General features: G+C 57.0%; 50 protein-coding genes (1 of these 50 running past the window's edge). 15 read left to right on the top strand and 35 right to left on the bottom strand.

The window, feature by feature from the left end; translation table 11 throughout:
• The 12 genes from dhaK to FHS21_RS25515 form a co-directional block, all read right to left on the bottom strand.
• Positions 1 to 211 carry the 5' portion of a dihydroxyacetone kinase subunit DhaK gene (dhaK, locus tag FHS21_RS25570; RefSeq protein ID WP_112525724.1) on the bottom strand. 794 nt of this gene lie to the left of the window's left edge, so the window shows 211 of its 1005 coding nt (coding positions 1-211); it begins with the start codon at positions 209 to 211; its stop codon lies beyond the left edge, outside the window.
• A 131-nt stretch (positions 212 to 342) separates the two neighbouring features.
• Positions 343 to 753, bottom strand: coding sequence for a hypothetical protein (locus tag FHS21_RS25565; protein WP_112525726.1), 411 nt, complete (start codon positions 751 to 753; stop codon positions 343 to 345).
• Positions 754 to 818: 65 nt separating this feature from the next.
• Positions 819 to 1163: an HPr family phosphocarrier protein gene (locus FHS21_RS25560; RefSeq protein ID WP_112525728.1), complete on the bottom strand. Its 345-nt coding sequence runs from the start codon at positions 1161 to 1163 to the stop codon at positions 819 to 821.
• A complete protein-coding gene (gene dhaM, locus FHS21_RS25555; RefSeq protein WP_112525730.1) occupies positions 1160 to 1561 on the bottom strand; it encodes a dihydroxyacetone kinase phosphoryl donor subunit DhaM in 402 nt (133 codons plus the stop codon). Before dhaM ends, FHS21_RS25560 begins: the two co-directional genes overlap by 4 nt.
• On the bottom strand, positions 1558 to 2178 hold the full coding sequence (gene dhaL / locus FHS21_RS25550; protein WP_112525779.1) for a dihydroxyacetone kinase subunit DhaL: 621 nt from the start codon (positions 2176 to 2178) through the stop codon (positions 1558 to 1560). Before dhaL ends, dhaM begins: the two co-directional genes overlap by 4 nt.
• A complete protein-coding gene (locus tag FHS21_RS25545; protein ID WP_112525732.1) occupies positions 2162 to 3841 on the bottom strand; it encodes a dihydroxyacetone kinase subunit DhaK in 1680 nt (559 codons plus the stop codon). The genes dhaL and FHS21_RS25545 overlap by 17 nt, the downstream gene beginning before the upstream one ends.
• A 61-nt stretch (positions 3842 to 3902) precedes the next feature.
• The gene (locus tag FHS21_RS25540) at positions 3903 to 4910 is read right to left on the bottom strand and encodes an ABC transporter ATP-binding protein (RefSeq protein ID WP_112525734.1); all 1008 of its coding nucleotides are present in this window, start codon (positions 4908 to 4910) and stop codon (positions 3903 to 3905) included.
• Positions 4903 to 6000 (bottom strand): ABC transporter ATP-binding protein, encoded by a 1098-nt coding sequence (locus tag FHS21_RS25535; protein ID WP_112525735.1) that lies wholly within the window; start codon positions 5998 to 6000, stop codon positions 4903 to 4905. Before FHS21_RS25535 ends, FHS21_RS25540 begins: the two co-directional genes overlap by 8 nt.
• Positions 6001 to 6003: 3 nt before the next feature.
• Positions 6004 to 6210 carry a hypothetical protein gene (locus tag FHS21_RS25530; protein ID WP_112525737.1) on the bottom strand — a complete coding sequence of 69 codons (207 nt, stop codon included), beginning with the start codon at positions 6208 to 6210 and terminating at the stop codon, positions 6004 to 6006.
• Positions 6207 to 7160, bottom strand: a complete 954-nt coding sequence (locus tag FHS21_RS25525; RefSeq protein ID WP_112525739.1) for a carbohydrate ABC transporter permease — start codon at positions 7158 to 7160, stop codon at positions 6207 to 6209. The genes FHS21_RS25530 and FHS21_RS25525 overlap by 4 nt, the downstream gene beginning before the upstream one ends.
• Positions 7157 to 8116, bottom strand: coding sequence for a carbohydrate ABC transporter permease (locus FHS21_RS25520; RefSeq protein WP_181872634.1), 960 nt, complete (start codon positions 8114 to 8116; stop codon positions 7157 to 7159). Before FHS21_RS25520 ends, FHS21_RS25525 begins: the two co-directional genes overlap by 4 nt.
• Positions 8117 to 8219: 103 nt before the next feature.
• Positions 8220 to 9545 carry an ABC transporter substrate-binding protein gene (locus tag FHS21_RS25515; protein ID WP_112525743.1) on the bottom strand — a complete coding sequence of 442 codons (1326 nt, stop codon included), beginning with the start codon at positions 9543 to 9545 and terminating at the stop codon, positions 8220 to 8222.
• Between the two features lie 442 nt (positions 9546 to 9987).
• On the opposite strand from FHS21_RS25515, the gene bcsN reads away from it, so the two are divergent.
• The 5 genes from bcsN (at position 9988) to FHS21_RS25490 (ending at position 18961) form a co-directional block, all read left to right on the top strand.
• Entirely contained in the window at positions 9988 to 10965 is a 978-nt protein-coding gene (gene bcsN / locus FHS21_RS25510) for a cellulose biosynthesis protein BcsN (RefSeq protein WP_112525745.1), read from the top strand.
• A gap of 124 nt (positions 10966 to 11089) precedes the next feature.
• Positions 11090 to 13267 carry a UDP-forming cellulose synthase catalytic subunit gene (bcsA, locus tag FHS21_RS25505; RefSeq protein ID WP_183664780.1) on the top strand — a complete coding sequence of 726 codons (2178 nt, stop codon included), beginning with the start codon at positions 11090 to 11092 and terminating at the stop codon, positions 13265 to 13267.
• Positions 13267 to 15603: a cellulose biosynthesis cyclic di-GMP-binding regulatory protein BcsB gene (locus FHS21_RS25500; protein ID WP_183664778.1), complete on the top strand. Its 2337-nt coding sequence runs from the start codon at positions 13267 to 13269 to the stop codon at positions 15601 to 15603. The genes bcsA and FHS21_RS25500 overlap by 1 nt, the downstream gene beginning before the upstream one ends.
• Entirely contained in the window at positions 15600 to 16652 is a 1053-nt protein-coding gene (locus FHS21_RS25495; protein WP_112531942.1) for a family 8 glycosyl hydrolase, read from the top strand. The genes FHS21_RS25500 and FHS21_RS25495 overlap by 4 nt, the downstream gene beginning before the upstream one ends.
• Entirely contained in the window at positions 16649 to 18961 is a 2313-nt protein-coding gene (locus FHS21_RS25490) for a cellulose synthase (RefSeq protein WP_183664776.1), read from the top strand. The genes FHS21_RS25495 and FHS21_RS25490 overlap by 4 nt, the downstream gene beginning before the upstream one ends.
• A gap of 18 nt (positions 18962 to 18979) precedes the next feature.
• Here FHS21_RS25490 and FHS21_RS25485 read toward each other — a convergent pair whose 3' ends face one another.
• The 3 genes from FHS21_RS25485 to FHS21_RS25475 form a co-directional block, all read right to left on the bottom strand.
• A complete protein-coding gene (locus tag FHS21_RS25485; RefSeq protein ID WP_183664774.1) occupies positions 18980 to 19255 on the bottom strand; it encodes a hypothetical protein in 276 nt (91 codons plus the stop codon).
• A 225-nt stretch (positions 19256 to 19480) separates the two neighbouring features.
• Positions 19481 to 20728: an NAD(P)/FAD-dependent oxidoreductase gene (locus FHS21_RS25480; RefSeq protein WP_112527257.1), complete on the bottom strand. Its 1248-nt coding sequence runs from the start codon at positions 20726 to 20728 to the stop codon at positions 19481 to 19483.
• Positions 20729 to 20737: 9 nt separating this feature from the next.
• Positions 20738 to 22198 (bottom strand): aminotransferase-like domain-containing protein, encoded by a 1461-nt coding sequence (locus tag FHS21_RS25475; protein ID WP_246411201.1) that lies wholly within the window; start codon positions 22196 to 22198, stop codon positions 20738 to 20740.
• Positions 22199 to 22413: 215 nt separating this feature from the next.
• On the opposite strand from FHS21_RS25475, the gene FHS21_RS25470 reads away from it, so the two are divergent.
• The 4 genes from FHS21_RS25470 to FHS21_RS25455 are packed head-to-tail and all read left to right on the top strand — an operon-like array spanning position 22414 to position 26713.
• Positions 22414 to 23520, top strand: coding sequence for an ABC transporter ATP-binding protein (locus FHS21_RS25470; RefSeq protein WP_112527279.1), 1107 nt, complete (start codon positions 22414 to 22416; stop codon positions 23518 to 23520).
• Between the two features lie 36 nt (positions 23521 to 23556).
• Entirely contained in the window at positions 23557 to 24606 is a 1050-nt protein-coding gene (locus FHS21_RS25465) for an ABC transporter substrate-binding protein (RefSeq protein WP_112527259.1), read from the top strand.
• A gap of 2 nt (positions 24607 to 24608) precedes the next feature.
• Positions 24609 to 25883 carry an ABC transporter permease gene (locus tag FHS21_RS25460; RefSeq protein ID WP_112527261.1) on the top strand — a complete coding sequence of 425 codons (1275 nt, stop codon included), beginning with the start codon at positions 24609 to 24611 and terminating at the stop codon, positions 25881 to 25883.
• Between the two features lie 2 nt (positions 25884 to 25885).
• Positions 25886 to 26713, top strand: a complete 828-nt coding sequence (locus tag FHS21_RS25455) for an ABC transporter permease (RefSeq protein ID WP_112527263.1) — start codon at positions 25886 to 25888, stop codon at positions 26711 to 26713.
• A 56-nt stretch (positions 26714 to 26769) separates the two neighbouring features.
• Here the strand turns inward: FHS21_RS25455 and FHS21_RS25450 are convergent, their stop codons facing one another.
• The 3 genes from FHS21_RS25450 to FHS21_RS25440 are packed head-to-tail and all read right to left on the bottom strand — an operon-like array spanning position 26770 to position 29871.
• A complete protein-coding gene (locus FHS21_RS25450) occupies positions 26770 to 28332 on the bottom strand; it encodes a DHA2 family efflux MFS transporter permease subunit (protein ID WP_183664772.1) in 1563 nt (520 codons plus the stop codon).
• Positions 28316 to 28822 carry an isoprenylcysteine carboxyl methyltransferase family protein gene (locus FHS21_RS25445; RefSeq protein ID WP_112527267.1) on the bottom strand — a complete coding sequence of 169 codons (507 nt, stop codon included), beginning with the start codon at positions 28820 to 28822 and terminating at the stop codon, positions 28316 to 28318. The genes FHS21_RS25450 and FHS21_RS25445 overlap by 17 nt, the downstream gene beginning before the upstream one ends.
• Positions 28819 to 29871: a type III polyketide synthase gene (locus FHS21_RS25440; protein ID WP_112527269.1), complete on the bottom strand. Its 1053-nt coding sequence runs from the start codon at positions 29869 to 29871 to the stop codon at positions 28819 to 28821. Before FHS21_RS25440 ends, FHS21_RS25445 begins: the two co-directional genes overlap by 4 nt.
• A 490-nt stretch (positions 29872 to 30361) precedes the next feature.
• Here FHS21_RS25440 and FHS21_RS25435 point away from each other — a divergent pair, with 490 nt between their 5' ends.
• Entirely contained in the window at positions 30362 to 31909 is a 1548-nt protein-coding gene (locus FHS21_RS25435; RefSeq protein WP_162701853.1) for a calcium-binding protein, read from the top strand.
• A gap of 43 nt (positions 31910 to 31952) precedes the next feature.
• Here the strand turns inward: FHS21_RS25435 and FHS21_RS25430 are convergent, their stop codons facing one another.
• Entirely contained in the window at positions 31953 to 32384 is a 432-nt protein-coding gene (locus tag FHS21_RS25430) for a DUF1810 domain-containing protein (protein WP_112527281.1), read from the bottom strand.
• A gap of 44 nt (positions 32385 to 32428) precedes the next feature.
• Positions 32429 to 34486: an ATP-dependent helicase gene (locus FHS21_RS25425; protein WP_183664770.1), complete on the bottom strand. Its 2058-nt coding sequence runs from the start codon at positions 34484 to 34486 to the stop codon at positions 32429 to 32431.
• A 173-nt stretch (positions 34487 to 34659) separates the two neighbouring features.
• Here FHS21_RS25425 and FHS21_RS31265 point away from each other — a divergent pair, with 173 nt between their 5' ends.
• Positions 34660 to 34782, top strand: coding sequence for a hypothetical protein (locus tag FHS21_RS31265; protein WP_281386158.1), 123 nt, complete (start codon positions 34660 to 34662; stop codon positions 34780 to 34782).
• A gap of 416 nt (positions 34783 to 35198) precedes the next feature.
• On the opposite strand, the gene FHS21_RS25420 is transcribed toward FHS21_RS31265, so the two are convergent.
• Complete coding sequence (locus FHS21_RS25420) at positions 35199 to 36098, bottom strand: hypothetical protein (protein ID WP_183664768.1); 900 nt, start codon at positions 36096 to 36098, stop codon at positions 35199 to 35201.
• A gap of 754 nt (positions 36099 to 36852) precedes the next feature.
• On the opposite strand from FHS21_RS25420, the gene FHS21_RS25415 reads away from it, so the two are divergent.
• Together FHS21_RS25415 and FHS21_RS25410 are read left to right on the top strand one after the other, a co-directional pair.
• Positions 36853 to 37455, top strand: coding sequence for a transglutaminase-like cysteine peptidase (locus FHS21_RS25415; RefSeq protein ID WP_112531916.1), 603 nt, complete (start codon positions 36853 to 36855; stop codon positions 37453 to 37455).
• Positions 37456 to 37740: 285 nt separating this feature from the next.
• On the top strand, positions 37741 to 38952 hold the full coding sequence (locus tag FHS21_RS25410; RefSeq protein WP_112531918.1) for an MFS transporter: 1212 nt from the start codon (positions 37741 to 37743) through the stop codon (positions 38950 to 38952).
• Here FHS21_RS25410 and FHS21_RS25405 read toward each other — a convergent pair.
• Positions 38925 to 39890 (bottom strand): LysR family transcriptional regulator, encoded by a 966-nt coding sequence (locus tag FHS21_RS25405; protein WP_112531915.1) that lies wholly within the window; start codon positions 39888 to 39890, stop codon positions 38925 to 38927. The two genes, FHS21_RS25410 and FHS21_RS25405, sit on opposite strands and share 28 nt — an antisense overlap.
• A gap of 324 nt (positions 39891 to 40214) precedes the next feature.
• Complete coding sequence (locus FHS21_RS25400; RefSeq protein ID WP_112531914.1) at positions 40215 to 41204, bottom strand: substrate-binding domain-containing protein; 990 nt, start codon at positions 41202 to 41204, stop codon at positions 40215 to 40217.
• 289 nt (positions 41205 to 41493) lie between these two features.
• Between FHS21_RS25400 and FHS21_RS25395 the strand changes: the two genes are divergently transcribed.
• Positions 41494 to 41748 carry a DUF982 domain-containing protein gene (locus FHS21_RS25395; RefSeq protein WP_112531917.1) on the top strand — a complete coding sequence of 85 codons (255 nt, stop codon included), beginning with the start codon at positions 41494 to 41496 and terminating at the stop codon, positions 41746 to 41748.
• 142 nt (positions 41749 to 41890) lie between these two features.
• Here the strand turns inward: FHS21_RS25395 and FHS21_RS25390 are convergent, their stop codons facing one another.
• The 12 genes from FHS21_RS25390 to FHS21_RS25335 all read right to left on the bottom strand — a co-directional run bounded on the left by FHS21_RS25390 (position 41891) and on the right by FHS21_RS25335 (position 56184).
• A complete protein-coding gene (locus FHS21_RS25390; protein ID WP_112531913.1) occupies positions 41891 to 43546 on the bottom strand; it encodes a GMC family oxidoreductase in 1656 nt (551 codons plus the stop codon).
• A 69-nt stretch (positions 43547 to 43615) separates the two neighbouring features.
• Entirely contained in the window at positions 43616 to 44380 is a 765-nt protein-coding gene (locus FHS21_RS25385; RefSeq protein ID WP_183664764.1) for a 3-ketoacyl-ACP reductase, read from the bottom strand.
• Positions 44380 to 45909 carry a GMC oxidoreductase gene (locus FHS21_RS25380; protein ID WP_112531911.1) on the bottom strand — a complete coding sequence of 510 codons (1530 nt, stop codon included), beginning with the start codon at positions 45907 to 45909 and terminating at the stop codon, positions 44380 to 44382. The genes FHS21_RS25385 and FHS21_RS25380 overlap by 1 nt, the downstream gene beginning before the upstream one ends.
• 16 nt (positions 45910 to 45925) lie before the next feature.
• A complete protein-coding gene (locus FHS21_RS25375; protein ID WP_183664762.1) occupies positions 45926 to 47044 on the bottom strand; it encodes an ABC transporter ATP-binding protein in 1119 nt (372 codons plus the stop codon).
• A 4-nt stretch (positions 47045 to 47048) separates the two neighbouring features.
• Positions 47049 to 47930, bottom strand: a complete 882-nt coding sequence (locus FHS21_RS25370; RefSeq protein WP_112531909.1) for a carbohydrate ABC transporter permease — start codon at positions 47928 to 47930, stop codon at positions 47049 to 47051.
• Positions 47927 to 48805, bottom strand: a complete 879-nt coding sequence (locus FHS21_RS25365; RefSeq protein ID WP_112531908.1) for a carbohydrate ABC transporter permease — start codon at positions 48803 to 48805, stop codon at positions 47927 to 47929. The genes FHS21_RS25370 and FHS21_RS25365 overlap by 4 nt, the downstream gene beginning before the upstream one ends.
• Positions 48806 to 48896: 91 nt before the next feature.
• On the bottom strand, positions 48897 to 50144 hold the full coding sequence (locus FHS21_RS25360; protein WP_112531907.1) for an ABC transporter substrate-binding protein: 1248 nt from the start codon (positions 50142 to 50144) through the stop codon (positions 48897 to 48899).
• A gap of 107 nt (positions 50145 to 50251) precedes the next feature.
• Positions 50252 to 51760, bottom strand: coding sequence for an aldehyde dehydrogenase family protein (locus tag FHS21_RS25355; protein WP_183664761.1), 1509 nt, complete (start codon positions 51758 to 51760; stop codon positions 50252 to 50254).
• A complete protein-coding gene (locus FHS21_RS25350) occupies positions 51760 to 52539 on the bottom strand; it encodes an enoyl-CoA hydratase/isomerase family protein (protein WP_183664759.1) in 780 nt (259 codons plus the stop codon). The genes FHS21_RS25355 and FHS21_RS25350 overlap by 1 nt, the downstream gene beginning before the upstream one ends.
• Positions 52532 to 54133, bottom strand: a complete 1602-nt coding sequence (locus tag FHS21_RS25345) for an acyl CoA:acetate/3-ketoacid CoA transferase (protein ID WP_112531904.1) — start codon at positions 54131 to 54133, stop codon at positions 52532 to 52534. Before FHS21_RS25345 ends, FHS21_RS25350 begins: the two co-directional genes overlap by 8 nt.
• A gap of 15 nt (positions 54134 to 54148) precedes the next feature.
• A complete protein-coding gene (locus FHS21_RS25340) occupies positions 54149 to 55150 on the bottom strand; it encodes a Gfo/Idh/MocA family protein (protein WP_183664756.1) in 1002 nt (333 codons plus the stop codon).
• On the bottom strand, positions 55147 to 56184 hold the full coding sequence (locus FHS21_RS25335) for a LacI family DNA-binding transcriptional regulator (RefSeq protein ID WP_112531902.1): 1038 nt from the start codon (positions 56182 to 56184) through the stop codon (positions 55147 to 55149). The genes FHS21_RS25340 and FHS21_RS25335 overlap by 4 nt, the downstream gene beginning before the upstream one ends.
• A gap of 172 nt (positions 56185 to 56356) precedes the next feature.
• On the opposite strand from FHS21_RS25335, the gene FHS21_RS25330 reads away from it, so the two are divergent.
• On the top strand, positions 56357 to 57523 hold the full coding sequence (locus FHS21_RS25330; RefSeq protein ID WP_183664754.1) for a dihydrodipicolinate synthase family protein: 1167 nt from the start codon (positions 56357 to 56359) through the stop codon (positions 57521 to 57523).
• Positions 57524 to 57671 lie beyond the last annotated feature (148 nt).

Here is a 57671-nt window from a genome sequence, read left to right as displayed (position 1 = left end):
CATCCAGCATGCCCAGTCCCACGAAGCCGATATGCATAGGCTCATGACCGGCTCCCCCACCCGATATGATCGCAACTTTTCCTGGCGTAAGATGGCGCCGCCTCACAAATTTCCGGTCGGAACCGAACACGACCAGACGGTCGTGGGCCGAAACGAAGCCTTCGAGGCTTTCGGCAACCATAGAGGCAGCCTTGTTCATGAATTTTTTCATCGTGCCCTCCACTGGCATCGACTTATTCAAGCACGGCTCTTGACCTTACCATCAAGCCATCCTGAGGATAACGGGTTAGGTCGTGAGGCCGTTTCTGGCGCCCACTTCCATCATATTAATAGGCCCTGACGCTAGTCTGAACTCCCCAAAAGTGTTGCGATCTTCTGGACAAAGTCTGTGATTGCTTCATCCACGAGTCGATTTTTCTTATCGTCTCCAAGATCCGGAACCATCAGTGACAGCGATCTCAATCCATCGGTACTGCCAAAGTCCGGCAATTTTCCCGGATGCGCGGCATGATAGGCCGCCACAAACTGTTCCTGCTCAGTCGGACTAAAGTGACAAACCCTGAAAATTGTCGCCAGATGCCGCGCCGGCAATGGCGTGGAATAAGCCGGACTTGTAATCTGGGTGACGAAACTCCGGTGTTTACCGAGCGCCGCGGCCAGACGCTGACGGGTTCCTGAGGGGCGATTGTCGATGATCTGGGCCAGAATGGTCTTGTAGGCCACAATGGGATCTTCCATGACTTCCCGCGTCATCTTAATTCGCCGCCGCCGCCGTGCGGTCAGCGTCGTTGAACTCGAGCCTTAAATGGCCTTGCAATCTAAACATTTCGGCCATCGACTTTTCCCTCGTCGAAATTGTGTTCGACCAGTTCCTTCAACGCCGCAATTGCTTCTGCCGCACCAATTCCGTCGGCGCGAATTTTCAGAACGGAACCCTTCCTGATTTTGGCTCCCATAACCTTTACGATGCTTTTGCCGTTCAGCCAGATGCTGTTACCGTTCACCTCTATCTCGATCGTGCAGGGAAAGGATTTGGCAAGACGGGTGAAAATCACGGAAGGGCGGGCATGCAATCCGGTCCCGTGCACGACTTCGATTTCTGTCTGCCGCTGCACCGTCACGCGATCCGTCTCCCGTATTCTCGCATCCTGCTTGTCGCTCATGAGGGCGAGAGTTCCTGGGCTGTGGCAACTACTTTTGCGAGCGACGCCCCACCGGCCGCTTCCGCAGCGGCAATGACCGCACCCTCGACCAAGGGTGAATTGCAGATGGCGACCATTCCGGAACGTGGTTCGCCCAGCATTTCGATCGCCATTTCGCTGTTGGTTTCCGCGCCGCCGAGATCAACAAACACCGCAACTCCATGATCGGACCATGCTGCCTCTATGGCCGCAAGAATACCCGCCGCATTGGTACCGAGACCACCCTCGGGATTGCCTCCGCACCATGAAAGCGGCACGCTGTCGCCGACCATCTGGCGCACCATATCGGCAGTGCCTTTCGCAACGAGTGGCGAGTGCGATACGATCACAATACCCACATTTGCAGTCTTGCCTTTCATGCCGGACGGTACTCCCTCAGATAGCGGCAAATAGCTGTTGTCAGAAGGGCACAGCTCGATGCCCCCGGATCGACATGGCCGATGGAACGATCTCCAAGGAACGAAGCACGTCCCCGCATCGCCTTCATGTCAGCGGTTAATTGAGCAGATACCTCCGCCCTTTTGGCTATATTGATCAGGGCCGATTGCCTTACCATTTCTGTTTGAACGGGGTAAAGCACGTCGAGCAACGTTTTGTCACCTGCATGAGCGCGCCCGCGCCGCGCCACTGCATCGACCGCCTCTCCAAGGATGGTGGCGAAATCCGCCTCGTTTTCCCGGGTGCCAAGCCGCCGCCCAATCTCTATTAGCAAGGTTCCGTACAGCGGCCCTGAAGCGCCGCCGACGCTCATGACAAGCGTCATTCCAATCGTCTCGATCGCCTGTGGCAGCGGCAGGCTGCACAATCGTTCCCGATCGAGATACACCGCCTCGCAACCACGCCGCATGTTGGTCCCGTGATCCCCGTCGCCGATGGCCCGGTCGAGCTCACACAGGTCATCAGCATGGATCACGATGGCCTCGTGGCAGGCTTCGATCAGTCCCAGCACAAGTTCCCGATCAGTCTGCAACGACAGAAGTCTCCCCTCGCGCGACTTTACCATCGACCTCCTTTGCAACAGTCTCGAAAGCAGCAGCGACAGCGATGGCTCCCGGATCAGCGACACCGGCGAGATGCCCTGCACCCACATACGATGCCCGGCCCGCATTTGCTTTGGTCATGGCCATGGTGGCATTGGCACCCGCAGCTGCCGCCCTGGCAGCGTCAGAGAGTCCACTTGCCGCCAAGGCTCGCAATGCCGGATCGAGCGCGTCCACCATGGTTCTGTCACCCGGTCTGGCTCCGCCGTAAAAAGTCATGCGGTCGAGGCCCTCAAGCAGCGCGGCCGGCAGATTGTTCTTCTCCGACATTGCCTTAGCTGCTGCCGTGAAAAAGATCGAGAGTAGAACGCCACTTGATCCGCCCATACTGGTTGCCAAAATCCCACCGATCGCTGCAAATGTTCCCGCGTTGTCAGCGAGCGGCAATGATTTGATCTTGCCAAGCACGCCTCGTGCCCCGGCAGCAACTGTCGATCCCGTATCGCCGTCTCCAGTGCGGGCATCTAGACGATTGAGCTCGGTTTCAAGCGAGATCAGATGCTGGCACACGGCGGTTACCAATTTTTCCGCCAACGGATCGCGGCTCGCCGCGGCGATAGCCTCTCCAACAGGGACCTTGGGCGCGGGAAGGATATCCAGGCCATGCCGTAGAACCGGCGGAGCCCACGCATGAGGGTCGACGGGAGAGGCAAGCGCTGTCTCACGTTCTGCGTCGAGTCGGATGAGCGAAAGCGAAAAGCCGTTCATGTTGAGTGCTGTCATCATTGGCGAGGGGCCGATCACCAGCTTCACCCGATCCGCCAGCGAAGACGCAAGAACATCATGGGCAATGAGGCTCATTTCCAATGGCGGCACAGCGCCAAGGTTGTTGATCAACAACGCATAATCGCCCGTCCCCCGCAGAGCTGCCGCAAGCCGCTCCGCCATAATGGCGACGATCTTCCCGGACTCCTGGAGCGCGATACGTTCGACCCCCGGCTCGCCATGAATACCAAGACCGAGTTCGCCCTCGTCAGCGCCGAGGCGTTGTTCCTGCTCCTGGCCCGGGATCGAGCATGTCGACAGCGAGACACCCAGCGACACAATCTCGCTGGCCGCCGATGCAGCCGATGCAGCTACATCTTCAAGGCTATCGCCGCGTTCGGCGAGAAAACCTGCGATCTTGTGAATGAACAGCGTACCAGCAACTCCACGCGGCTGGGCAAGGTCGGGAAGCGCGATATCGTCGGCCACGATGACCATCTCCACCCTGAACCCTTCGGAGCGCGCTCTTTCGGCGGCGAGCCCAAAATTCAGCCGGTCGCCGGTGTAATTCTTGACGATCAGCAGGCAACCTCTCGGCCCTGTAACAGCACGGATCGCCGTAAGCACGGCATCAACGCTGGGAGAGGCAAAAATCTCGCCCGATACGGCGGCCGTCAGCATGCCCCTTCCGACAAACCCGGCGTGGGAAGGCTCATGACCCGCACCGCCGCCCGATATAACGGCGACCTTGGACTTGTCCCAATCCGCACGCAGAATGACCTTGATATCCGGATAGCTGTCAAGCCGCGCAAGCATTCCCGGACGACTGGTCAGCAACAGACCATCGAGCGACTCGGTGACTATGTTTTCCCTGCGGTTGAAAAAGTGTTTCATCGGCATTTTCCAGTCTTTCGTCTTTACGCGTGTTGAACAACCATTTGGATCCGGCAATCCCTCAAACCACCCTGTTGCCATCCGCACCGAAATAAAGAGGATCTCTTAGCGCTAGGCCAATTGGATCTCCCGGTTTTACGGGCAGACGCTGGTTGGCCAGGGTGATCAGCTTGCAGTCGCCGACCCGTAGATGCAGGTGATTCTGGTCTCCGAGGTGCTCTACCCAATCGACGTGCGCATTAACATGGCCGCCTAGCGTTATGTCCAGATGTTCGGTCCGCGCCCCGATTGTTTGTGTACCTGCCGGGATCTTGCTGTCCGGAAGAAGGTTAGCCGGAAAAAGATTAATGTGCGGCTGCCCAAGCCGGGCAGCGACATGAATATTCGCCGGGTTGCTGTAGATCTCTCGAGGCGTTCCAATCTGCACCAATCGACCCTCGGTAAGAATGCCTATGCGATCGGCCATTGTCATGGCTTCGATCTGATCGTGTGTCACGTAGAGCAGCGTTGATCCGAGCTCTTTCTGAATGCGTTTGAGTTCCAGCCGAAGATCGGCGCGCAACTTCGCGTCCAGCGAGGAAAGTGGCTCGTCCATGAGATAGATCGCCGGCCGGCGTACAAGCGCCCGGCCGATGGCGACCCGCTGCATTTCGCCGCCCGAAAGCCGGGTCGAGCGGTTTTCAAGCTTGTGGTCGATGCGCACCATCCGCGCGACTTCTCGGACGCGCCGGTCGATTTCATCCTTGCCGAGACGGCGGGCCGGGGACCGCAAGGGGAAAGCCAGGTTGTCGTAGACCGACAGATGCGGATAGAGCGAATATTGCTGAAAAACGAACGCGACGTCGCGGCCCGCCGGCGCTTCTTTCGCCACATCATATCCGCCAATAATGATGCGGCCACTGTCGGGGCGCTCCAGCCCGGCAATCAGGCGCAGCGTAGTGGTCTTGCCGGCACCGGTGGGGCCAAGCAGGACAACGCATTCTCCGTCGGCAACAACCAGATCCACATCGGAGACGGCACGGGTTTCGCCGAAATTCTTGTTAATACCTTGCAGGATGACTTCAGCCATGATGATGCTCCGCATAGCGGGACGACGGAACAGCTCTGCCGGATGTGCAGTCGAAGAGAGACAGTCTGTCGTAGTTGAGTTCGAGCCCCACGGTTTCGCCGATGCGGAAATTCTGGTCGGCCGGTACTCGCGCCTTGACCAGTCCTTTACCCATCTCCACGGCGACGATCTGGTTGGTCCCGTGATACTCGCTGCCAAAGACAGCGCCGCGCAAAGGGGATACATCGCTGAAACTTATATCTTCGGGCCGCACTCCAAGCGCGAATTCGCTTTCCGCAAGGTCGAGATGGATTTCCGGCACAGAAATATCCACGCCATCGACGACAACGGATCGCGCGCCTTTTTGTAAGCCAGCCGTAAATCGCAGAAAATTCATCGGCGGCGAGCCGATAAAATCAGCGACATACATGGTCGCCGGACGATTATAGATTTCCTGAGGCGTACCGAATTGCTCGATGATACCGTGGTTCATCACAGCAATCTTGTCCGCCATCGCCATCGCCTCCAGCTGGTCGTGGGTGACGTAGACTGTGGTGGCACGGATTCTGTTATGCAGCTCCCGTAGTTCCCGTACCATCAGGTCGCGAAACTCTGCATCCAATGTGCCGAGAGGTTCATCCATAAGAAAGCACTTTGGCCGCCGGACGATTGCCCTTCCGAGCGCCACGCGCTGACGATCGCCACCCGCCAGTCCCGATACCGACCTGTCGAGGATATGATCGATCTGCAAGAGCTTTGCTGTCTCCTCGACGCGCGCGCGGATTTCTGCTTTGGCAACACCCTGCGCAAGCAGTGGAAACGCTATGTTCTTGCGTACATTCATGTGCGGATAAAGCGCAAAGAGCTGGAAGACAAAAGCAATATCCCGCTCCCGGGCTCGATTGAACGTGACATCTTCACCGCCAAGGAAGATCTTGCCGCTGGTCGGCAGCTCAAGACCCGCAATCATCCGCAGCGTCGTTGTCTTGCCGCAGCCTGACGGACCAAGCAGGGCCAGGAATTCGCCATCACGGACAACGAAGCTCGAATCTTCCACTGCACTGAAAGCACCAAATTCCTTGCGCAGATTTTCTATTCTGATCTCTGCCATCGTCTACTCCGGGAACTTTGAAACGATGATGAACATGAGAGTACCCGCCAGCAGTGTGACCAGCGACCACGTGTAAAAGATCAGAAGGAAGGGCTGGAACAGCATCAGGAATCCGAGGCCGATCAGACCAGTCGCGATATTTTCCATAGGGCCGCGCCTGAAAAAGAACGGCCGTTTTTGTTTCGAGGGGACAGGTGTTTGCGCCGTCATTTGCGTACAGCTCCAAAAGTGATACCGCGCAACAGCTGCTTGCGCAGAAGGATCGTGAAAACCAGGATCGGCACGACGAAGATCGTGGTTCCCGCAGCAACGGCTGGCCAGTCCTGCCCGCCTTCACCAATGATCGTTGGAATGAACGGCGGCGCAGTCTGGGCTGCGCCCGACGTCAAGAGCACTGCGAAGGCGTATTCATTCCAGGCAAAGATGAGGCAGAAGATGGCCGTTGCGGCGATGCCCGTGGTCGCCTGCGGTAGGACGACCTTGAAAAAGGCCTGCATGCGCGTGTAGCCGTCGATCATGGCTGCCTCTTCGTATTCGCGCGGAATTTCGTCGATGAAACCCTTCAGGAGCCAGACGGCAAGCGAGACGTTTACAGCCGTGTAAAGCAGGATCATGCCCAGTGCGGTGTCAGATAGACCAAGCTGCCGATACATCAGATAAATGGGAATGGCGACGGCAATGGGCGGCATCATTCGCGTCGAGAGAATGAAGAATAAAAGATCTTCCGCGAGAGGAACCTTGAAACGCGAAAATCCATAGGCTGCAAGAGTGCCAAGCGAGACGGCGAGGAACGTCGAGCCGAAAGCGATCACCAGCGAGTTCTGGAAACGCGGCCAGTAGTTCGAAGGCCCGGCGATGACCATGTTGCGGCTTCGGGTGATTTCATCGCAGGTACTCGTCGGTGCCCCAAGCGAAGTGATATACTCGGGGGTTTGCCGTGTGCGCGTTGTAAACAGGTTGCAATAACCCTCCAGCGTCGGCTGAAATACGATCTTCGGCGGGTAGCTGATTGAATCCGGCGGGGATTTGAAGCTGGTCAGAACGATCCATACGAGCGGGATCATCGTGATCACTGCATAGGCGATGACGATGGTCGCAGCGATGCGTTTGGAGGTACGGCTCGGCTCGACGACCGAATGGGCGGTGTTGACAGAGCTCATCGCTGTTTCACCTTGTTGAGGGCTTTCACATAGATGTTGGCGAGACCGAACACCGCGACAAACAGAATGATGGCGAAGGCGGACGCGCGACCGGTGCGCCAGCTTTCAAATGCCTCCCGCTTCAGCGTGATGGAGGCGACTTCCGTTGTCGAACCCGGGCCACCGCCGGTGAGAAGAGTCACCATGTCAAACATTTTGAAGTTTTCGATACCGCGGAAGAGTACCGCGAGCATGATGAAAGGCAGCGCCATCGGCAGCGTGATCGACCAGAACTGGCGCCAAAGCGAAGCACGATCCACCTCGGCAGCCTCGTAGATATAGTCGGGGATCGATCGCAATCCGGCCAGGCAGATCAGCATGACGTAAGGTGTCCACATCCACGTATCGACAATGATAATCGCCCAGGGCGAAAGCCGAACCGAACCCAGCATTTCGAATGAGGACGGCGGGATACCGGTTAGAAAAGACACGATGTGATTGAAAAGGCCAATCTGCGGTTGATAGAGAAACCGCCAGAAATTGCCGACGACGGCTGGAGACAACATCATTGGAACCAGGATGATTGTCGTCCAGAAAGCGTGCCCGCGAAATTTCCGGTCAATCAGATAAGCGAGGGAAAATCCAATCAGCGTCTGCAGCAGGATCGTCCAGAAGACGAAATGCGCCGTCGTCTGCATGGCCTGCCAGATATTGGGATCATTCAGCACCCGGCTATAATTGCTGAGGCCAACGCTTTCCAGCGCGGCATTAGGCCGGTTCGCCCGGAAATTCGTGAAGGAAAGATAGATCGCCCAGATGAGCGGAAAAATATTGACTGCCAAAAGCAGAGCGATGGCGGGCGTAATGAACAGCCATGCCATGGAGCGATCGGACAGGCCGCGAATTCTGGAAGCGATGGGCGCCGGCGTAGCACGGGCAACAGCCTCACCCAAAATGGTGGAACTTGTATCGGTCACGGACTTCACCTGGGTTTTAAAGCGTCGCATTCGAAAGAACTGCCCGGTACGTTCTCGGATCCGGGCAGTCATTTCAGCACGGGGTCATCTGAAGCGCCGGAGCTTAAAGCTTCCCGTCGTCCTTGAAGACCTCTGTCCAGTCCTTGACCAGCCCATCAAGCGCCTCTTTCGCCGTGCCCTTGTCTGCAACGACGTAATCGTGAAGGCGTTTCTGCATTGCCTGCAGGAGGATAGCATAGGACGGTTCCTGCCAGAAATCCTGAACCTGATTCATGGCCACGAGGAAGTCCGCAGCAAATGGCTGACTCTCCGTAAATGTCGGGTCGTTTAGCACTGTCTTGTGCACGGCGTATCCGCCAAGCGACCACCATTTTTTCTGAACATCCGGCTGGGCAAACCATTTGATATAGGCAAGAGCGCCATCCATATTGTCAGTATTGGCAACGACGGAAATTCCCTGTCCGCCGAGTGTCGATGCCGCAACCTTCTCTTTCGGATTGACGAAGAACCCGATCTTGTCGCCGCCGACCTTCTCGTCTTTGTAGAGACCCGGAAAGAAGGCGAACCAGTTCATCGCCATCGCAACTTGTCCGGATTTGAACGCATCGAGGCTTTCGCCCATATAGGCATCGGTATATCCGGGCGGCGTGCAGCATTTGTAGAGTTTCTTGTAGGCTTCAAGCCCGGCGACTGCTTCTGGCGAGTTGACCGCGCCCTCCATGTCATATTTGCCCGGCGTATTTTCATACTTGAAGCCATAGGGATAAAGCGCCGACGTTGCGCCCATGGTGATGCCTTCGGAAGCGCGTTCGGTGAAGATCGCGGCTCCGTAGACCTTCTTGCCGTCGATTTCCCGCCCATTGAAGAACTCGGCCACCTGTATCAACTCATCCCAGGTCGTTGGGGCTGCCAGATCGCGATTGTACTTCTTTTTGAATTCAGCCTGAATTTCGGGCTGGGCAAACCAGTCCTTGCGGTAGAACCAGGCATTGGCATCGCCCATCGCCGGCAACGCCCAATAGTTCGGCGTGCCCTTCGGCCATGTCGCGTAAGCGTTGACCGCTGCATCGGCGAAATCGCTCATCTTGATCCCTTCCTTGTCGAAGAAATCATTGAGCTTCACGTAGTATCCATTTTCAGCCGAGCCGCCTAGCCATTGGCTATCTCCGATGAGGAGATCGCACAGCTTGCCGCCGGAGTTGAGTTCATTGAGGATGCGGTCGGCAAAATTCGGCCAAGGCACGAATTCGAACTTCATTGTCGTTCCGCTTTGAGAAGTAAAATCTTTCGAGAGCTCAACCAATGCGTTGGCGGGGTCCCAGGCCGCCCAGCACAGGGTCAGCTCATCGGCTTTTGCAAGGTTCGGCGCTGCAACGAACAACACAAACGCCGAGGTCGCCCCGAGCAGGGCCTGCTTTATCGTTTTCATGCATTCCTCCCAGATACATAAGCGACACCGCGCCGCTCTTTGAAAAGATCCTTCGTTCCCTTTTTCTCACACGATTTCCCATCGTGTTGAGTAATTTTGTTAAGTAATACCCTCTTTACTGAACATTTCAAGCATGAATCGTTGCTGCACCGCACACCTTGGCGTTGGAGTGGACTGCACTTCCGAAGCCTGTCCCAAGAGCGACCAGGGCTTATCGACCTCTTTCGCAACGGCGGATGAGATAAGGACTTCCTTGTTGAGCCGCCTCGCCAAATGAAAGACGCTGTTGACAGCACTGCGACGGAAAGCATGCGCGAGCCCTATGGTTGCCTATGCGGCTGGCAGTCCATCATCCCAGGATCAACGTTATCCGCGGAAATAAACCGGATAATCCGACTTTTCCCAAGGTATTTGGACCACAACCTTTGAACGAATCAGTACTATGACCTACGCTTTTTTGATGTACATGAAGGCGGCAGGGCTGATCTTAATTTCTTCGCTAGCGGGCTGCGCCGCCGGTGGTGCGCCGCAGATATTGGTATCGACCCGTACCGTTGATACCAGCCAGGCTTTTGCGCTGCCGCCGCCCGGCGGGCCGTCGATCGTCAGCGTCATCGAGCGGCCGTATAACAATGCGGTCCAGCAGGAGATTCTGCTCGCCACCTCAGCGCGGACACCTGGCCAGAACGTGTTACGCGTGCAGTTCTTCGGGCCGGTCAAGGCCAATTTGTCTGGAGGCGATAAATTGCGCGACTCGCAGTTGGGCGTCACCGACATTTCGCGCGAAATGCGCGGCACCCTTCCCGGAATAGTCATGCATCGTTCGCCGAACTACGTGCAAAATCGCTACGGTCCATTTGGCTATGCGTCGGGGCGGTCACGCTCAGGCGATACATGCGTTTATGCGTGGCAGCGCATCCGCCCAGGGGAAAGCCAGAGCCGCTGGCTGACCGGCCGGGGATCCATTCAGGTTCGATTGCGGCTGTGTGATTCAAACCTGACCGAACAGCAATTGCTGGCGTTCATGTATGGGTACAGCGTCAACGCGGCATTTAATGACTACAGCTGGAATCCATACGGCGACGCCCCGGGCCCTGCCGAAAATCTCGGCAAATCCGGTGAAGACATCTATCCGTCCGGTCCGAAGGCACCACCCGCCGAAGCGCTAATGCCGCCTCCCGCCCAGCCGCTGCGGGCGCAGATCCAGCGCAGGGTCGACACCCAAGCTGCACCTGCAGTTCCTGTGAGACTGAGGCCTGCACCCATCGGGCCGCTCGTTCCGCCTCCGCCCGGCATGCAGGGCACGAGTACCAGCCAGCCGATCGGTACCGCTCCGGTAGTGCCGGGAGCGGGCACTCGGCCAGCAAATACGAATAGCAATATTTACGTTCCACCGCCTCCGGCAACCGGCCAGCAGTAAACCAGAAACTTTTGGAGCGTTACAATCATCAGGGGGAAGCATACACAAAGCGATTACAACCTCACGCAATCGGGAAATGATATGAACGCCTCAACTGCCAATCATCATATCGAAACGGTGATTCATGCGTAGACTAGGCATCATCATGACATGGATGTTCATGTCGATCTGCGTGCTCCTGCTCGTCACTTTACCGGTGAACCTGCAGACGCAGCTGATCGCGGGTGCAACGGTGCTGGCAATCATGATGGTGCTCAAGACACTGAATGCAGGCGGTATCTGGCGGTTGATCGCGCTAGCCTTCGGCACGGCTATCGTCATGCGCTATGTCTACTGGCGCACGACCAGTACCCTGCCCCCGATCAATCAGCTGGAAAACTTCATCCCGGGTTTCCTGTTGTATCTAGCGGAAATGTATAGCGTGATGATGCTGGCGCTTAGTCTGTTCGTGGTGGCTATGCCCCTGCCGCACCGGCCCGACCGGCCAACAGTCAAGGGTAAACTGCCGAGCGTCGACGTCTTTATTCCGACCTACAACGAGGACATCGAACTCCTGGCCAATACCATGGCGGCGGCAAAGGCCATGGATTATCCTGCCGGCAGGATGACCGTCTGGATTCTTGACGATGGTGGGACGGTACAAAAACGCAATGCTGAAAAGATCGTTGAAGCCCATAGCGCGGAGAAGCGTTTCACAGACCTCAAAGCTCTCTGCGAAGCGCTCGACGTCCGCTATCTCACCCGCGAGAAGAACGCACATGCGAAAGCCGGCAATCTCAACAACGGCCTGGAGCATTCGACGGGCGAACTGATCGCGGTCTTCGACGCCGACCACGCGCCTGCACGCGATTTCCTGTTAGAAACAGTTGGCTATTTCGATGAGGACGAGAAGCTGTTTCTTGTCCAGACACCGCATTTCTTTCTCAATCCCGACCCGCTCGAACGCAATCTGCGGACATTTGAACAGATGCCATCCGAAAACGAAATGTTCTATGGCATCATCCAACGCGGCCTTGATAAATGGAACGCCGCGTTCTTCTGTGGATCAGCGGCGGTCTTGCGCCGTGAGGCTTTGAACGTGACCGGCGGTTTCAGTGGCGTCAGCATCACCGAGGATTGCGAGACGGCGATCGCACTGCATTCACGCGGCTGGAACAGCGTTTATCTCGACAAGCCGCTTATTGCAGGGCTACAGCCTGCGACCTTTGCGAGTTTCATCGGCCAGAGAAGCCGCTGGGCACAAGGCATGATGCAAATTCTGCGCTTCCGTTTTCCGCTTTTCAATGGCGGTCTCTCCTTGCCGCAACGTCTGTGTTACCTGTCCTCAACGCTGTTCTGGCTGTTCCCCTTTCCCCGCGCCATATTTCTCATTGCTCCCTTGTTCTATCTTTTCTTCGGCCTCGAAATCTTCACCGCATCCGGCGGTGAGTTCCTTGCCTATACGCTCATTTACATGATCGTGAACCTGATGATGCAGAATTATCTCTATGGCGCATTCCGCTGGCCGTGGATTTCGGAACTCTACGAATACGTACAAACAATCCATCTTTTGCCCGCTGTCATCTCGGTGATGCTGAATCCGCGCAAACCCACTTTCAAGGTGACTGCGAAGGATGAACGGATCGACCGCAGCCGCCTGTCGGAACTGGCCGCACCTTTCTTCGTCATATTTTTCGTGCTGCTCATCGGTGTCGGCGTGACAATCTATCGTATTTATACGGAGCCTTATAAGGCCGATGTCACGTTGGTTGTTGGCGCCTGGAACCTGCTCAACCTGATCTTTGCTGGTTGCGCTCTCGGCGTGGTCTCCGAACGAGGAGATAAACGGCCGTCCCGCCGCGTCAAGGTTTCGAGGCGTTGCGAATTCCGGTTTGGCGACAAATGGGTTTCGGGAACGATAGACGATGTTTCCGTCAATGGCATACGCGTCCAGCTTTTGGGAAATCTCACCGATCAGCTGTCTATCGATATGGCATCGGACGTTCGCTTCAAGACATCGGCGACTGGCGAAATGGGCGATCTTCCCATTCAGGTGCGAAACATCCGAAAACAGGCCGGCGAGACTGCGGTTGGCTGCCTGTTCATGCCTGATGATCCCACGGACCATAAGCTGATAGCGGATCTGATCTTTGCAAACTCTTCGCAATGGACGAAATTTCAGCTCGACAGGCGCGGCAATCCAGGCCTGATCAAGGGAACCATCTGGTTCTTCGGCGTAGCCATGTTCCAGACCTACCGTGGCTTCTCCTATCTTGCTCGGCAGATCACCGGAAGGGACAAGGCGGGATGGGAGCGCACGTGATGAAACGGCTGTTCACCGCCTGCCTATTGACAGTGCTTGCCACGCTGCCCTTGCAGGCTCAGGTCCCGCCGTTCGACATGTCACCTGAAAAACCGGCGGAGGAACCAGCTCCACCACCGGAACAGCCGACTGTGCCTGCAACGCCCGATCTCGTTCCCGTATTGCCCGCTCCAAAGGTAGAAACCCCGGCAGTCCGCTATATCATCCCGCAAGACAGCTTGTCCTTCAGTGGAGAAACCGGCGAGAAAACCTGGGCCGTCTTCATTACCGAGGATCAGGCGGCGTCTGCGGCAACGTTGTCACTGACTTACCAGAACAGCCTTATCGTCGCGCCGGAATGGTCGACACTGACCTTGGCAATCAACAATGCCCGGATCGTCAACGAACCTGTGCAATCGTCGGAAAACAGGAAGACGCTGACTGTCGATGTCCCGGCAGGAATATTGAAGGCAGGTCTCAACGTCTTCAAGATGAGTACCAGTCTACGTCACCGGACGGACTGCACCGTCCAGTCGACTTATGAACTTTGGGCGGAAGTCGATCCGTCCAAGACCTTTCTGTCATTTGCAGGAGATGCTGCCCGCAGATTCAGAAAGATCAATGATATACGGGCCATCGGCGTCGATGCGGCGGGTCGCACAACCTTTAATCTCGTCGTGCCCGCCATCAATCGTATGGCGGCGACAGCGCCTATGCTACATCTCGCCGAAGCACTGGCGGTCCTTGCCAATATGCCCAATCTGGCTGTTACGATCTCTCCGGCAATGCCGAAAGAGCAATTGCCCGGCTCTCTCACGATCTTGGTTGGCACCGATGATGAACTGCAAGGATTGCCGGAAGCCTTGCTCGCAAACACCCCTGGAGCACCTCTCGCCGCTTTCGTAGATGATCCGGCTACGGGAGGTTCTGTGCTGCGCGTCCGCGGGCCGGATTGGCAGACCGTAACGAATGCTGTCGCCAGCATAGTCGATCCGTTGAAGCGCGAAATCGGCGTGCCCCGCTCGTTCCTTTCAACACAGACATGGCGCTCACCCGATGTTCCTTTGTTCACGTCTGCGTCCCGGGCGAAGTTCAGTGAGCTGGGTGTATCGACACGCAACTTCAATGGACGGCGTTTGCGCACGGAATTTGCAATCGGCGTGCCATCGGACTTTTATGCCAATGACTATGGCAAAGCGACAATTCTGCTGGATGCCGCTTACTCCGAGGACGTTCTCCCGGGCAGCCAGATCAATATCTACGTCAATGACAATATCGCTGCGACGCTTCCCATAACCACGAGAGGCGGCGAAATTCTTCGGCATTTTCCTATCGGTTTCACCATGCGGCATTTCCGTCCCGGCGCTAATCTGATTACGTTGGAAGCCGTACTCAGCACGCGTTCTGACACGGCGTGTGCACCAGGAACGGGCGCAACCTCCCCTACGCGTTTCGCTTTGTTCGACACGTCAGAATTCGTGATGCCTGACTTCGCCAGGATCGGCACAATGCCCAATCTGGCAGGCCTGAGTGGCACGAGCTTTCCCTATGGCCGCTCCGACAAACCGCTGCCGGTGATTATCAACAATGGGGGCGAAAAGACTTACTCCGCCGCCGCCACCCTGCTCGCACGCATGTCCGTCGCGGCAGGAAGGCCGCTTGAGGTCGACCCTCGCGCCACGGCGAATTCCACCGTCAATTCAAACGCCCTGTTTATGGGCGCAATTCCCCAGATCGAGTCGACCGTGCTGACCCAGACCGGCATTGCCGAGAACATCCGTACGGTCTGGAGCGACGTGCGGGGCGTCGAACCGGCGGTCGACACGGGTCCCACGCAGGTCGAATTCGATCAGTGGCGTGAGCGGCTCGCCGGACGCGGCTGGCGCGGACAGATCTCGTCATTCGATGATTGGCTCAACCGTACCTTCAACATCTCGCTGAATTCATTCTCTTTTTATGCTGGCCGCGACGAGCCCTATGCACCGGAACCGGCTGCTTCGCTGCTGGTCGCGCAGAGGGCCAATCCTGCCGGTGATGGTGTGTGGACCTTGGTGACTGCACCTACGGACGATAGCCTTCTGGACAGTGTTCGCGCCATGACACAGCAGGATCGCTGGTCAAAACTCGACGGCCATATCTCCATCTACAAAGGCGGCACTGACGAAATTCAGGAGGTACCTGTCGGCGAATTTACTTTCGTGCCGACACAGCCCCTGTCCTTTTCCAATATGCGCCTGATTATCGCGAACTGGCTATCCGGCAATATACTTTCGTTTTCGCTGCTGCTCATCGTCTTTTCGACTTTGCTTGGTATCGCCACGTCGCGTCTCCTTTCCAATTTGGGGAGGCGCGTATGAGGCTGTACAGTCTTGCCTTGGCAGTTCTCGCGGCTCTTGTTTGGAGCAACACTTCCATGGGGCAAACATCGGCAAAGGCTCACGTAAAGCCGGATGACTGGCAGGCCTACAAGTCGCATTTCGTCGACACGAGCGGCCGTGTTATCGACGACGCCAACGGTAAAATCAGCCACAGTGAGAGCCAGGGTTATGGATTGCTCCTTGCGTACCTTGCCAACAGCAAGGCAGATTTCGACCTCATCTGGTCGTTCACGCGCACGGAGTTTCTGTTGCGTGACGATGGCCTTGCCGTATGGAAATGGGACCCCAACAGTAAGCCGCATGTGACCGACAGCAACAACGCCTCCGACGGCGACATATTGATTGCATACGCATTGACTCTCGCCGGTTCCGGTTGGAACCGCAATGATCTGACGGCGACCGCGAAAACCATGATCCGGGCCATCGGCAAAGCAAATGTGATCGAGGCTCAAAAGCAGCTTCTGCTGCTCCCTGGCGTTACCGGTTTTTCGGCGGCTGATCGCGAGGACGGCCCGGTTATCAACCTCTCCTACTGGATTTTTGAGGTTTTCCCGAAATTTGCAGCCCTCGACCAAGCGACTGATTGGAACAGGCTTGGCAAGGATGGCTTGTCATTGATCGATGTCGCGCGCGGGGGTCCACGCTCTTTGCCTGCTGACTGGATCTCCGCAAGAACAGTTTTCAAGCCAGCCAAGGGATTCCCGCCTGAATTCGGCTACAATGCCTTGCGCATCCCGCTCTATATGATGCGCGCCGGTGTCACCGATCGCGCACAGCTCGAACCGCTGCGCCAGGGCATGTCGCCTGACGGTACAAACGTCGCGATTGTCGATATTCCGAGCGGAACTGCGACAGAGACCCTGACCGACCCCGGTTACACAATTATTCCTGCGCTGGTCGATTGCGTACTCGACAAGAAGAAGCTTCCCGAAAGCGTAAGGTCCTTCCGGCCAACACTTTATTATCCATCGACACTCCATTTGTTGTCGCTATCCTTTGTCTACGGCCAACATCCGGAATGCCTATGAAGAAGTCGACACTGCTCATTCTTCCCATTATCGCCGCCTTTGCCGGAGTAGCCGCGGTTCAGTTGGACTATGTTCCAGCTCTCGCAACCACGAACGGCTCAGTCCGTCCGGCAATGCCTGAGAGTGGGGATCCGGCGCAGGACGCGCAAGCCCAAGATGGTTATGTCGTAGTTCAGTCCGGGCGGGCACCGAAAACGCAAGCTCCCAAGCCTGCTGCACCAGCGCCCGGTGCAGCGCCTGCGCCTAAGGTGGATGAAACGGCGCTTCGCTATTTCGCCCGTCAAGGAGACAAGCGCAGGCTCGAAGCGGAGATCGCACGTTTGCGCGCACTTTACCCCGGGTGGACGCCTCCTGATGATCCAACCTCCGTGGCTCCCCAAGCCGACACGGCGCTCGATGCGATGTGGAAGCTTTATGCAGCTGGCAAACTCCCGGAACTGCGCAAAGCCATTCAGGAACGACAGACCTCCGAGCCGGGCTGGAAGCCTCCGGCGGATATGTTGCAGCTGGTGGAGCTTGCAGAATCACGTGAGCAATTAATCAACGCATCAGACCTCAAGCAGTATGATACCGTCATCCGCATCGGTTCGTCCCACAACAGTCTTTTGACTTGCAGCGATGTCGATGTGCTCTGGCGGGTTGCCGAAGCATTTGCCAAGACTGACCGTGCGGCACGGGCCAAAGACGCCTATGGGTATATTCTCGACAACTGCACCAAGCCCGAAGAGCGGCTGGCGACAGTTCAGAAAGCGTTGCCACTATTGAGCCGGACCGACCTCGACGTTTTGCTCGCAAGAGAAAAGACGAATAAGGACGGCGGCAAGGAATTCGATTCCATTCGCAATGACCTCGCACGAAAGGCAGTTGCCGACGCGGGCTCAGACCCAAAACTGGCGGTATCGCCAGCCGATATGAGCCGTGTCGAGAAACTGGCGAATGACATTGTCGAGCCTTCCGACCCGTTGATCCTTGGCTGGTACTACCTCCGTCGCAACGACCCGGTGTCCGCCGAAAAATGGTTCAGGCTTTCCCATGACCGTGAAAATGCGGCCTCGTCTTCGCAGGGCCTCGCGCTTGCAATGATCGCGCAGTCGCGGCCGGCAGAAGCCGAGGCAACCATCTATGAATGGCGCGACAGTTCAGACGGTGCGAAAGCCGTTTATATGGCTGCCGTTGCAAATCTTCTAGCACAAGACCCACCTGTCGAGATTGCTCCGGCGATACTGCAACGTATGGTTCCGGAAGTCATGATGGCCAAGGACGCCAATGCGGCACAGCAGCTCGGCTGGTATGCCTACCTCCTCAACCAGTTCGAGACGGCGTCCGGCTGGTTTTCAACAGCACTTCTATGGAAACCCGACGACGAGCCATCATCCTATGGTCTGGTTCTAACCCGCGAGCAGCTTGGCGACACGGCGGGAGTCGCCGATATCCAGCGGCGCTGGGCAGGCAAGTCCGACCGGATTGCGCGGCTGGGGGAATTGCGCAACACGCGTCAACGCGGTCTGGTTCCGTCACCGGAGCGCTTTGGTACCGATACCTTGACGGCGACCCAACCAACAACAAATCCGGGAGCAACACTTCCCCAAGACGGTTCAGGTGTCGCAGCCACTCCGCTCAGTACGACGCTTGCCCCTACTCTTGCAGACCGGGTTGCCGAAACCATCGCGCGGACCAGGGCTACCCAGCCACAGAATTCGCAATATCAAACCGAACCACTGCAACCGGCCCCAGAACCGCGACGTACACGTTCCCTGCAGCAAACGACGGTCAACACCGGCCAGCGTGCATCTCGCGGCTGCACGACAACGATCGATCCGCAAACGCTCTCGCCCGACCGCGCAGTGACGCGCGGCTGGTGCCTGATGGACATGAACCGTCCACTTGAAGCGGCGGCAGCATTCGAACGAGGTTTACTCAGCCGATCGGAAGCGGCCAAGAGCGACGCCGCCTACGGTCAGAGCCTCGCTTATCTCCGTGCTGGACTTGCCGACAAGGCGGCTGTCGCCGCGTCCAAAGCGCGGCAGCGACAATCACGGCAGATCGAACTCGACACCGCCCTGCTGGCCTCCCGCGCCACGGATTCTTTTACCGCCGGCCGCTACAACGAAGCCTTGCTCGCACTTGACCAACGGGCGCGCATAGCACCGGAGCGCAACGACCTCATGGTTCTGCGCGGTTATGCTTACCTGAATTTGAATCGCCTATCCGATGCGCAGCGGGTGTTTGAAGCCGTGGCGGCTACGGGCAGCAAGGACGGCTTGCGGGGTATGGCAACGGTCAGGGCAATACGGAACAAGGAGTACTGAGGGAGATCGGAAACCTTGTTATTTTGACCTGTTGTTATCGTTCGGTTTTATTGTACTGAACCGTTGTACGGTGTTGTAGCGCAAATTTCTGATTTCAACGATGCCACCTAATAAAACGGTGTAAATAACTTCCCCGTTTTTCGCTGTAGCGGTTTCACCAGGCTTTCCCTCCCCTCTTATGATCTTGTTGATAGTTGCGAGCTGCGCTGCACTGTCCACTTCGGCAAATGCAACCGGGGAATGCAAGCTGATCGCTAAGACCAAAGCAAGAAGAGCCGTTATTGGTCTGTTCATGATCGTTCCCTGAGGAGAGTTAGCGGAAAACAAAGCGTACCAGTCTAACTCGATTGGTGTCCTCCTTCCTAGCTCAAGCTGCAGGTTGAAAGCCCAGAGCACGAACTTTTATAGGCCGTTCTTTAAGTTTTGTCCTGACTTCCTGGAAAACCCCCTTAACAGTTCTGTTGCAACCTCTTGGTTACCGCAGCACGGAAACCACCCGTCGACGAGACTTTGTATCGGTCATGAGCCAAATCGTTCTGGAGTGAAGCGCGCCGTCACCGGGTCCGTGTTGCCGTTGATGAGACCAGCGACTAATCTGCTCGTGATGGCGGCCAAGGTGAGTCCGAGATGGCCATGGCCAAAGGCGTACACCACATTATCGCTATTGCGGCTCCGTCCAATGACCGGCCGGGAATCCGGTAGAGAAGGCCTGAAACCCAGCCACTTCGATGAAGCCTGGTCCAATTCGGGGAAATACTGCCGGACTCCGCGGTCCAGGAGTTCAAACCGCGAAGGATTGGGGCCAGCCGAGGTTCCTCCAAGTTCCACCGTGCCAGCAACCCGAAGCCTGCCGGCCATCGGCGTCATGTAAAATCCGAGATGGGTCGGACAAACAGGACGCTGGAGCAGCGGACTTTCCGTTGTATATTCGAGATGATAACCGCGCTCGGTTTCGAGCGGAATCCTGTCCCCCGCCTGCAAAGCGAGTTCCCTGGAAAAAGCACCAGCCGCGATCACTACGGTTTTAGCCGTCAGATCGAGATCAGGCCCGCTGAGATGCGTCCGATCACCATTGATTTTGAGATTAACCACTCGCGATCTATGAACGTCCACGCCTTTGGCGTTTCCTGCTGCAGAAAGCTGACGCATCAACGCGCTCGGATCCGTGACATGTATAGAGTCGGGGAAAAAGACGCCGGAGCCCTCGAACCGCGGAAGCGTCGGCTCCATCGCAGCCACTTCCTCCGCACTGAGTGTTTCCTGACGCATCCCGAGCTCGCACCGAATCGTATGAGCCCACGACCCGCGGGAGCGGTTGCTCGTGTTTTGCTGCACATAAAGACAGCCGTTCCTGCGCATGAGTTTTTCGGCTCCAGCTTCCACCGCCATCTCTTCCCAGGCCGGCAGGGCTTCGACCAGCAAGTCTGCCAGAGCAGCAGCATTTGCGCGGGCAGCCGCAGGCAGGGATTGACGTACAAACTGCACCAGCCAAGGTGAAATCTGGAAGAGTGCTGCCCAACGCAATGAAAACGGGCTGTTGGCATCGAACAATAGTCGCGGCAGATTTTTGAGAACATCCGGGTTGCCCACTGGCACGCAAGCGTAGTCTGCAAATGTTCCGGCATTTCCGAACGACGCTCCCGAACCAGGTTCGTTCGGGTCGATCATAAGGACCTCGCGCCCCTCTGACGCCAATCGCAGCGCGATAGTCAGACCTATGACGCCAGCGCCAACGATTGCGATTTCGATATTCCTTGGCCTGCTCACCAGATTCTCCTACACGAAACCCGGAATCTGCAGATGTCCTGCTTCCAGCAATTCGCGCATTATCTTCAGAGCACGCCGGAGGTCGTCCCGGGAGCGCGCCGCACCGATATTGATGCGTACGCCGTGCTGTACGGGTTCACGTCCGACTGCGAAAGCATCACCAGGCAAAACACCAACGCCCCGCTGCAGGCACGTGCGGGCAAAGCTGGCGCCGCGCCAAGGTTCGGGCAAGTGTAACCAAGCATGGGTTGAGGTCACATCGGTCTGAAGATCGAAGTCTCCAAGCATTTCGATGAGAATGTGTTGCCGTTGTGAAAGCTCCGCTTTCTGGGCGTCTATCACCTCAACCGCGGTGCCCTCTTCGAGTAGAATGGTTGCGATCAGCGCCGCCATCGGATTAACGCTCCAGCAGTTGATCCGGAGCGCTGCCGCCACCTGCCCCATCATGAATCGCGGCCCAATAGCAAAGCCAAACCTCAATCCCGGCGCCACGCACTTGGAAAATCCGCCGATATAAACGGTTAGTTCCGGTTCGAGACTAGCGAACGACGGCGGGGACTCGTTGAGCAGCGGACGGTAGACATCATCTTCGATGATAAGCACATTGTGTCGCCGCGCTATTTCAACAATTTCTCTGCGTCGCGTTTCCGAGAGGGTGATTGTTGTCGGATTATGCAGGCTGGGCACCAAGAAAACCGCTCTCGGTCGCCATTGTACGCAGGCGGCGTCGAAGGCGTCAGGCCTGAGCCCACCCTTGTCCATCGCGAGGCCCCGCAGGTCGAGACCGTGCGAGCGACAGAGGGCATTGATGCCCTGGTACGTCACTTCATCGGCTAGAATGACGTCGCTTTTCTGGGTCACGGCACTAAGGACGCAGTCGAGGGCATGCTGGGCACCGATTGTCAGTACAACCCTCCCCGGATCGCCGTCACCCGCAACCGGCTTCAGCCAATCCGCCACTGCCGTTCGTGCCCAGAGCGGCCCCTCGGCAGGATGGTAGTCCTGAATTGAATCATAGTGGCGGTTCTTGGCAAGTCGTGGCAGAAGCGCTGTGAAAACGTCGAGATAGGCATTGGTAGCGGGGCGGTTGATCGAAAGGTCGACGATACCTGCCTCTTCGCTTGGAGCAGAAACGAAGCCAGCCCCAGCGTCATTCTTCTGATCCGCGACAAGCATGCCCCTGCCTGGCCGCGCATCGATAAGCCCGCGCTCCTGAAGCGTGGAGAAAGCCCGCGTTACGGTTGTTACATTGATTCCAAGGCTTTGGGCGATCTCCCGTTGGGGCGGCAGCCGCTCGCCGGCAGTGAGCAGACCGCTCGCGATCCGGTCGGCAATTGCGTCCGCAAGGCGACGGTAAACGGGGCCTTCGCCTCCGGAAAGCTGCAAATCTTGCATCATCAATATTGAGCCATTCTGCGCGTTAACATCCGGCTTGTACCATACGACAAATGGCCAAACAATCGAATTCATGTAGGATAACTTTTCAATCAACATAATTTTTGTTGAAAATACCACACAATTAAAACTTGACATAGCGATTGTATGGTTCATTATCCCACTAATGGCCGATTGTATGATCATATAAGTTCAACGATCCCCGAGGAGGAGCAGATGTGCCCAAAACTTTGGTTGCGTGAAGCAGCGTGGATCCAATGATGGTCGCGCATACCAATAGACAATTCGAAATGTTAGCTGCGAAAAGCGTCTCTCACGCGGAACCCGATCGCTTTGTCGAATTCGTCGACGTCGAGAAGTCCTACGACGGCCGTACGTTTGCAGTGACACGGCTCAACATGCATGTGGCAAAGGGCGAGTTCCTCACATTGCTCGGGCCTTCAGGCTCCGGCAAAACGACCACGCTGAATATGCTGGCGGGCTTCGAGCGTCCAACCAACGGCAGCATCATGTTAGACGGGCAATCTGTCGACCGTCGACCACCCTATGAACGCAACATTGGCATGGTCTTCCAAAACTATGCGCTGTTTCCGCACATGACTGTCGAGGAGAATGTCGGGTTCCCGCTTTCCGTACGCAAACTTCCGAAAGCTGATGTAACCACTCGCGTCCATAAAGCGCTGGATATGATCCAGCTGCGGAAGTTCGGCGACCGTCGGCCTGGGCAGCTCTCGGGTGGGCAGCAGCAGCGCGTTGCACTGGCGCGAGCCTTGGTGTTCGAACCGAGCCTTGTTCTCATGGACGAGCCGCTTGGAGCGCTTGATAAGAAACTGCGCGAACACATGCAGCTTGAGATCAAGCAGCTTCATTCCATGTTGGGAGTGACCATCGTTTACGTCACCCACGATCAGAGCGAAGCGCTGACCATGTCGGATCGCGTCGCCGTATTCAACAATGGCGGCATCGCCCAGATCGGCACGCCGGACAGTTTGTACAAAAAACCGGAGAGTCCCTTCGTCGCGGGTTTTATCGGCGAGAACAACACGCTCGAAGGCGTTATCGAACAGGTTTCTGGCAATGTTTGCCAAGTAGCCTTGAAGGGTGGCGGATGCCTCCGCGCGACTGCCATCGACATTGGAGCTCAAGGAACCTCATGCCAAGTCGCCATCCGCCCTGAATGCATTCGGATCGCTGCGGCTGCCGATGAGGAGAACGATTTCGAGGCGACTGTCGAGGGAAGGATCTATCTCGGCGATCATTTGCGGCTCCTTGCGCGGCTCGACAATGGCCAACTGCTGAGCGTGAAGGTTGGCCCTGAAACGACAACGACAGAAGCTCAACGAATTAGGCTCGGCTGGTCGCACACGGATTGCCGCGCATTTCCGGCACAGCAATAGGTACAAAGACCACAACTAAGAACAAGAGAGGGATCCATGAAACGCAATTCTTTTCATTCCGTTGCCTTGGCGACAGTCGCCGTCTGCGCACTTTTCAGTCATTCCGCCATTGCCGAGGAGTTATCCATCATGGCCAGCGGCGGTGCGTGGCAGGACGCGCAGCGTAAAGCCTGGTTCGAACCTTTCAGCAAGGAAACTGGCATCAAGATTGTCGAACAGGAATATCTTGGCGATCTCGGCAAGGTCAAAGCCATGGTCGACACGGGTAATGTGCCGATCGACCTTGTTACCGTCGAGACTGCTACGGTTCTGCAGGGTTGTGATGCAGGCATCCTCGAGCCGCTCGATTATTCAAAGATTGCCGATCAATCCAAATTCATTGAAGGCTCCGCCCTCAAGTGCGGCGTCGGCCTTGATGCCTATGGCGACATCCTCGCCTATGATCCGAATGTCCTGAAAGAAGCGCCAACATCGGTGCTCGATATATTCGATACGACGAAATTTCCCGGCAAGCGCGCAATGCGGAAATTCCCCGCGCAGAATCTTGAGTGGGCGCTTATGGCTGACGGAGTGCCGGCAGATCAGGTCTACGAGGTCCTTGGGACCCCGGAAGGCGTTGATCGCGCATTCAAGAAGCTGGATACGATCAAGAGCGATATTGTCTGGTGGGATGCCGGTGCACAACCGGCGCAATTGCTTGCCTCAAAAGAAGTGGTCATGACGACGGCATGGAACGGCCGCATCCAGAATGCGATCGATACGGATTCAAAGCCGTTCAAGATCGTCTGGGACGGTCAGATCCTCGAATATGACATGATCAGCATTCCGAAAGGCGCGAAGAACCCGGAGCTTGCCTATAAATATCTCGCCTACATCAGCAAGCCCGAGAACAACGCCAAGCTCGCTAGTCATATCACCTATGGTCCGGTTCGTATCGACGCAACTGAGTTCGTGGCTGCCGATGCGCTGCCCAAATTGCCGAATGCTCCGGAGCATATGAAATCCTATCTCGTCGCTGATACCGAGTTTTGGGGCGATTATGGCGAGGATCTGGTCAAGCGCTTTAACGCCTGGCTCGCGCAATAGCCATGTCCACGGTCCAGCCCACTAACATGGATCAGGGGCAGTTCTTTACCGCCCCCAACGCGGCCGACACCAGGTCGGTCGCGGCGGCGATTCGGAGATCCCAGGCACGCGAACGCCTGCGTTCGTTCGCGATTGCCACGCCACTCTTGGCTCTGTTGCTGCTCAGTTTCGGCATTCCGATTGCCATTCTCCTGTCGCGAGCCGTTTACGACCCAACGATAGGCAATGCTTTGCCGCTCACCAGCGCGGCGATGCAGAGCTGGAGCGGCAACGGAATCCCTGATGACAAAACCCTTCAAGCACTCGCCGCCGATCTCAAAGCCAGTCAGCAAAATGGAAATCTTTCGGAACTTGCGAAAAGTCTGAATGCGCGATTGCCCGGCGCGCGCAGCCAGATCCTCAAGACCGCCCGCGCACTCGACAAGGAAGGAGTGTTTGACACTGTAGCCGTCATCAAATCGATGCCGTTCTGGACCAGCCCTGGCACGTGGGCGACAATAGAGAGAGGAAGACATGCCCTCACCTCGTTCTATCTCTTGAGTGCGGTCGACCTTCGCTGGAACGCCGATGGAAGCATTGAACGCGTCCCGCCAGAGCAGGCTATATTCCTGCGCGTTTTCGCACGTACCTTCCTCGTGGCGGCAACGGTTACGCTTGCTACACTCATATTGGGTTTTCCCCTCGCCTACCTGATTTCCAGCGTGCCAAAAACAGTGGGGGCAATACTCATTGTTGCCGTTCTACTGCCGTTCTGGACGTCGATCCTTGTGCGGACCGCAGCGTGGACTGTGCTTCTGCAAAAATTCGGGTTGGTCAATGATGTTCTCCTCTGGCTCGGCGTGACCGGCACCAGACTCGACCTGATGTACAGCCGGCTTGGGCTCATCATTGCCATGACCCACATCCAGTTACCGTTCACGCTACTGCCGATCTACAGCGTCATGCGCACCATCCAGCCGTCGCAGATGCGCGCAGCGTATTCCCTCGGCGGCAGGCCGGTGACATCATTCTTGCGCGTCTATCTTCCGCAGGTGGTGCCGGGAATTATGGCCGGCTGTTTGCTGACGTTCATTCTTTGCCTCGGCTACTACATTACGCCAGCTCTAATCGGCGGCGCTGGCGACCAGCTGATTAGCAATTTCATTGCCAACTACGTCAATGTCGAACTGAATTGGGAAATGGCTGCTGCGCTCAGTTTTATCCTCCTCGTTTTCACCATGGGACTTTATGCGGTGTTTGCCCGCATGCTCGGTCTCGATCGCTTGAAGCCGGTGTGATCATGCTGTTATCTCCCTATCCCACGATCGGTGAACGAATACGGGTTACGTTGTTGTGGCTCTGGGGAGCACTCGTAATCGCTTTTCTGATGGTGCCGATCCTCATCCCCGTGCCGCTTTCGTTCAACAGCGGAGCCTTCTTCGTGTTTCCGCTGGAGGGGTTTTCCACGCGCTGGTACGAGGTGGTTCTTGGCACCGACCGCTGGCAGACGGCAATTGGCAACAGTCTGATCATCGCCTTCGGCACCACCACCCTCGCCACAGCGCTCGGGACGTTGACGGCGATAGCGCTATCCAGCGAGAGATTCCCGGCGCGACGCATCATCATGCCGCTGGTGATCTCCCCCTTGATCGTGCCGGTGGTCATCACCGCTGTAGGGTCCTATCTCTTTTATGCACGGGTTGGTTTGGCCAGCACCTATTTGGGGATAATTCTCGCTCATACCGCCCTCGCCAGTCCCTTTGTGGTCGTGACCGTTGGGGCTAGCCTGACGGGATTTGATCGCAATCTCATGCTGGCCGCATCGATTGCCGGCGCCAAACCCGTTGTAGCGTTCTATCGGGTTATGCTGCCCTTGATCCTGCCCGGTGTCCTGTCGGGAGCAGCTTTTGCCTTCGTGACGTCCTTCGATGAGGTCGTCGTTGCCCAGTTTCTTGCCAGCGCCAATCAGCGAACGATGCCGCTCGAAATGTTCATCGGCCTGCGCGAAAGGCTGAGCCCGGCAATCACCGCCGCCGCAACGCTCATGATGCTGCTTTCGATCATATTGCTCGTGGTTGCCAATCTTCTGGCAAGACGCGGTGCCAGGAAGGTAAAAACATTCGCATGAGGTCCGTGTCTACGTGAACGTGACGTAGCACCAAACGTGAACCGACGGCGTGGCCATCAATGATTTCCGGGTGAGGCCTTCGGTGGAAGCTGGTAGGCAAACATGATGATCAGCAGAGGTATCAAAGTTATCAGCGCTATCATGGCCCATGCATCATTGATCGATTGCACCATCGCCGCCCTTGCAACCATTGGGCTGAAAATGCTCTGAGCAATCGCATCGAATTTACCCGGCATATGCGCAACAACTTCGTTGGCAGGCATTCCAATAAATCTTTCCGTCCGCTGATCACCCCCCAGCAAACCGTTGGCTATTGCGATGCCGTGCGTTGTTGATCGCGTATAAATGACCGTGTCAATCAGCGCCAGACCTATCGCGCCGCCAAGATTGCGCATCAGATTGAATAAGCCACTGGCATCCGGAACCCTGTCATCTTGGAGACCACCCAGGGCAAGACGCGTCGGCGGGAGCAGACAAAACATTATTGCGAGACCGCGGATGACTTGAGGCCAGAACATCGCGGAAGTATCGGTTTGCGGTACTTGAAACGCACTGCAACCGAGGCCAATTGCGAACAACAGAAAGCCTATGGTTGACAGCAGTCTCGCTTCGACCCGTTGTTCCAGCATGACGGCAAAGGGCGCAATCATCAGCTGCGCAATGCCGGTCACAAGCATTATTTCGCCGATTTGCAGTGCGTTGTGGCCCCTGACGAAAGCCAGGAAAACGGGCATGAGATATACCGATCCGAACAGACCGAACCCCAGAACAAAACTCAGAATGCAGCCAATAGTGAAATTTCGGTCCTTGAAGTTATGCAGATCGACTATCGGCGCGAGCGACGTCCATGTTCGCCGGGTAAAGGCCGCCAGCATAATCACGCTGAAAGCCGAAAGTGACAAAACGACGGGGCCTAGCCAGCCGCGTTGCGGCGCTTCTTTCAATGCGATCTCCAAGGCGGCAAGTCCCATCGCCATCATTGCCAGCGATTGAAAATCAATCGAACGGAAATACTTGAGCTCCATGGGCGCGCGCGGAAGCAGTAAAGCTGCCAATGACGCCGCGACCAAGCCAGGGACGACATTGATTAAAAAGAGCCAGTGCCATGAGTACGTCTCCGTTATCCACCCCCCGATGATTGGTCCGACAGTCGGAGCCATGACTGCGACGACACCAGCGACGGTTGTGGCGATGCTTTGGTGCCGCTGCGGAAACAACAGGAAAACCGCAGAGAAAACCAACGGGATCAAGGTCCCGCCTGAGAACCCCTGCAGGACACGCCAGCACAAAAGGGCATTGAAACTATCGCTTTGCGCACATCCGACGGAAGCAGCGGTAAACAGCAATGTGCCAAATACCAAAAGCCAACGCATACTAAGCAAGCGGGTCAAGAAGCCAGTCAGAGGGATGGCAACGATTTCGGCGATCAAATAGGCGGTCTGAATCCAGCTCATTTGATCTGGGTTGATGCCCAAAGCACTCTGGATTGTTGGTAGCGACGTGGCAACGATCTGGACGTCGAGAATGGCCATGAACATCCCGATGCACATTGCGAAAAAGCCCAGCCAAGTTGAAAGACTTGGCAACCGCGCTTCGCCTGCATCAGGGCATTGCATCATGGCGCAACTCCGAAAGCGCGGAATTCTCTTCGCGAATCCTTACCGCCAGAACGAAGGCATTCAGCGCGGAGAATGCGACAGCATACCATACCAGCCCAAAGCACAAGGGCAGCACGGCGATCTCTCCGATCACGACGACATAATTCGGATGCGAAAGGAAACGGTAAGGGCCTGTTCTCACGAGAGGGCTTCCCGGGAAAACGATGATACGCGTGGTCCAGCGCTTGCCCAACGTCCCAAGCACCCAGAACCGCAGGCCTTGAAGCAATATGAAAACGGCAAGCCATCCTGGTTCAATCGGCTTATCCCAGGCAAAAATCCACAAGCCGACAAGCCAGGCAGCGTGCAACGCCACGATGAAAATATAATGACCCGGCGCAGCTTCATATGCTCCCTTCGCCAGCAGGGCTTTGGTGTTACGTCTGGCGAGCAGGAGTTCACCAAGACGCTCGATGGTGACGAAGGCGAGGAGCATCGAAGCCGCGATCATGCGGCTCTCTTGAGCGAAACACAGCTAACGCTGAAGCCCGGGCCCATCGCCGTCAGCAATGTGCGGGATGGCAAACCCGGCTCGACGACTCGCTCGAGAACGAATAGTGCTGTAGGGGCCGACATATTTCCATACTTGGATAGCACGTCACGTTCATGGTCCAAGCTCCCTTGACCAAGGGAAAGCGCAGTCTCCAGTGCAGTCACGACTTTGGCTCCGCCGGGATGACAGGCAAATCTATCGATATCCGCAAGTTCAAGATTCGCGCGTCCGAGGATTCCGGAAATAGCCGGGGCGATGCGCTCTTCGGCAAAAGGCGGAATATCGCGATCGAAAATGACGCCGAAACCCTGTCTGTCAACGCTCCAACCCATTATGTCCAGCGTGTTTGGCCAAGTGTGCTGGCCGGACATCTCGATGTCGGCTATTCCTTCGTCTGCAACCTTCAGGACGCATGCCGCCGCACCGTCCCCGAAAAGCGCGCTGGCAACGATATTGGCTTTTGTCAGTTGATCCAACCGGAACGCCAGTGTGCACAGTTCAACAGCGACTAACAGGACGACCGTTCCAGGTCTTGACTTCGCAAGTCGGGAGGCAATGGAGAACCCGGATACACCGCCCGCACAGCCCAGACCAAAAACGGGCACTCGTTCGATGTCATCGCGAAATCCCATTTGCTGAGCCACGCGGGCTTCCAGACTCGGAGTGGCGATACCCGTCGACGAAATTGTCACAACCGTATCGACATCTTTTCCCCTGATGCCTGCCTTCTCCAAGGCGGTATTGGCAGCCGAGACGAACAAACTGCACGCTCCCTCAATATAAGCGGCATTTCTTTCCGGCCACCCCAAAGGTTCCAGATACCATTCTAGTGGTTGGACAGCGTAGCGCGTGCGAATGCCCGAACTCTCGAAGACTTTCGCCAAACGGTCAAAGTCTCGGAATCGGGCCGAAAAAGCCTTATGTGCCGCAGCAGCGGCATCACGTTGCTGAATAATGTGAGCGGGCACTGCTGTGCCGATTGATATCAGTTTCACGGATTGAGACATCGACACTCCTTGGTGACATTGCCTCTGCTGTCGACGTGGCACAAGTGCTACCACGAGGATCCTGCAAGACACATCTCTTCGACAACACCTGAACTGGTATCAATATTCGGGGAATAATTATACCGCCTGGTCTCGATAATTACCGGCAGTAGTAAGCGTCGCCGCCGCCGAAGAAGGCGGGACCTGCAAACCGATTGGATGCCGGCCCCGTTTGGTGAAGACGACGGGCGTGCCATGGGCATGTCCTATGATACACTCAACAAACGTCCGAAAATCATCCTACAACGAGATTTCTTATCGTCAGCAGGAATAGAAACGTCGCTCATGAGGCGAATTTAATTCTCTTCAAAAATACTTCAAAAATACAGTAAAATTTCAGTCGCATGGCAATATAATCTCCTAAGAAAATTTAATTTGTAGAAACGTCTTCGTTAGTTCAAGTTGACATTGGTTAACTTATACTTCCGTCTTTTCAAACATGGAGGCCCAAATGCCAATTGACAGGTTTTTGTTCGATCTGCTTGGGGTCGGAGAGATTAATGGTGTCTATGACGTTGCCATCGGTACCGATCGGGCAGAGGAAATTCGCATAGACAGTCCCTTTCGCTGGTATGTCGAAGGCCATGGGGGCGGCGATACGCTCGTCGGCGATATATATGACACGGTGGGCTACGCCTCCTCACCCGAGGCGGTGCGGATCGATTTGACCTCCGTGGGCACTGACGGGTACCTCGACATTGCCGCCGGTGGAGATGCCTGGGGAGACCGGGTCGCCGCCGGATTCTCCAGCGTGGTGGGATCGGAGTTCGATGATCTTTTGACCGGTGACGGGCGCGACAACGTGCTCGCAGGCCTTGCCGGCGATGATGGCCTGGTCGGCGGCGGCGGCAATGACATCCTTGCCGGTGGCCTGGGCGCGGACTCACTTGATGGCGGAACCGGCGATGACAGGCTTCTTGGCGGGATCGGGGACGACATTCTGCGGGCTGGCAGCGGCAATGACTGGCTTGAAGGCGGGCTGGACAATGACCGGATGAGCGGAGGCGAAGGCAATGATCATCTCCTCGGCGGTGATGGCGATGACTGGATCGACGGCGGCACGGGCGACGATCTGATCAGCGGCGCGGCCGGCAACGACAATCTCGTTGGCGGCGATGGCATTGACAGCCTCGATGCCGGTGCGGGAGACGACACGATCAGCGGAGGCGCCGGCGGAGATCGCATCAATGGCGGCGACGGCATCGACAGGATCAATGGTGGTGCGGGGATAGATCACATCAGCGGCGGTGCCGGCGGTGATTTCATCGCCGGGGGCGACGACGGGGATTTCATCGCCGGCGGCGATGGCAACGATCTGATCGATGGTGGTGCCGGGCAGGACTTTATCTGGGGCGGCGCAGGCAACGACGTGCTCATCGGAGGGATGGAACGGGACACACTGATGGGCGGTGCCGGGGACGATATCATCGTCAGCAATGGCGGCAACAACATCATATCGGGCGGCGAAGGCTTCGACACGCTGGACATGTCCCAAGCACATGATCCATCCGACATTGGCCCAGACTACTATATAGACATCGAGCACTTCATCGGCAGCCGTTTCGACGATTCAATCGGCGGCAATGCCTCGGACAATATCATCGAAGGTGGGCTCGGCTCCGATACCCTGACCGGCAGCGGCGGAGCCGATACGTTCACTTTCGACAAGGCCGACGATAGTTTCGCGTTCCGGGCAGCGCAAATCGGCAGCGACACGATCACCGACTTCAGTTCCAGCGAAGGAGACAGGATTGATCTCAGCGGCATCGACGCTGATGCCGCTACATCCGATGACCAGGCCTTTCATCTCATCGGCGATAGTGAATTCTCGAATTCTGCGGGCGAGCTACGGATATTCCAGGTTCAACAGGATGCGCCCACCGATCTCGATCATTGGATGGTCCAGGCCGATAGCAATGGCGACGGTATCGCCGACTTGATCATTCAGGTCGACGGGCATCTCGATTCCGGATTGTTAGCGCATGATTTCACGCTGTAAGGCCAATTCTGCGCTAGCCTAGTCAAGCTTGGACCCCGTTCCGCTAAAACCCTAGAATCGCCAGCGACCGTTTGTCCATGCGACCGTCGCAGAATTGATCCAGAGCACGTTTGAAAACAACAGCATCACTCGATGCCAGTGAAAAGAGGGTCATCGACGAACAGAACTTCAGATCATCGGGAGATCCCAGTATTCGATTGAGAGGCATATCGGTGTGGGTCAACAATGTTTCAGTGCAGATCACCAACCGGTTGCCTAGTAGCCGATGACCCAGATAAGCTCGCGCTTCTTCAAGCGATGCTATGCCGTAAAACTGTGCCATGGAGGAGTGGCCAAGATTCTTCAGCTGTGGAAAGACGAACCACATCCAATGACTGCGTTTTTGCCCTGACCTCAACTCCTCGAGCACCCGCTCAAAGAGAGGTTCCTGCGCTTGGACAAACCTTTCCAGGTCAAATTCGGTTGCTTCTGTCATTACACCATGTGTCGCGACCTCCTGGTCGAGCTTTTCGACGCCCGCTATTGCCACATTCCTCGCATACGCGCTCCGATGTCCACGCGCATCTTTGGCTGCTCCGATTGTCCGGCAGCACTGGACCGTGCCAGAGGCCATGCGATGCATTCGAAATATTGCAATAGCGTAGCCGGGATGAATCGCGTCCGAGAAGCATAAACATGCCGGTCGCCCTGGGCATTCTGGCCGTGGGTAAAGAATCGCTGCGGCACAACAAGGTGGAGATTGTCCTTGGCCCGTGTCATGGCGACGTAAAGCAATCGCCGTTCCTCTTCGAGTTCTGCCGTGGAACCGACGCCGAGGTCGGAGGGCATGCAGCCATCGACAACATTGAGCATATAGACGGATTTCCACTCCTGGCCCTTGGCCGAGTGGATAGTCGAGAGAATCAGATAATCCTCGTCAAGCAGCGGCACGCCGGACTGGTCGCTGGTCGCGTCCGGCGGATCAAGCGTCAATTCAGTGAGGAATCGCTCCCGCGATGGATAACCCGCTGCAATCTGTTGCAATTGCAACAGATCAGCTTGCCGCATCGACGCATCTTCGTGGATGTGTTCCAAATGTGGTTCGTACCAGAGCCGCGCCTGCTCGATCTCGGCCGGCCACGCTGCCCTCCCTGCGCAGATCTGCTGCAGCGTTTGTACAAAGCCCATCCAGTCCTCGCCGGCGCGCGGCGGTACAGGGATCTCGGCGAGCGCTGCAATGGGATCGGTTTTTTCCGCCATCTGGTCCAGCACACGTTGCGCGGACGACGGTCCGACACCGGGCAAAAGCTGCATCAGCCGGAAACCCGCCACGCGGTCGCGCGGATTCTGCGCAAAACGCAGCACTGCAAGCATATCCTTGATATGAGCGCTATCGAGGAATTTGAGCCCGCCGAATTTGACGAAGGGTATGTTGCTGCGTGTCAGCTCTACCTCCAGCGGCCCGCTGTGATGCGACGTTCGAAAAAGCACTGCCTGCTGTTTTAAAAGGGTTCCGGTTTCGCGGTTCTCCAGCACGCGTTCCACGATATAACGCGCCTGATCGGTCTCGTCGCGAACACTGACAAGTTGCGGCCGTTCAGCCGATTGCCGTTCCGTCCAGAGGTTCTTGGTGAATCGTTCCGAGGCAAGGTCGATGACACCGTTGGCAGCGGCAAGGATGGTCTGCGTGGAGCGGTAGTTTCTATCGAGTGTTATGATATCCGCGGATGGGCTGAACGCCTTGGGGAAATCCAGGATGTTACGAACTGTGGCGGCGCGAAACGAGTAAATCGACTGTGCGTCGTCCCCAACCACGGTAAGGCCCCGTCCACCCGGCTTCAGCGCCAGGAGGATCGAGGATTGCAGGCGGTTCGTGTCCTGATATTCATCGACCAAAACATGGTCGAACCGGCCGCCCATATCGTCGGCGAGCGTTGAGACACTGGCGGTTTGCGCCCAGTAAAGCAATAAATCGTCGTAATCGAGAATGTTCTGTTTCTGCTTGGCTTCGACATAGGCTGCGAAAAGCTGGCGCAGCTGGGCATCCCAGGTAGCGCACCAGGGAAAGGAGGCCTTGAGCACTTCGTCGAGCGGCCGTTCTGAATTAACGGTGCGGGAATAAATAGCGAGACAGGTGCCTTTGGTCGGGAATCTGCTTTCCTTTTTGGAAAAGCCCAGTTCATGCCGGATGATATTCATCAGATCGGCAGAATCCTCGCGGTCATGAATGGTAAAATCCGGGCTGAGGCCTATCTGGTCCGCATATTCACGCAAGAGACGTGCGCCAATGCCATGGAATGTACCCGCCCATTCCAGAGCGTCGACCATAATTCCGGACTTCGCACCCAGCACCTGACCGCATATGCGCTCGACGCGGCGGGACATCTCGGAGGCGGCCCGGCGTGAAAACGTCATCAGCAAAATCCGGCGTGGATCAGCTCCGTTTACGATCAGATGTGCGACACGATGCGCAAGCGTATTGGTTTTGCCCGAACCGGCACCTGCAATCACCAGCAGCGGGCCGGCCACCTGACCTACGCCATATTCCACCGCCAGTCGCTGCTCGGTATTCAGTTTTTCCAGATAGGCGGCGCTCATATGATCCCCAACAGGCAGCCTCGCGAATCAGCCGCGAACAGAGAGTGAACGTAACATCACGGAAATTGGTTGGGAAGGTCAACCTTGGCGGAATGAACCATCGGCGTACCAAGGCGTTCTGCTATTACCCTGCGATCGAGCCACATCGCTCTGGCCACCGAAAGGAGGATACCATGGTCGATGATTTCGACGAAGACGACGAAGATGTCTGGGCAGTTCACAATTCCCTCGGCTGGTACCTCGGCATATTTATTACTGGCGTGATAGTAGCAGCGCTCGTCGCGAATTTTGTCTAAAATACCTTGTATTAATAAACGAGTGCGCGAGAGCTTCAGCGCAATACTTTTGGATACTGTCTAAGAAATAGTAGCAAACCGCGATTGATTGAAGCGACTGCCATATCCGTGCAGACTGGCGTGGCTGATTGACCCCAGCAGGCCCGGTGCCCATCCCCCAGCCCCGCCGGGCCTTTTTTCCATGAAAGTGCATATGATCCGAAATGGATTCAGATGACCAAGGCCCGCCAAAAGCCGAGTATGATCCGTATCTTACGCCGATGCGACCCTACGTGGTGCTTTTCGTCGTAGTAACCGTCGCGGTGCTTTTTGCAGGTTGGTTGTTCAGTCGGTGACATCCAATCCCAAGAGGAAAGCTTAGCTCGTTCATGTCAAAACAGGCTCCGAAGATTTGAAGCCTGCTTTGAATTTTAACCTCATATAGTCGGATAGTTTGGCCTATCGTTGGCCGTTACCCCCGCCACCGTTGTTGCCGCCGCCATTATTGCCACCGCCGTTGTTGCCGCCGTTTCCGCCACCGGAATTACCCTGTCCGGAATGGTCGCCGTTCTCGCCGTTGTTGTGGCCGCCCGAATTGCCGGGAGCATCCTGATCGCCGTTGCCATGACCATTATTGCCACCGCCATTGTTGCCGCCGTTTCCGCCACCGGAATTACCCTGTCCGGAATGGTCGCCGTTCTCGCCGTTGTTGTGGCCGCCCGAATTGCCGGGAGCATCCTGATCGCCGTTGCCATGACCATTGTTGCCGCCGCCATTGTTGCCGCCGCCATTGTTGCCGCCGCCATTGTTGCCGTCACCGCCGTTGTTGCCACCACCGCCGTGGTCGCCGCCGCCACCGTGATGACCGCCGCCGTGATGGCCGCCGCCATTTCCATGGCCGTTGTGCCCGTCGTTTCCGCCGTGACCGCCGCCGTGATGACCGCCGTTGCCGCCACCACCGTGATGACCGCCGCCGTGATGGCCGCCACCGCCGTGATGACCGCCAGGGCCACCAGTGCCGGGTCCGCCTGTGCCAGGTCCGCCAGTGCCAGGCCCACCAGTGCCAGGGCCGCCAGTGCCAGGCCCGCCAGTGCCAGGGCCGCCTGTGCCAGAACCACCTGTGCCAGAACCGCCTGTGCCAGAACCGCCTGTGCCAGAACCGCCTGTGCCAGAACCGCCTGTGCCAGAACCACCTGTGCCAGAACCACCTGTGCCAGAATTACCGCTCGCGCCAGAACTGCCCGCGCCAGAACCGCCTGTGCCAGAACCACCTGTGCCAGAACCGCCTGTGCCAGAATTACCGCTCGCGCCCGCGCCGGCACTGCCAGCATTGCCATTCCCAGATTTTCCGCCCGACTTGCCGCGGCCAGCTGTTCCATCGCCGCCCGAACGCTCGGCAGTTGAAGTCGTGGTGATTGCCCCCGTAGTTAACGGCGGACACATATCGAGTTGTTGCTTTGAAAGAACCAGTTTTCTGTTGAGAGCAAAGCAGCAAAGCCCTGCGTTATCGTTAGTAAGTGCTCGACATTGAGCTGCACTGGCAAAAAGAGCGCGTTTGGCTTGCGCATATGCTGGGGCGCTCGAAAACGTCGCCGAAACTAATCCTAAAGTGGAAATTGCCATAACGGCGAGTAAACCACCGCGTTTTGCCTTGCTTATTTTGTTTGTTATTGTAGGCATTTTACGTTTCCCTCAGAGTTAACTTTACAAGCAACTCACCATACTAGGAAAACATTTCGTTTTTTTCTTAGCCATTGATGGCTTTATTGCTTATCCAATCTGTAAGCTAATTATTATTTGGTTACTATTTAACAATGATGCTTAGGGGCCTTATAAAAAGATTAATGAAATGATTCAAAATATACCGTATTGTTTAACCTGATCCCGTCGCGGATTATCAGCCGCCCCAATCGTTCCAGAGGATAGTGTTAATCCTCGCCAGTAGCGGCAAAGACGACGTACCCAGCCTCAGGCCCTGAAATTACTGCCGTCACGGCATGTTAATAACCGACGTAAAACTTCAAGGCCGAGAACATGATTTTAACGGGTTAACGCGCAAGCTGCGTTTGGCAATTCGCGGGAGAGCGTCGAATGATTCGCAAATATTCTCTGCTTGTTTTGACGGCATTAGTAATTGGAAGCACAATTTCAGCTCCGGCATTTGCGCGGGGCACTGAAATGCAACTCAACGGCAAGGGCTTTGGCCCACCGGCATTCCGCTCCTTTTGCGGGCGCTTCGCGAGCCTTTGCAACACCCGCTCAGGCGCCAGGATTGTCCAGTTGACGGCGGATAAACGTCATCAACTTCAAACGGTTAACTCAACCGTCAACTCGAGCATCAAGCAACAGAGCGACATGCAGACCAATGGTGTCGAGGACCTCTGGACGATCCCGACAAAAGCCGGAGACTGTGAAGATTTCGCCATCCTGAAGAAGCGCGAACTCCTGAAACGAGGCTGGCCAGCGGCATCACTGTTACTTACGGTTGCCCGTCTTCCCTTCAGCAATGAGGGCCATGTGGTGCTGACTGTTCGCACTTCAGACGGCGACCTTATTCTCGATAACCGCACCAATTCGGTCAGAGACTGGTCGAGCACATCGTATCGCTATTATGCGCGGCAATCGCAAAGATCGGCCGGCTGGGACAGAATAGGCAAAGCAATACCCATCGACGTTACGGCGCGGCTGAAGTAACGGCCTCAACCGCCTGCATCCAAAGTTCAACCGCAGGACGAGATTCTTGCCCCGGATTCGACCTATCTTGCATAGGAATCGGATCAACCCGCGTAAGAAACGCGCCTTTTTGTTTTATTTTCGCCTCACATCAAGCTTGCCGTCGACAAATCGTGCGGCGCGTTGCCGCCTGGCTCTCCCAGATGTTGCTATTGCCGCAGTCAGGTGAAAAACTGGTGACCTATTCGCGCTCTTGCAATGAGAGGCCCATCGGAAAATCTTCAGGTGGGAAATCTGATTCCCGGCATGACTGACATCGATGAATCCGGCTCCTCGAGTGAGTCGCTCTACTGGCGGCAGAACCTGGTCGTCTGCCTGCTTGGCTCTTTTACGACGATCGTCGCGATGACGCTGATCCTGCCTTTCCTGCCACTCTACGTTGAACAGCTTGGCGTGAAAGACCATGCTGCGATCGTGCAATGGTCGGGTGTTGCCTATGGCGCAACATTTTTCACAGCGGCGCTCGTCGCGCCGCTTTGGGGGCGTCTCGCCGATCTCTATGGACGCAAACTGATGCTCATCCGCGCCAGTCTCGGCATGGCGGTCGCCATGTCGCTGATTGGCATGGCGACCGATGTCTGGCAGCTTGTGTTCCTGCGGCTTTTGACCGGACTGCTCGGCGGCTATGCATCGGGCTCCACTGTCCTGGTGGCAACACAGACGCCGAAAGCGCGAACAGGCTGGGCACTCGGGACCCTTGCGTCAGGCATCATGGCCGGCAATCTTGTCGGCCCGCTGATCGGCGGTGCGCTGCCGCCTTTGATCGGCATCCGCCAGACCTTCTGGCTGGCTGGAGGTGTCATTTTCATCACCTTTCTGGCGACGAGTTTTTTCATCAAGGAAGAATGGCGCCCGGCAAAGTCGAAGACTGGCAAACTGGGCGGTGGCTGGTCGGCCATTCCCGACAAGCGGCCAATCATCGTGATGCTGCTCGCAGGCATGCTGCTGATGCTCGCCAATATGTCGATCGAACCGATCATCACGGTCTATGTGGCGCAACTCGTCGACAATCCTTCCCATGTCACAATGGTCGCCGGCATCGTCATGTCGGCGGCGGCGCTGGGAAGCATCCTTTCAGCATCGCGTCTCGGCAAGCTCGCTGACCGCATCGGCCATTGGAACGTCATCGTTGCGGCGCTTGGTGTATCGGCGCTCCTGTTGATCCCGCAAGCATTCGTAACCGAGGGGTGGCAGCTTGTCGTTTTGCGCTTCCTGATGGGGCTTTCGCTCGGCGGGCTTCTGCCCTGCATCACCAGCGTTATCCGCCACAATGTTCCCGACCGCGTCTCCGGCACTATTCTCGGCTATGCCACCTCTTCGCAATATGCCGGGCAGGTAATCGGCCCGCTTGCCGGCGGGTTCGTTGGCGGGCATTTCGGCATGCGCGCAGTCTTCCTCGGCACCTGCCTGATGCTTGGCCTCGGCGCGCTCTACGGCTGGATGGTGCGTCCGCGATAGAGCCGCTGTTCGTCGGCAGGTTCAACGAGCTCGAAGGCAATGTTATCGGCGAGATGGGCAATGAACTTTTCGATAATCTTCAGTGCGGCCTCCGCATGGCCGGAGATGGGGTAACCCGAAGGTTGCAATAGAAAAAGCGTGCGTGTGAGCGGTGGATTGGCGATCTTGCGCGCAATCAGCGCACCGGCCTCCACCTCCCGCGCGACGACGCCATAGGGCAGAAGCGCAGAGGCGGTGCCTTGCGCTATCAGTCCTTTGATCGCCTGTTTCGATTCAATCTGATAGGTGACATCGAGTGGCAAGTGCAGCTGCTCCATCGCCTGTTTGACAAGCTGGATGATATGGCTCTTTTCGGTGGAGATCACGAAAGTCGCTCTGGAAAGTTCGGCGAGATCGATTGGCCCCTGCTTGTTGAATTCCGTTGCCGGACCGGTGACGAAGAAAAGCGATTCGGTGAGGACTGGCGTGCAATTGACCGCCTTATGCGAAGCAATGTCGAACGCCAACGCCAGATCAATCTCGCCCTTGGCAATCCGCTCCGGCAGATTGTGGCTGATATCTTCGATGATATGGACTTTGGCGGCCAGGTTCTGCCGGTTGAATTCCTGCGCCAGCGGGGCAGCGAGCAGCATGGAGAGGCTGGCTGTCAGTCCGATCGACAGATGCCCTGGCTCCGGGTTGTTGAAGGTCTTTATGTTCTTCTTGATCGTCGCGAACCGTCCCAGCAGGTCCCTGGCTTCTTCGAGAAAATACTGGCCCGCAGGCGTTGTCGTGATGCCCCTTGGGCTGCGATCCAGCAATTGCACACCGAGCTCCTGCTCAAGCGCAGTAATCTGCGAGCCAAGCGCCGGCTGGACTATATTCAATATGGCCGCGGCCTGCGTGATGCTTCCGCTCTCACAAACACAAACGAATGATTCAAGCTGACGAACCCTCACCGATTTTTCTCCTCTGCACGAGCCCGTCTTACCATGCCGGCAGGGTCAGGTCATGCGGAAGAACGCCTCCATAGGGGAATACAACTCGCGGAGGATAGAGCCTTATTAGAATGTTTCAGGTTTGAAACATACACGCCTCCGCCACCTCTGCTTCATTCCGTCCCCGACCTCTCCGTCATCCTCGGGCTTGACCCGAGGACCCACATTTTCTTGAAGAAACAAGAACGCAGCGCTATGATTTGAGCATCCCAATGGGTCCTCGGGTCAAGCCCGAGGATGACGGAGAGGGAGGCGCGTCCCAGGTAAAGACAAGGGCTCCAGGAATCAGATGACAATCCTGGTCATGATGCCTTCGGGAAATATCTCTTCGGGAGTCATGTGCCGTTGGGCGATACCCTGCTGATAGGTATAGAGCATCATCTGTTCGAAGGTTGCCCGGTTCTTTTCGATACCGAAGGGAAATGTATCGCCATCGAAAAGCGTGCGCATACGGCGGGCATAGGTGGCAAGCCACGGCAATGGATAGCGCGAGACGGCAGGATCGAGCAGACGTTCGAGGCTGCGGTTTTTCGACTCCTCGAAGGCATTGTAAAGGTTGCGGGCGATCCATGGGTTGTCATCGAGCAGATGTCTCTTGAGCGCGATGATGTGCATGATCGGCCAGATGCGCGTACGCTCGTAGTATTCCTCCTCCATCTCCAGGTAATCTGGAAACAACCGTTCGATATTGGGATCTCCTTCGAGGAAACAGGTGGGCGGCCGGGCGATGATAGCGCAATCGATCTCGCCGGAGGCGAGCATCTCCGAAAGGGATTTGTCGCCGACGCGTGTCAGCTTGACACCTTCCGGCAAGTCGAGATCGACCTTCTCGATGCGCCCGGGTGCGTTTGCCCCGGCCTGATACCAATGAACGTCCTGCAGTTTGACACCGCAATCATTGTGCATCCAGCCGCGCATATAAACGGCCGCGGAATGTGCCCATTCCGGCGAGCCGATGCGCTTCCCGCGCAAGTCTTCGACCGTCTTGATGCCGCTGTTCTTGTTGACATAAAACGAACTGAAACGGAACAGGCGAGAGCAGATGACCGGCAAGCCAATGATGTCGCTGTCAGGCCGGCTGATCTGCGCCATGAACTTGGCAAACGAAAGCTCGCTGATGTCCCATTCGCGATTGAAGGTGAACCGCGCGAAAATCTCGTGGTGACCCAGGGTCAACCAGTTCAGGTCCAGTCCCTCGGCTTTCACAGCGCCAGTACGGAAATCGCGAAAGTGATCATAGTCGGTCGTGGCTATCGTAAGTTTTTTGCGAGTCATTCCAGGTTTCCGATTGCTTGTTGTTCAGAGCGGAAAAGCCTGATGTTATTTCGACCAGATCCGCGAATCCGAAAGGTAGTGTGAGTTCCGGCGCCTATCCAATACATAGATTGTTTGGGGTCATCTAAAAAACAGATGACTGGCGATCCGAGGCCTGCTTTGAGCAATCAGTCATTCAAAAATATTTCTTCGAAATGTCATGGAACCGGACTCATACCGGACTCATTTCTATGGTTGGCTGAGCGGCGCAAAACTGCTGCCAAACTGTCCGACATTTATGGAGGAAGTGATGAACGACAAGCGTTTTCCCATCCCGGTTATGATCACTCTTGGAGCTGCCGGTCAACGAGCAGTCTCCAGCGTTTGGGAAGCGATCGAATGCCTGCGAAGTTATTGGCCCACAAAGAAAGGACCGAGCTATCGCCGGGCTTTGCAAGCCTGCCTTGATGCGCTTGATGGCTGGAAGCCCGCTCATAAAGCGCGCCATGCCTTTATCAGTGCCGCGCGCGAAGCTGGCGTATTCCTGGATACCAGACTGCATTGAGATGTTTAGGGTGCCGCTTTACCCTCCCCTTGTGGCGAGGGCGGAGCGAAGTGACAGGAGGGGGCTTTCTTACGTTGCAAAAGAACCCCTCCCTGCTGCTACGCAGCCTCCCTCCCCACAAGGGGGAGGGTAAGTGGAGCCCTCAGCGAATGTCTGCCCGCGCCCGCGGGCGTTTCTCATTCATCTCATTGGAGAAGATCGCTGGAGGCAGCGGTGTCATTTCACGAATGATATCCGCACCTTTTTCACCCATCATGATTGTCGGAGCGTTGGTGTTGCAGGACGGGACGCGCGGTATCACCGAACTGTCGCAGACACGCAGACCTTCAAGCCCCCGGACTTTCAGCTCGAGATCGACGACGGCCATGGCGTCGGTGCCCATCTTGCACGTACCGACCGGATGATGGTCGGTCTTGGCATTGGCGCAGCCATAGTCGAACAGTTCCTCGTCGGTATTGTATTTTGGTCCGGGCAGACGCTCCGCCATGACGAATGGTTTCAACGCGGCCTGCTGCATGATTTCCCTGGCAAGCTTCAGACCCTCGATCGACATCTTTCGATCATGCGGATCGCTCCAATAGTTCGGATCGATCAGCGGCGCGGCGGATGGGTCCAGCGAATGCAGGCGAACGGTGCCGCGCGAACGGGGATGCAGATAAGCCGAATTCAACGTGACGCCGGCATTCTTCAGCCGTTCGACACCTGCCTCGATGCCGGAACCGAGACCGAGATGAAACTGGATATCGGGCGAGCGGGCTTTGTCATCGGCGTACCAGAACCCGCCGGTCTCGAACAGGCTGGATGCGACGGGACCAGAGCGGAACAGCACATATTGCAGTCCGGCCCACAGGGTTCTGTGCAGCTTGGCCACACCATCATAGGTGTGATCGCCGGTGCATTCGCAGATGACGAACAGATCAAGGTGATCCTGCATGTTCTCGCCGACGCCCGGCAGATCATGCACGACAGGCACGCCGACGCTTTTCAGATGATCGGCGGGGCCTATGCCCGATTGCAGCAGGAGCTTTGGCGAGCCTATTGCGCCGGAACTCACCAGAACCTCGCGGTTGGCGCGGATGATTTCGCGCGCATTGTTGTTGATGATCTCGACGCCAATTGCACGTTTGCCCTCGACAATGATTCTGGACACCGGCACGCCCGTGCGGACCGTCAGGTTCTTGCGATCTTTTATGGGTGCAAGGTATGCCATCGACGCGGACGACCGGCGGCGATCCCGCTGGGTCAGCTGGTAGAAACCGACACCGCCTTGCGTCTTGCCGTTGAAATCATGATTATAGGGTATGCCCAGCTCCTGACCGGCGCGGATATAGGCATCGCAGATCGGTAACGTGGCCGCAGGCATGGAGACACCCAGCGGCCCGCCATAGGAATGATAATCGTCGGCAAAACGCTGATTATCTTCGGCGCGCTTGAAATAGGGCAGGACATCGCGGTAGCTCCAGCCCTTGCAGCCATCCTCGCTCGCCCACAAATCGTAGTCGGTTGCATTTCCGCGCGTGTAAAGCTGCGCATTGATGCTCGACCCGCCACCAATGACTTTGGCCTGCGTATAGCGAAGCACGCGATTTTTCATGTGCTTCTGCGGCACGGTTTCCCAGCCCCAGCTGGCGACGCCCTTGGTCATCTTAGCGAAACCGGCGGGCATATGGAACAGCGGGTTCCAATCGCCGCCACCTGCTTCCAGCAGCAGCACGGAAATCGCCGGATCTTCACTGAGGCGATTGGCGAGGACGCAACCCGCAGGACCCGCGCCGGTGATGATGTAGTCATAGGTCATGGTCGTCTAACTCTTTGTTTTTAAGCAATTTGGGGCGGAAAACCGCTTCCCACTTTTCCTGCAATTGCTCTAAAGCCTGCTTATCGAAAGGGCGCCATCGGCGTTGATGACGGAGCCGGTGGCAAAGTTGAAATCGCCGCTGGCGAGCGCCGCGACGATGCGGCCGAGATCTTCCGGCTCGCCCCAGCGCTTCATCGGCACCAGGCCTTCGGCGATCAGCTTGTCATATTTCGCCGCAGCAACCGCGGTCATGTCGGAGCGTATGATGCCGGGACGCACATCGAAGACGCTGATGCCCTGATCCGCCAGACGCAGCGCGAGGCCCTGGGTGAAGGCAGCCAGCGCCGCTTTGGTCATGCAGTAATCGAGCCGTTCCGGCGAAGTCATCCCGGCGGAAACCGACGTGATGTTGATGATCGAACGTGGTCGGGATGTCGGCTTCTGCGCCAGCATCACTTTTAATAGCGCCTGCGTGAAAAACACGGTACCGCGCAGATTGATGTCGAAAATCGCGTTATAGTTAGCTGGCTCAAGATCGAGGAAGTCTCCGCGAACCTTTGAGCCGATACCGGCATTGTTGACGAGGCAGTCGATGTGGCCGAACTTCGCGATAGCGGCCTCGACTGTCGGGCCTTGGTTTAAAAGGTCAGCTATATCCGACTGGATAAACACGGCCTTGGCACCGAGCTTCTCGAGCGCCTTGATTGCCGATTGGCTGGCGGTGTCATCGACGATATCGGTGATGGCTAGGTCGAAGCCCTTCGACGCCAGAGCCTTGGCTATGCCAAGCCCGATGCCGCGGCGTGCCCCGGTGACGAGAGCGACGGGTTTCATCACGCAAGCTCCTTCGACACGATATGATCCGCCACACGCAATGCCTGCGCAGCAATGGTCAGTGCCGGATTGACGGCGGCCGAGGTTGGCAGGAACGCCGCATCGACCACGAACAGGTTCGGGTGCTCATAGGCGCGGCAATAGATGTCGAGCGGCGCGTGTCTCGGGTCGTCACCCATGCGGACGGTGCCGCATTGGTGCGACGGGGTCTTGCGGTCGAAGGCCTTGGAGAGAACCAGCGGAAAACCGGCCGAGCGCAGGACCGACTTGATCTGCGCAACCAGCTTTTGATGCGCCGGCCAATTGCTGCGGATCCATTCAAGGATGATCCTGTCGCCATCGATGCGGACACGGCTGTCCGGCTTTGGCACATCTTCGCTCATGGCAAGAAAATCCACCGTGTGGGCACAAAAGCGATCAAGGACCCATTCGGGCACAAGCTTCAAGTCGGATTTAAGCACCGGCCCGCTTATGCGCCCGAGCAGTTGAGCATTGCCGAGTGGCGCACCGCCCTTGCCGTCGGACAGGTAGAAATCATTGAAACCAAAGGTTTTCTGATAGACGGAATCGTTCCTGAAACGTGGATCGAAGCCGATGACCGCAGAGAGATTGTGGTTCATGAAATTGCGCCCTACCTGATCGGAACGATTGGCGAGCCCGGCCGGATTGGCTCCATCGGCGGAACGCAGGAGCAGCACGGCGGACTGGACGGCACCGGCAGAAAGCACGACAAGCTTGGGCTTTATGACGTAGCTTTTGCCGTCTTTATCGTAGTGCACCGCGGCGATGGCCGTGCCGTCGGGCGCAGTTTGCAGCCGGGTGACCCTAGAATTGGTCTGCAATCTGACATTCTCATATTTGAGCGCGGATGCCAAAGCTGTGGTCTCGGCATCCATCTTGCCGTTGAAACTGTTTGGATGCGCATCCCATGGTGTTTTGCCGTGCGACAGCCACGTATCGATATCGACACCGAGCGGCAGGGTGGATGGGTGAACACCCGCCGTCTTCAGCCGCTCCCGCAAGGCAGCGATGGGTGCTTCGTCAGGAACCGGGGGAAAATCATAGGGTGTCGAATGAAGCGGTTCGGTCGGGTCTTCACCCAACTTGCCGCGAACCTGAAACAAAGCCTCGGCCCTGCCATACCAAGGCTCCAGTTCCTCATAAGGAAAGGGCCAGGCAGGCGACACGCCTTCGAGATGCTGCATCTCCTCGAAATCCTCGGAGCGATAGCGCGTCAGCACCGCCCCGTAGAATTTCGAATTGCCGCCCACATTGTAATAGTTCCCGGGGTTGAAGGCGCTGCCGGTCTCGTCGTACCAGTTTTCCATCGGGCGGAAGAAGCCGCGCTGAAAGATCGCCCGGGGATCGCGATTCTCGGGACGATCGGGCAGATGATCCCCGGCTTCGAGGATGAGAATATCCGCACCCGAGGCGGCAAGTCCTGCCGCCATTGTCGCGCCGCCGATGCCTGAGCCAATGATCACGATATCTGCGGCTGTGGCCGGTTGTATCTCCTGGCTCATGCGCATTGACCGTTCATGCGATTCAGGCGCCGATACGCAGTTGCGATTGCGGATCGAAGAATACGGCCTTGTCCAGGTTGAAGGCGAGCTGTGTTTTCGCCCCGGGAACAATCTGCGCATCGGCGCGCAGGCGGGCAACGACCTCTTTGCCGCCAAGCTTCGTCACCGCGAAAGTATCCGAACCTGCGGGCTCGACCACTTCGATCAGGCATTCTCCTTCAACCAGCGACCCCGCATTGCGGTCCGCGCCGTCCGGATCAGTCAGCGCTTCGGGGCGAATGCCGAAGATGACATCCTTGCCGGCATATCCGACGAGAGCGCTGTTGGTGTTCTTGATCGGCAGGCGTAGTGGAGCCGCATCCGGCCTTTCGAGCACGACATGCAGATCCGATGCGCTGCCTTCAATCTTGGCCTTGAGCAGGTTCATTGCCGGTGACCCCATGAAATCGGCAACGAACAGATTGGTCGGGTTGTTGTAGATTTCCGCCGGGGTGCCGAACTGTTGCAGCACGCCATCCTTCAGAACCGCGATCTTGCTGGCCAGCGTCATCGCCTCGATCTGGTCGTGCGTCACATAGACGATCGTCGTCTTCATGCGCTGGTGCAGCCGCTTGATTTCCGTGCGCATGTCGACGCGCAGCTTGGCATCGAGATTGGAGAGCGGTTCGTCGAACAGGAACACCTGCGGGTTGCGCACAAGCGCCCGGCCCATGGCGACGCGCTGGCGCTGGCCGCCGGAAAGCTGGCTCGGCTTGCGGTCGAGCAGATGGCCGATCTGCAGCATGTCGGCAACCTGCTTGATGGCCTTTTCGCGCTCCGGCTTCGGAACGCCGCGAATTTCCATGCCGAAGGCGATGTTGCCGCCAACGGTCATATTCGGATAGAGCGCATAGGACTGAAACACCATGGCGATATCGCGCTTGGAGGGATGCAGTCCGTTGATCGACTTGCCCTTGATGGAAATATCGCCCGAGGTGATCGGTTCCAGGCCGGCGATGGTGTTGAGCAAGGTGGACTTGCCGCAGCCGGAAGGACCGACCAGCACGAGGAAGCCACCCTCATCAATCTCGATATTGATATCCTTGAGGATCGGCACATTGCCGTAGGATTTATGCAGGTCTTTGATCTGGAGAAATGACATTGATTTATCCCTTCACGGCACCGGACATGAGGCCGCGGACGAAATAGCGTCCGGAAACGATGTAGACGATGAGAGTTGGCAGCGCCGCGAGAATGGCGCCAGCGAAATGCACGTTGTATTCCTTCACACCTGTCGACGAATTGACGAGATTGTTGAGCGCAACCGTCATGGGCGTGCTTGAGAAACCGGAGAAGGAGGCACCGAACAGGAAGTCGTTCCAGATATTGGTGAACTGCCAAATGACGGACACGACGATGATCGGCCCCGATGAGGGCAATAGAATGCGGCGGAATATCTGGAAGAAGCTCGCGCCGTCGATCTGCGCTGCGCGGACGAGTTCGGTCGGAAACGCCTCATAATAGTTGCGGAAGTAGAGCGTGGTGAAGCCAAGGCCATAGACGATATGGACGAGGATCAGGCCCTGGATCGTCCCAGCCATGCCGAGCAACCCGAGCATGCGCGCCATGGGAATGAGCACGATCTGGAACGGAATGAAACAGCCGAGCAGCAGCATGCCGAACATCAGATTGGAGCCGCGGAACTTCCATTTGGTCAAGACATATCCATTGAGCGCACCGACAACCGTGGAGATGGCGACCGCGGGCACAACCATGAGGATTGAATTGATGAAATAGGGCCTGAGGCCTGTCGGCTGCACGCCGATCTGTGCTGTGGACCAGGCTGTGAGCCAAGGTTGAATTGTCCATTCGCGTGGAGGCGACAGCATGCCGCCTTGGCGGATTTCTTCCAGCGGTTTCAGCGAATTGACCAGCATGACGTAGAGCGGCAGCAGGTAATAGAAGGCGAAAAGAAACAGCGCCGCGTAGATGAGAACGCGTGTCAGCTTGCCACCGGAGATAGCATTATCCGGGCTCTGGGCACTCATTTGCTGCCCCCTCTGATTTCTGAGTAGAGATAGGGAACGATGATCGAGAAGATCATGATCAGCATGATGATGGCTGAAGACGCGCCGATGCCCATGGAATTGCGGGTGAAAGTATAGGAATACATGAAGGTCGCGGGCAATTCGGTGGCCTGGCCCGGTCCGCCGCCGGTGAGGGCGATGACAAGATCATAAGCCTTGATGGCAAGGTGGGCGAGCACGACGAAGGCCGAGAGGAAGACCGGGCGCATCAGCGGAATGATGATGCGGCGATAGATCGTGCCGGTCGAAGCGCCGTCGATTTGCGCCGCCTTGATGATTTCATTGTCGACACCGCGCAGACCCGCAAGGAACATTGCCATGACGAAGCCGGAGGATTGCCAGACGGCGGCAATGACCACCGTATAGATCGCCATTTTGGAGTCCTTGATCCAGTTGAAGTGAAAACTTTCCCAGCCCCATTGGTGCATGGTATTTTCAAGACCGATGCCCGGATCAAGAAACCACTTCCACGCAACACCGGTGACGATGAAGGAAAGTGCCATCGGGTAGAGATAAATCGGGCGCAGGAGGCCTTCGATACGGATCTTCTGGTCGAGCAGGATGGCAAGACCGAGGCCAATCACTGTGCAGATGATAATGTAGAGCGAGGCGAAAATACCGAGATTGGTGATCGCGCGCCACCAATGCGGCAGCGCCCAGAGCCTACGGTAGTTATCAAACCCGACAAAGCCGTAGGATGGCAGCATCTTGCTATCGGTGAAAGACAGGATGCCGGTATAGGCGATGAAGCCGTAGACGAAAATCAGGACGATCAAAAAACTCGGTCCCAATACCAGTTTCGGTATCAGGTCCTGTATGCGGCTGCGGGTATCCATAGCCTCACCCCTCGATGTGTAATCTTATATTGCCGCGAAGCATCGCGGGAACCTGTCCGGGGCGATATGGCCCCGGACAGAAACACGTGACTTATTTCGCAGCAGCAACAGCGGCAACGAGTTCCTTGACTGCTTCTTCCGACGTCAGATCGCCGTTGAATTCACGGGTCACAACGTCGTAGATCGCGTTCTTGACTGCTGCCGGATTGGCATGACCATGGGCCATGGATCCAAAGAGCGTGCCAGCCTTGTTGGCTTCAGCAAGATCCTTGATGGCCTTCTTGCCGCAATCGTCAAAAGCCGTGTCCGGAACGTCCGTACGAGCGGGAGCAGAACCCTTTACGACATTGAACGCCGACTGGAAGGTCGGGCTTTCGATGGCCGATGCCATGACGAGCTGCGGCTTGAGCTGTGCTTCACTGACCTTGAACATGGCGAACTGGTCGGAGTTGAACGTTACCGAACCCTGAGTACCCGGGAAGCGCATGCAGACGAAATCCTTGCCTGGTACTTTGCCAGCCTTGATGAATTCGCCCTTGGCCCAGTCGCCCATGAACTGCAGACCTGCCTTGTTTTCGATGACCATTGCGGAAGCAAGATTCCAGTCGCGACCGGAGAAGTTGTCATCCACATAGGTACGCAGCTTGGTCATGCGGTCGAAGGCTTCCTTCATCTTGTCGCTGCCAAGGGCAGCGGGATCAAGGTCGATGAACGCCGACTTGTAGAAGTCGTTGCCGAGAGAAAGGACGACAGCATCAAAGATCGTTGCGTCCTGCCACGGCACGCCACCATGGGCGATGGGAGTGATGCCCTGCGCCTTGAAGTTGTCGAGAAGAGCGATCAGCTCATCCCAATTCGCAGGCTCCTTGCCACCAGCCTTGTCGAGGGCCGCCTTGTTGATCCAGATCCAGTTGGTCGAATGCACGTTGACCGGTGCAGCGATCCAGTGGCCGTCATATTTCGAGAACTTCTGCAAGGCGGTCGGGATCACGTCATCCCATTTTTCCTTGGCAGCGACTTCATCGAGGTTGCCGAGAGCACCCTGTTTCGCCCAGTCGGTGATGTCGAAACCGAGCATCTGTACGGCCGTCGGCGGATTACCGGCGGTAACACGGGCACGCAGAACGGTCATCGCTTCCGTACCGCCACCACCGGAAACCGGCATGTCGGACCAGGTGATGCCCTTGGATTCCAGATCCTTCTTGAGCACTTCCAGCGCCGTCGCTTCACCGCCGGAGGTCCACCAATGCAGGACCTCGACGTTTTCGGCCGCACGGGCCATCGTTGCTGTACCGAGCAGCATTGCTGCAGCGGCAACAGTATTCATCAGCTTTTTCATAACAGTCCTCCCACGAGAAAAAAGAGATAAAATCTAACATGTCCGACCGAAGGTGCCCTTAGGTCTGGGGCATTCATACAATAGGCAGAAAGGCTATTACAATCGATTTAATCTCCTGACCATACTACTTTCCGCCTACCCATGTGCATGTTCAAAGTTTTGGTTTCCGTATAGTCCTCGACCGCGTGCCTGCCGAGTTCACGGCCGAGCCCGGATTGCTTGTATCCGCCGAAAGGCAGTTCCGACGCACCGTCCATGAAGGTGTTCATCCAGATAGTTCCAGCACGTACCTGACGGCCGATTGTCATGCAGGTATCGAAGTCGCGGCTCCAGACGCCAGCGGACAGTCCATAATCGATGGAATTCGCGATACGGACAGCGTCCTCCAGCGTGTCGAATGTTAGCACAGACAGTACCGGTCCGAATACCTCTTCCCGCGCCACGGCCATCTCCGGCTGGACTGCCGAAAGGATCGTCGGTGCCATGAATTGTCCCATGCCGAGATCGAGCGCTTCACCGCCGTGGCTGACATTCGCTCCCGCGGAAGCGGCGTTGCGGACATAGGCGCCGACCTTGGCGAGGTGCTCCGGCGTGATGATCGCGCCAACCTTGGTGCGCGGATCGAGTGGATCGCCAACCCTGACGTTGGCGGAAAGCGCCGCGACGCGCTGTTCGACTTCATCGGCAATATCGCGGTGAACGATCAGGCGGGATCCGGCATTGCAGCATTCGCCTGCGTTAAAATAGGCGCCGAACACCGCCGCATCGATGAAATCGTCGAGATTGGCATCTGGAAACACGATCTGCGGGTTCTTGCCGCCGAGTTCGAGCGAGACCTTTTTCAGGGTCTGGGCGGCATTTGCCATGGTCAGCTTGCCGACAAGGGTCGAGCCCGTGAACGAGACCATGTCGACATCCGGGTGCGTGGTCATCGGCGCACCAACTTCGGCGCCCGTTCCGACGACAATATTGACCACGCCAGCCGGAACGCCGGCTTCCATGAGGATTTCGCCGAGCACCAGCGTCGAGCCGGATGTCAGCTCAGATGGTTTCACCACGGCTGTGCACCCGGCGGCGAGTGCGAAGGGTAACTTCTGGCTTACGATAAGCAACGGGAAATTCCAGGGCGTTATGATCGAAACGACACCGATCGCCTCGCGCAGGACGACACCCAGTGTTGCATCTCCAAGCGTGTTATAGCTTTCGCCATGCAAGTCGCGGCCAAGTGCAGCCGCGTAGCGCCAGATATCGACGGCGCCACCGAGTTCGGCCTTGGCCTGGCTGATTGGTTTGCCGGATTCGATACAGTCAAGATAGGCAAGTTCGTCGGAGCGCGCTGCGATGAGATCGGCGGCTTTGAGGATGATATTCGAACGCTCCGCGCCGGTCATGCGCGACCACGGCCCATTGTCGAACGCGTGGCGTGCGGCAGCAATGGCGCGCTCGGCATCGGCTTTGGTTCCTGCCTGGTAGCGTGAAACGACAACGCCATGACCGGGGCTCTTGCGCTCGATGACTCCGCCTTCCGCACCGTCGGTCCATCGGCCGTCGATCAGCATCTGGAATTCGCGCACCTTGAAATTGTCGAGTGCCTGAGGCCGTACCAGAACTGTCATTACCATTCTCCCTTGAACACAGGCTCACGCTTTTCAGCAAAGGCCGAAACACCTTCCTTGAGGTCCGCAGTTTTTGCGACGAGGATCGAGCCAAGCGCCTCGACCGCCGTTCCATTGTCTTCGCCATTGGCTGAAGCGATCATCAGTTTTGCCACCTCCACGGCAGCCGGGCCGCGCTTGGCGATGCGTTCCGCATAGACTTGCGCCGTGGAAACCGCGGTACCGGTTTCGACCACATGGTCGACGAGGCCGAGCACCTGTGCTTCGCCGGCGGTGAAAATCTCGCCGCCAAGGGTCATGCGGCGAACCACTTGCGCGCCAAAACGCCGGACCAGCCGCTGTGTACCGGACCAGCCCGGCACCATGCCAAGACCGGTTTCCGGCAGCCCAAGCTTGATCTGTGTTTCAGCGATACGGATATCCGCAGCAGCAGCCAATTCGAGGCCGCCGCCCAGCGCATGGCCGTTAAGGGCTGCGATCAGCGGTACACGGAGCGTCGCCAGCCGTTCGAAGACGCGGTGGCCGAAACGCACCCAGGCATGGCCGAACTCATTCGGCGTCATCGCTGCCCAAGCCTTGATATCGCCGCCTGCAGAAAATGCCTTGCCGGCGCCGGTGAGGATCGCAACCCGCACTTGCGCGTTGGCCTCCACTGCATCGCAAGCGGCGCTCAAGTCCTTCAACATGTCGAGATCGAAGGCATTGAGCTTTTCCGGCCGCGACACGGTAATCGTGGCGATAGGACCTGCGAAGGCGATGTCGATGCGCGGATCAGCCATGGAGCGTCCTTTGCGGTTTCTGCGGCAATTTCAGGCCAAAAGGCTCCGGCACGAACAGATGCGCGTCCATCAGCTTGAGGTCGCGGGCAACAACCAGTGGAAATTCTGACTGATCGAGAATGTGGGTCTGGAGGTTCACGCCTGGCGCGATTTCGGTCAGGACCACGCCCTCCGGCCTCAGGACCATGACGCAACGTTCCGTGACATAGGTGATGTCCTGACCTTGCTCGACGGCGCGACGGCCGGAGAAAGTGACGTGCTCGACTTGCGTGACAAGCTTCTTCAGCTTGCCTTCCTTCTCGATGACGAGCTTACCATCCTCGACATGTACTTTCGCGCCGGCATTGAACATGCCGGAGAACACGATCTTGCGCGCCCTTGCGGTGATATCGACAAAACCGCCTGCCCCTGCGGTCACATGTGGACGGAAGCTCAGCTTCGACACGTTGACCGAGCCGGACTTGTCGATCTCGAGGAACGACAGCAGCGAGGCATCAAAACCCGCGCCCTGGAAATAGGTGAACTGGTGCGGCGACGGGACAAAGGCTTCCGCGTTCGAAGCGCAGCCGAACGCGAAATCAAGGAGCGGAATGCCGCCGACAGGTCCCTGCTCGATCACCCAGGTGACCGCCCCGTGCAAACCTTCCTCAAGCAGAATGCGCGGAACATTTGCGGAAATACCAAAACCCAGATTGACGGCACTGCCAGCTTCAAGCTCGGTTGCGACCCGGCGCGCAATGACTTTCTGGATATTGAAATCCGGGAGCGCGAAATCTTCCAGTGGATGGAAAATCTCGCCGGAGATGGCCGGATCGTAGAGCGTTTGCGTTGTCTGCTTCTGGTCGGGATCGACGACGACGTAGTCAACAAGGATGCCCGGCACGCGGACATCGTGCGGCTTCAGCGAGCCGCTCTTGGTGATGCGTTTCACCTGCGCAATGACGATGCCGCCATTGTTGCGTACCGCCAGCGCCTGATCGAAGCCGCCGAGATAGGCGCCTTCATGTTCGTAGGTGAGATTGCCGCGCTCATCAGCTGTGGTGGCGCGAATGATCGCGACTTGCGGAATGATCGGCTTGAAGAACAGCCACTCTTCGCCGCCGAACTCGATCTTGCGAACGACCGGTTCCTCGGCGGCGGCAGCGTTCATGGCACAGCCCTGCCGGTCCGGGTCGACAAAAGTATCGAGCCCGACCTTTGTGAAAACGCCCGGGCGCTTCGCCGCCGCTTCACGGTGCATGTCGAAGAGAATGCCGGAAGGAATATTGTAGGCCGCTACCTCATCATTGCCGATCATCTGCCAGATCAGTGGAGGTTCGGCGCTGGACGGGCCGGACGGATAGGAGCCGCCGATGATCTTCTTGAGCAAGCCCTTTTTGGCGATGTGATCGACACCCTTGATGCCGCTCATATCCCCCGCAGCGATTGGATGCAGGGTCGTCAGATTGCGCGGATGACCAGTCGCATCGAAGCGAGCGCCGATGGCCTTCAACATCAGATCCGGACAGCCGAGACCGCTCGAAGACGAGACCGAAACGATCGCTTCGTCGGGAATGAGGTTCGCAGCCTCTTCGGGGGTAATGTGCTTGTTCATATTGTATTCGTTTTCTCAGAGGCCCGGATTGATCGGTTGGGCAGTGCCGGTCTTTGCCGCTTCAGCGACAGCGAGGCCGGCGGCCAGCGACCACAAGCCATCTTCGCCACTGGCTGCCGGCTTGCCCTTGCCTGCCATGGCGGCATGGAACTTGGCGATGCCGTTTTCGTAGAGGTTTTTCTGATCGAGCTTCAGCTCAGTCTCACCGTCTTTATTGCGAAGAGTAACCGTGCCGATCGGCTTTTGCGACATCACATCAAGGCCGACGAGCGAACCTTCGGTGCCATGCACCTCGAAGCCGGTCTGGGAGTATTTGGTTGTGAACCCATCATGGAAGAGGGCTATCAATCCCGACTTGAAACGCATGACGCCCATGACCGCATCCTCGAGGCCCGCCTTGGCCAAACCGCTTTTCTGCGAGAATGCCGTCGCCTCGACAGGATCATCGCCAAGAACGTAGCGCAGCGTATCCGTGTCGTGCACGGTTATGTCGAGGATAACTCCGCCTCCGGCTTCCGGGCGATCAAGCCGCCAGCCCTGCAAATGCGGCGGCAGATAAACCGCATGAAACACCTTGGCGGCGAGTGGCGTACCGATCTTGCCAGCGGCAATCGCATCGCGCATCGCGGTATGGCTGGCCGCATTGCGCAGATGGTGATTGGTAGCGAAAACGACGTTGGCGGCGCGGCAGGCGTCAACCATGGTGTGGGCGTCGGCAAGGCTCGTCGCCAGCGGCTTCTCGCACAGAATATGCTTGCCGGCCTTCGCAGCGGCCAGCACCTGATCCTTGTGCAATTCATTGGTCGTCGAAATATAGACTGCGTCGACGCCTGGATCGCTGACCAGCGCGTCGAGCGAGGTCACTGACTTCGGGATGTTGTGCTCCGCTGCATATTTTTTGCCGCGCTCCTCATTCGTGCTCATCACAGCGACGATTTCGCCGCCACTGGCGCGGGTGGCATCGATTACCCACTCATGCGCAATCGTGCTTGCGCCGATCAGTCCCCAGCGTGTCATGCCAACTCCTCCAACTGTTTTACAGGCGCGCCGCAGCTTTGGCGCACGACAAGGCGCACCGATGTTACAATGGATTCCGGATCTGTTTGTCCGGCATTGATCTGTTTCAAGACCAGTTGCGCCGCCCGTTGTCCCATGCCCTGCGGATCGACCGAAACGGTGGTCAGCGCAGGTACGGCCGTCTTCGCCTCGATCACATCGTCGAAACCGACAATGCCGAAGCCCTTGCCGGGCTCAATATTGTTGGAACGCAGGCCGTCGCAAACGCCAAAAGCCACCGCATCATTAAGGCAGAGGGCGGAGGTCGGGCGCTCGGCAAAATCCATCATGCGTTCGACCGCAGCGACACCGCCGGCACGCGATGGCGCGGAGTGGATCACAAATTTTTCGTTGATCGGGATATTCGCCTCAGCCAGCGCATCGCGATAGCCGCGCAGCCGCTCGCCAAAAACCGCTGTATCGGCAAAGCCGCCCATGAAGGCGATCCGACGATGGCCCAGCGAGATCAGATGGCGGATGGCAGCCTTGGCGCCGGCATAGTTGTCGGAAAGAAGCGTCGAGACTTTCGCGCCTGGCACATTGCGCACGACCAGCACCACGGGAATGCCGCTATCGGCGAGCGGCTTGATATCACTGGCTTCCGTGCCACGCGCCGGCGACAGGATCAGCCCGGCAATCCCATTCTCGCGCATAGAGGAAATGACTTCGCGCTGTCGATCGACACTCTCGCCGCTGTGAGCCAGGAACTGCACGTAGCCCGCAGACTGGACCATCATATCCATACCGACAGCAAGCTCGGCAAAGAAACTGTTGGTGAGATCATTGACGACGATGCCGATGATCTTCGACCTCGACTGCCGCAGGTTGGCGGCGCCGCGATTATAGACGTAGCCAAGATCGCCGATCAGCGCATTGACCTTTTCGCGGGTTTTTTCATTGACGAGCGGACTGCCCTGCAGGACCAACGAGACAGTGGATTTCGACACGCCAGCGGCGTGCGCAATATCCACAATGCTGGTCCGGGTTTTGTTCAACGAAAATCCTCCATGGCCTTCATATAATTGGAACGTTCCAAATTCGTCAAGCGTTTTATTGCGACAAGCCGTCATTATGGGATATTATCGATTACTGGTGTCACTAAATTGCCGCTTGTTTTTTGGAACGTTCCAAATTAAAAGAGACCGCTTGATCTGGGAGCAATGCAGAATGACCCTCAAAATTCTATTGCCGAATGGAAGTGAGACTACCGCCGATTACGTTTTGAGCGGCGTTCCGATTGCCGTGCCTTCAAGCCCTCCAACATTCAACCGGATTGCCTATGCGGCCGCTCATGTGGTGTCCGATCCGTTGCGGGACGCTCAGCCTTGGGGCGCTCCTGCAATCGATTGGGATGCAACCATAGCATTTCGCCATCACCTTTGGTCGCTTGGTTTCAAGATTGCCGAAGCAATGGATACGGCACAGCGCGGCATGGGCGTTGATTGGGCAGGAGCGCGCGAACTGATCCGCCGGTCGCTGGCCGAGGCGCGAACTGTTGACGGAGCGGATCTTGCCTGCGGCGCCGGTACCGATCAACTGGCCCCGGAGGACGCCAGGAGCCTCCACGACGTGATCGATGCCTATGAGACTCAGATCGGGTTCGTCGAAGCCGAAGGCGGACGTGCCGTAATGATGGCGAGCCGTGCGCTGGCCCGCGTTGCCCGTACCGCGGACGACTACCGTATGGTCTATGGCGAGATCCTGCGCCAGACCGGCAACAAGGTCGTCCTGCATTGGCTTGGAGACATGTTCGACCCGCAGCTCGCGGGATACTGGGGTTCACCCTCCTTCGAACAGGCACTTGAGACGGTGCTCGCGATCATTAGTGATAACAAAGACAAGGTCGAAGGCATCAAGATTTCGCTGCTGGACAACGCCAAAGAAATCGAATTGCGCAAGCGGCTGCCGGAGGGTGTCCTCTGCTTCACCGGCGATGATTTCAACTATGCCGAACTGATCGAAGGAGACGGCGAACGCTACAGCCATGCGCTGCTGGGCATTTTCGATGCGGTTGCGCCCTCGGCGTCCAAGGCCTTGGCGCATCTTGCGAAAGGGGAAACGTATGCCTTTCGCGACGTCATCGAGCCGACCGTACCGCTGTCGCGCAAGATTTTCGAAGCGCCTACTCAATATTACAAGGCCGGGGTGGTATTCCTCGCCTGGCTCAACGGCCATCAAAGCCACTTCACCATGCCGGCCGGCATGCAGTCCGCCCGCGGCATCGTCCACTACGCGGATATCTTCCGGCTGGCCGATCAGGCCAACGTCCTGGACAAGCCCGAGCTTGCTGTGAACCGGATGACGAGCCTGCTGCAGGTCTACGGGTTGCGATGAACGAAAAAGGGGCGGCGCCGAAGCGCCACCCCTCCCCCCACCAAAACGCGTGGAACTTACTTGCTCCAGCTCTTGACCAGCTCATCGTAGTTGACGGTCTGGGGCTTTTCCTTTTCGTTCTCGATCTTCAACTGGGGTGCCAGATGGC

The organism is Phyllobacterium trifolii (assembly GCF_014192095.1).
GTDB lineage: Bacteria > Pseudomonadota > Alphaproteobacteria > Rhizobiales > Rhizobiaceae > Phyllobacterium > Phyllobacterium trifolii.
Note: the sequence above shows the minus strand (reverse complement) of the source record. Positions and strands in the feature narration are given on the sequence as shown.

Excerpts from the sequence above, each read along its gene's own strand:
- FHS21_RS25440 (WP_112527269.1), bottom strand. The coding sequence starts at position 29,871 with ATGTCTCAATCCGTGAAACTGATATCAATCGGCACAGCAGTGCCCGCT.
- FHS21_RS25330 (WP_183664754.1), top strand. The coding sequence starts at position 56,357 with ATGACCCTCAAAATTCTATTGCCGAATGGAAGTGAGACTACCGCCGAT.
- FHS21_RS25390 (WP_112531913.1), bottom strand. The coding sequence starts at position 43,546 with ATGACCTATGACTACATCATCACCGGCGCGGGTCCTGCGGGTTGCGTC.
- FHS21_RS25445 (WP_112527267.1), bottom strand. The coding sequence starts at position 28,822 with ATGATCGCGGCTTCGATGCTCCTCGCCTTCGTCACCATCGAGCGTCTT.
- FHS21_RS25525 (WP_112525739.1), bottom strand. The coding sequence starts at position 7,160 with ATGAGCTCTGTCAACACCGCCCATTCGGTCGTCGAGCCGAGCCGTACC.
- FHS21_RS25435 (WP_162701853.1), top strand. The coding sequence starts at position 30,362 with ATGCCAATTGACAGGTTTTTGTTCGATCTGCTTGGGGTCGGAGAGATT.
- FHS21_RS25410 (WP_112531918.1), top strand. The coding sequence starts at position 37,741 with ATGACTGACATCGATGAATCCGGCTCCTCGAGTGAGTCGCTCTACTGG.
- FHS21_RS25400 (WP_112531914.1), bottom strand. The coding sequence starts at position 41,204 with ATGACTCGCAAAAAACTTACGATAGCCACGACCGACTATGATCACTTT.
- FHS21_RS25345 (WP_112531904.1), bottom strand. The coding sequence starts at position 54,133 with ATGAACAAGCACATTACCCCCGAAGAGGCTGCGAACCTCATTCCCGAC.
- FHS21_RS25565 (WP_112525726.1), bottom strand. The coding sequence starts at position 753 with ATGACGCGGGAAGTCATGGAAGATCCCATTGTGGCCTACAAGACCATT.
- FHS21_RS25380 (WP_112531911.1), bottom strand. The coding sequence starts at position 45,909 with ATGCGCATGAGCCAGGAGATACAACCGGCCACAGCCGCAGATATCGTG.
- bcsN (WP_112525745.1), top strand. The coding sequence starts at position 9,988 with ATGACCTACGCTTTTTTGATGTACATGAAGGCGGCAGGGCTGATCTTA.
- FHS21_RS25450 (WP_183664772.1), bottom strand. The coding sequence starts at position 28,332 with ATGATGCAATGCCCTGATGCAGGCGAAGCGCGGTTGCCAAGTCTTTCA.
- FHS21_RS25540 (WP_112525734.1), bottom strand. The coding sequence starts at position 4,910 with ATGGCTGAAGTCATCCTGCAAGGTATTAACAAGAATTTCGGCGAAACC.
- FHS21_RS25375 (WP_183664762.1), bottom strand. The coding sequence starts at position 47,044 with ATGTCATTTCTCCAGATCAAAGACCTGCATAAATCCTACGGCAATGTG.
- FHS21_RS25365 (WP_112531908.1), bottom strand. The coding sequence starts at position 48,805 with ATGGATACCCGCAGCCGCATACAGGACCTGATACCGAAACTGGTATTG.
- FHS21_RS25395 (WP_112531917.1), top strand. The coding sequence starts at position 41,494 with ATGAACGACAAGCGTTTTCCCATCCCGGTTATGATCACTCTTGGAGCT.
- FHS21_RS25385 (WP_183664764.1), bottom strand. The coding sequence starts at position 44,380 with ATGAAACCCGTCGCTCTCGTCACCGGGGCACGCCGCGGCATCGGGCTT.
- dhaM (WP_112525730.1), bottom strand. The coding sequence starts at position 1,561 with ATGAAAGGCAAGACTGCAAATGTGGGTATTGTGATCGTATCGCACTCG.
- FHS21_RS25355 (WP_183664761.1), bottom strand. The coding sequence starts at position 51,760 with ATGACAGTTCTGGTACGGCCTCAGGCACTCGACAATTTCAAGGTGCGC.
- FHS21_RS25560 (WP_112525728.1), bottom strand. The coding sequence starts at position 1,163 with ATGAGCGACAAGCAGGATGCGAGAATACGGGAGACGGATCGCGTGACG.
- FHS21_RS25370 (WP_112531909.1), bottom strand. The coding sequence starts at position 47,930 with ATGAGTGCCCAGAGCCCGGATAATGCTATCTCCGGTGGCAAGCTGACA.
- bcsA (WP_183664780.1), top strand. The coding sequence starts at position 11,090 with ATGCGTAGACTAGGCATCATCATGACATGGATGTTCATGTCGATCTGC.
- FHS21_RS25500 (WP_183664778.1), top strand. The coding sequence starts at position 13,267 with ATGAAACGGCTGTTCACCGCCTGCCTATTGACAGTGCTTGCCACGCTG.
- FHS21_RS25515 (WP_112525743.1), bottom strand. The coding sequence starts at position 9,545 with ATGAAAACGATAAAGCAGGCCCTGCTCGGGGCGACCTCGGCGTTTGTG.
- FHS21_RS25430 (WP_112527281.1), bottom strand. The coding sequence starts at position 32,384 with ATGACAGAAGCAACCGAATTTGACCTGGAAAGGTTTGTCCAAGCGCAG.
- FHS21_RS25535 (WP_112525735.1), bottom strand. The coding sequence starts at position 6,000 with ATGGCAGAGATCAGAATAGAAAATCTGCGCAAGGAATTTGGTGCTTTC.
- FHS21_RS25455 (WP_112527263.1), top strand. The coding sequence starts at position 25,886 with ATGCTGTTATCTCCCTATCCCACGATCGGTGAACGAATACGGGTTACG.
- FHS21_RS25490 (WP_183664776.1), top strand. The coding sequence starts at position 16,649 with ATGAAGAAGTCGACACTGCTCATTCTTCCCATTATCGCCGCCTTTGCC.
- FHS21_RS25425 (WP_183664770.1), bottom strand. The coding sequence starts at position 34,486 with ATGAGCGCCGCCTATCTGGAAAAACTGAATACCGAGCAGCGACTGGCG.
- FHS21_RS25360 (WP_112531907.1), bottom strand. The coding sequence starts at position 50,144 with ATGAAAAAGCTGATGAATACTGTTGCCGCTGCAGCAATGCTGCTCGGT.
- FHS21_RS25475 (WP_246411201.1), bottom strand. The coding sequence starts at position 22,198 with ATGAATTCGATTGTTTGGCCATTTGTCGTATGGTACAAGCCGGATGTT.
- FHS21_RS25460 (WP_112527261.1), top strand. The coding sequence starts at position 24,609 with ATGTCCACGGTCCAGCCCACTAACATGGATCAGGGGCAGTTCTTTACC.
- FHS21_RS25485 (WP_183664774.1), bottom strand. The coding sequence starts at position 19,255 with ATGAACAGACCAATAACGGCTCTTCTTGCTTTGGTCTTAGCGATCAGC.
- FHS21_RS25470 (WP_112527279.1), top strand. The coding sequence starts at position 22,414 with ATGTTAGCTGCGAAAAGCGTCTCTCACGCGGAACCCGATCGCTTTGTC.
- FHS21_RS31265 (WP_281386158.1), top strand. The coding sequence starts at position 34,660 with ATGGTCGATGATTTCGACGAAGACGACGAAGATGTCTGGGCAGTTCAC.
- FHS21_RS25350 (WP_183664759.1), bottom strand. The coding sequence starts at position 52,539 with ATGGCTGATCCGCGCATCGACATCGCCTTCGCAGGTCCTATCGCCACG.
- FHS21_RS25340 (WP_183664756.1), bottom strand. The coding sequence starts at position 55,150 with ATGACACGCTGGGGACTGATCGGCGCAAGCACGATTGCGCATGAGTGG.
- FHS21_RS25465 (WP_112527259.1), top strand. The coding sequence starts at position 23,557 with ATGAAACGCAATTCTTTTCATTCCGTTGCCTTGGCGACAGTCGCCGTC.
- FHS21_RS25495 (WP_112531942.1), top strand. The coding sequence starts at position 15,600 with ATGAGGCTGTACAGTCTTGCCTTGGCAGTTCTCGCGGCTCTTGTTTGG.
- FHS21_RS25545 (WP_112525732.1), bottom strand. The coding sequence starts at position 3,841 with ATGAAACACTTTTTCAACCGCAGGGAAAACATAGTCACCGAGTCGCTC.
- FHS21_RS25420 (WP_183664768.1), bottom strand. The coding sequence starts at position 36,098 with ATGGCAATGCTGGCAGTGCCGGCGCGGGCGCGAGCGGTAATTCTGGCA.
- FHS21_RS25530 (WP_112525737.1), bottom strand. The coding sequence starts at position 6,210 with ATGACGGCGCAAACACCTGTCCCCTCGAAACAAAAACGGCCGTTCTTT.
- FHS21_RS25415 (WP_112531916.1), top strand. The coding sequence starts at position 36,853 with ATGATTCGCAAATATTCTCTGCTTGTTTTGACGGCATTAGTAATTGGA.